The 52,897-nt window shown below is 51.4% G+C and carries 50 protein-coding genes (1 of these 50 only partly in view); 28 read left to right on the plus strand and 22 right to left on the minus strand.

Annotation, left to right across the window (positions count from 1 at the left end; genetic code table 11):
• Positions 1 to 733, minus strand: the 5' portion of a protein-coding gene (locus PsAD5_RS04015) for a permease (protein WP_063291170.1). Its footprint begins 182 nt before the window's first position; only the first 733 of its 915 coding nucleotides appear in the window; it begins with the start codon at positions 731 to 733; the stop codon falls past the left edge of the window.
• Between the two features lie 113 nt (positions 734 to 846).
• On the opposite strand from PsAD5_RS04015, the gene PsAD5_RS04020 reads away from it, so the two are divergent.
• The 4 genes from PsAD5_RS04020 (at position 847) to PsAD5_RS04035 (ending at position 3,536) form a co-directional block, all read left to right on the plus strand.
• The gene (locus PsAD5_RS04020; RefSeq protein ID WP_063291171.1) at positions 847 to 1,179 is read left to right on the plus strand and encodes an ArsR/SmtB family transcription factor; all 333 of its coding nucleotides are present in this window, start codon (positions 847 to 849) and stop codon (positions 1,177 to 1,179) included.
• 91 nt (positions 1,180 to 1,270) lie between these two features.
• Positions 1,271 to 1,765 carry a GAF domain-containing protein gene (locus PsAD5_RS04025; protein ID WP_208988471.1) on the plus strand — a complete coding sequence of 165 codons (495 nt, stop codon included), beginning with the start codon at positions 1,271 to 1,273 and terminating at the stop codon, positions 1,763 to 1,765.
• A gap of 117 nt (positions 1,766 to 1,882) precedes the next feature.
• Entirely contained in the window at positions 1,883 to 2,311 is a 429-nt protein-coding gene (locus PsAD5_RS04030) for a hypothetical protein (RefSeq protein ID WP_208980968.1), read from the plus strand.
• Entirely contained in the window at positions 2,304 to 3,536 is a 1,233-nt protein-coding gene (locus PsAD5_RS04035) for an HlyD family secretion protein (protein WP_063291173.1), read from the plus strand. The genes PsAD5_RS04030 and PsAD5_RS04035 overlap by 8 nt, the downstream gene beginning before the upstream one ends.
• Before the next feature lie 114 nt (positions 3,537 to 3,650).
• On the opposite strand, the gene PsAD5_RS04040 is transcribed toward PsAD5_RS04035, so the two are convergent.
• The 6 genes from PsAD5_RS04040 to PsAD5_RS04065 form a co-directional block, all read right to left on the minus strand.
• Entirely contained in the window at positions 3,651 to 4,094 is a 444-nt protein-coding gene (locus PsAD5_RS04040; protein ID WP_057463491.1) for a hypothetical protein, read from the minus strand.
• The gene (locus PsAD5_RS04045; protein WP_208980967.1) at positions 4,084 to 4,611 is read right to left on the minus strand and encodes a Panacea domain-containing protein; all 528 of its coding nucleotides are present in this window, start codon (positions 4,609 to 4,611) and stop codon (positions 4,084 to 4,086) included. The genes PsAD5_RS04040 and PsAD5_RS04045 overlap by 11 nt, the downstream gene beginning before the upstream one ends.
• A 177-nt stretch (positions 4,612 to 4,788) precedes the next feature.
• Complete coding sequence (locus PsAD5_RS04050) at positions 4,789 to 5,118, minus strand: hypothetical protein (protein WP_063291174.1); 330 nt, start codon at positions 5,116 to 5,118, stop codon at positions 4,789 to 4,791.
• A 133-nt stretch (positions 5,119 to 5,251) separates the two neighbouring features.
• Positions 5,252 to 6,034 carry a Bax inhibitor-1/YccA family protein gene (locus PsAD5_RS04055; protein ID WP_057463488.1) on the minus strand — a complete coding sequence of 261 codons (783 nt, stop codon included), beginning with the start codon at positions 6,032 to 6,034 and terminating at the stop codon, positions 5,252 to 5,254.
• Positions 6,035 to 6,369: 335 nt separating this feature from the next.
• Entirely contained in the window at positions 6,370 to 8,943 is a 2,574-nt protein-coding gene (locus PsAD5_RS04060) for an ABC transporter permease (protein WP_057463487.1), read from the minus strand.
• A complete protein-coding gene (locus PsAD5_RS04065; protein WP_063291175.1) occupies positions 8,940 to 9,647 on the minus strand; it encodes an ABC transporter ATP-binding protein in 708 nt (235 codons plus the stop codon). Before PsAD5_RS04065 ends, PsAD5_RS04060 begins: the two co-directional genes overlap by 4 nt.
• Positions 9,648 to 9,798: 151 nt before the next feature.
• Here PsAD5_RS04065 and PsAD5_RS04070 point away from each other — a divergent pair, with 151 nt between their 5' ends.
• From PsAD5_RS04070 to thpR, 3 genes are all read left to right on the plus strand, one after another.
• Entirely contained in the window at positions 9,799 to 10,479 is a 681-nt protein-coding gene (locus tag PsAD5_RS04070) for an arylesterase (RefSeq protein WP_063291176.1), read from the plus strand.
• Between the two features lie 278 nt (positions 10,480 to 10,757).
• Positions 10,758 to 11,810 (plus strand): aldo/keto reductase, encoded by a 1,053-nt coding sequence (locus tag PsAD5_RS04075; protein WP_063286053.1) that lies wholly within the window; start codon positions 10,758 to 10,760, stop codon positions 11,808 to 11,810.
• A gap of 186 nt (positions 11,811 to 11,996) precedes the next feature.
• Positions 11,997 to 12,533 (plus strand): RNA 2',3'-cyclic phosphodiesterase, encoded by a 537-nt coding sequence (gene thpR / locus PsAD5_RS04080; RefSeq protein WP_057463483.1) that lies wholly within the window; start codon positions 11,997 to 11,999, stop codon positions 12,531 to 12,533.
• A 61-nt stretch (positions 12,534 to 12,594) separates the two neighbouring features.
• Here thpR and PsAD5_RS04085 read toward each other — a convergent pair whose 3' ends face one another.
• Positions 12,595 to 13,092 (minus strand): hypothetical protein, encoded by a 498-nt coding sequence (locus PsAD5_RS04085; protein ID WP_063291177.1) that lies wholly within the window; start codon positions 13,090 to 13,092, stop codon positions 12,595 to 12,597.
• A 242-nt stretch (positions 13,093 to 13,334) separates the two neighbouring features.
• Between PsAD5_RS04085 and PsAD5_RS28440 the strand changes: the two genes are divergently transcribed.
• Positions 13,335 to 13,640, plus strand: a complete 306-nt coding sequence (locus PsAD5_RS28440) for a DnaJ family domain-containing protein (protein ID WP_082596895.1) — start codon at positions 13,335 to 13,337, stop codon at positions 13,638 to 13,640.
• Positions 13,641 to 13,671: 31 nt separating this feature from the next.
• Here the strand turns inward: PsAD5_RS28440 and PsAD5_RS04095 are convergent, their stop codons facing one another.
• Positions 13,672 to 15,345: an acyl-CoA dehydrogenase family protein gene (locus PsAD5_RS04095; RefSeq protein WP_063291206.1), complete on the minus strand. Its 1,674-nt coding sequence runs from the start codon at positions 15,343 to 15,345 to the stop codon at positions 13,672 to 13,674.
• Between the two features lie 175 nt (positions 15,346 to 15,520).
• Here PsAD5_RS04095 and PsAD5_RS04100 point away from each other — a divergent pair, with 175 nt between their 5' ends.
• On the plus strand, positions 15,521 to 16,405 hold the full coding sequence (locus PsAD5_RS04100; RefSeq protein WP_063291178.1) for a YihY/virulence factor BrkB family protein: 885 nt from the start codon (positions 15,521 to 15,523) through the stop codon (positions 16,403 to 16,405).
• A 2-nt stretch (positions 16,406 to 16,407) separates the two neighbouring features.
• Here the strand turns inward: PsAD5_RS04100 and PsAD5_RS04105 are convergent, their stop codons facing one another.
• Positions 16,408 to 17,280, minus strand: coding sequence for a DMT family transporter (locus PsAD5_RS04105; RefSeq protein ID WP_208988472.1), 873 nt, complete (start codon positions 17,278 to 17,280; stop codon positions 16,408 to 16,410).
• 165 nt (positions 17,281 to 17,445) lie between these two features.
• Between PsAD5_RS04105 and PsAD5_RS04110 the strand changes: the two genes are divergently transcribed.
• On the plus strand, positions 17,446 to 19,476 hold the full coding sequence (locus PsAD5_RS04110; RefSeq protein ID WP_063291179.1) for a methyl-accepting chemotaxis protein: 2,031 nt from the start codon (positions 17,446 to 17,448) through the stop codon (positions 19,474 to 19,476).
• A 254-nt stretch (positions 19,477 to 19,730) separates the two neighbouring features.
• On the plus strand, positions 19,731 to 20,930 hold the full coding sequence (locus PsAD5_RS04115; RefSeq protein ID WP_063291180.1) for an NAD(P)/FAD-dependent oxidoreductase: 1,200 nt from the start codon (positions 19,731 to 19,733) through the stop codon (positions 20,928 to 20,930).
• Between the two features lie 82 nt (positions 20,931 to 21,012).
• Here PsAD5_RS04115 and PsAD5_RS04120 read toward each other — a convergent pair whose 3' ends face one another.
• The gene (locus PsAD5_RS04120) at positions 21,013 to 21,795 is read right to left on the minus strand and encodes an alpha/beta fold hydrolase (protein WP_063291181.1); all 783 of its coding nucleotides are present in this window, start codon (positions 21,793 to 21,795) and stop codon (positions 21,013 to 21,015) included.
• A gap of 350 nt (positions 21,796 to 22,145) precedes the next feature.
• Here PsAD5_RS04120 and PsAD5_RS04125 point away from each other — a divergent pair, with 350 nt between their 5' ends.
• Entirely contained in the window at positions 22,146 to 22,757 is a 612-nt protein-coding gene (locus PsAD5_RS04125; RefSeq protein ID WP_057463476.1) for a L,D-transpeptidase, read from the plus strand.
• Positions 22,758 to 22,828: 71 nt separating this feature from the next.
• On the opposite strand, the gene PsAD5_RS04130 is transcribed toward PsAD5_RS04125, so the two are convergent.
• From PsAD5_RS04130 to secA, 5 genes are all read right to left on the minus strand, one after another.
• Entirely contained in the window at positions 22,829 to 23,590 is a 762-nt protein-coding gene (locus PsAD5_RS04130; protein ID WP_063291208.1) for a hypothetical protein, read from the minus strand.
• Positions 23,591 to 23,769: 179 nt separating this feature from the next.
• Positions 23,770 to 24,375, minus strand: coding sequence for a GyrI-like domain-containing protein (locus PsAD5_RS04135; RefSeq protein WP_063291182.1), 606 nt, complete (start codon positions 24,373 to 24,375; stop codon positions 23,770 to 23,772).
• Between the two features lie 10 nt (positions 24,376 to 24,385).
• A complete protein-coding gene (locus PsAD5_RS04140) occupies positions 24,386 to 24,928 on the minus strand; it encodes a PadR family transcriptional regulator (RefSeq protein ID WP_063291183.1) in 543 nt (180 codons plus the stop codon).
• 98 nt (positions 24,929 to 25,026) lie between these two features.
• Entirely contained in the window at positions 25,027 to 25,794 is a 768-nt protein-coding gene (locus PsAD5_RS04145) for a class I SAM-dependent methyltransferase (protein ID WP_208981587.1), read from the minus strand.
• Positions 25,795 to 25,965: 171 nt separating this feature from the next.
• Entirely contained in the window at positions 25,966 to 28,758 is a 2,793-nt protein-coding gene (secA, locus tag PsAD5_RS04150) for a preprotein translocase subunit SecA (protein WP_063291184.1), read from the minus strand.
• Between the two features lie 266 nt (positions 28,759 to 29,024).
• Between secA and PsAD5_RS04155 the strand changes: the two genes are divergently transcribed.
• From PsAD5_RS04155 to PsAD5_RS04175, 5 genes are all read left to right on the plus strand, one after another.
• The gene (locus PsAD5_RS04155) at positions 29,025 to 29,894 is read left to right on the plus strand and encodes a peptidylprolyl isomerase (protein WP_063291185.1); all 870 of its coding nucleotides are present in this window, start codon (positions 29,025 to 29,027) and stop codon (positions 29,892 to 29,894) included.
• A 127-nt stretch (positions 29,895 to 30,021) separates the two neighbouring features.
• A complete protein-coding gene (gene argJ, locus PsAD5_RS04160; RefSeq protein WP_063291186.1) occupies positions 30,022 to 31,254 on the plus strand; it encodes a bifunctional glutamate N-acetyltransferase/amino-acid acetyltransferase ArgJ in 1,233 nt (410 codons plus the stop codon).
• Entirely contained in the window at positions 31,235 to 32,056 is an 822-nt protein-coding gene (locus PsAD5_RS04165; protein ID WP_063291187.1) for a GNAT family N-acetyltransferase, read from the plus strand. The genes argJ and PsAD5_RS04165 overlap by 20 nt, the downstream gene beginning before the upstream one ends.
• Positions 32,057 to 32,140: 84 nt before the next feature.
• Complete coding sequence (gene mutT / locus PsAD5_RS04170) at positions 32,141 to 32,545, plus strand: 8-oxo-dGTP diphosphatase MutT (RefSeq protein ID WP_063286043.1); 405 nt, start codon at positions 32,141 to 32,143, stop codon at positions 32,543 to 32,545.
• A 29-nt stretch (positions 32,546 to 32,574) separates the two neighbouring features.
• Entirely contained in the window at positions 32,575 to 32,790 is a 216-nt protein-coding gene (locus tag PsAD5_RS04175) for a Flp family type IVb pilin (RefSeq protein ID WP_057463468.1), read from the plus strand.
• On the opposite strand, the gene PsAD5_RS04180 is transcribed toward PsAD5_RS04175, so the two are convergent.
• Positions 32,791 to 33,675: a methyltransferase domain-containing protein gene (locus PsAD5_RS04180; RefSeq protein WP_063291209.1), complete on the minus strand. Its 885-nt coding sequence runs from the start codon at positions 33,673 to 33,675 to the stop codon at positions 32,791 to 32,793.
• Between the two features lie 128 nt (positions 33,676 to 33,803).
• On the opposite strand from PsAD5_RS04180, the gene PsAD5_RS04185 reads away from it, so the two are divergent.
• From PsAD5_RS04185 to PsAD5_RS04200, 4 genes are all read left to right on the plus strand, one after another.
• On the plus strand, positions 33,804 to 34,649 hold the full coding sequence (locus tag PsAD5_RS04185) for a ComF family protein (RefSeq protein ID WP_063291188.1): 846 nt from the start codon (positions 33,804 to 33,806) through the stop codon (positions 34,647 to 34,649).
• 156 nt (positions 34,650 to 34,805) lie between these two features.
• The gene (gene grxC, locus PsAD5_RS04190) at positions 34,806 to 35,069 is read left to right on the plus strand and encodes a glutaredoxin 3 (protein ID WP_057463560.1); all 264 of its coding nucleotides are present in this window, start codon (positions 34,806 to 34,808) and stop codon (positions 35,067 to 35,069) included.
• A gap of 48 nt (positions 35,070 to 35,117) precedes the next feature.
• Complete coding sequence (locus PsAD5_RS04195) at positions 35,118 to 35,972, plus strand: carbon-nitrogen hydrolase family protein (protein ID WP_063291189.1); 855 nt, start codon at positions 35,118 to 35,120, stop codon at positions 35,970 to 35,972.
• Positions 35,969 to 36,538 (plus strand): DUF1178 family protein, encoded by a 570-nt coding sequence (locus PsAD5_RS04200; RefSeq protein WP_063291190.1) that lies wholly within the window; start codon positions 35,969 to 35,971, stop codon positions 36,536 to 36,538. The genes PsAD5_RS04195 and PsAD5_RS04200 overlap by 4 nt, the downstream gene beginning before the upstream one ends.
• 74 nt (positions 36,539 to 36,612) lie before the next feature.
• On the opposite strand, the gene PsAD5_RS04205 is transcribed toward PsAD5_RS04200, so the two are convergent.
• From PsAD5_RS04205 to ubiG, 3 genes are all read right to left on the minus strand, one after another.
• Entirely contained in the window at positions 36,613 to 37,182 is a 570-nt protein-coding gene (locus PsAD5_RS04205) for a phasin family protein (protein ID WP_057463465.1), read from the minus strand.
• Between the two features lie 221 nt (positions 37,183 to 37,403).
• A complete protein-coding gene (locus PsAD5_RS04215) occupies positions 37,404 to 38,111 on the minus strand; it encodes an alpha/beta fold hydrolase (protein WP_208988473.1) in 708 nt (235 codons plus the stop codon).
• A 32-nt stretch (positions 38,112 to 38,143) separates the two neighbouring features.
• Positions 38,144 to 38,920 carry a bifunctional 2-polyprenyl-6-hydroxyphenol methylase/3-demethylubiquinol 3-O-methyltransferase UbiG gene (gene ubiG, locus PsAD5_RS04220; RefSeq protein WP_057463462.1) on the minus strand — a complete coding sequence of 259 codons (777 nt, stop codon included), beginning with the start codon at positions 38,918 to 38,920 and terminating at the stop codon, positions 38,144 to 38,146.
• A 156-nt stretch (positions 38,921 to 39,076) separates the two neighbouring features.
• On the opposite strand from ubiG, the gene PsAD5_RS04225 reads away from it, so the two are divergent.
• The 5 genes from PsAD5_RS04225 to PsAD5_RS04245 all read left to right on the plus strand — a co-directional run bounded on the left by PsAD5_RS04225 (position 39,077) and on the right by PsAD5_RS04245 (position 45,888).
• Entirely contained in the window at positions 39,077 to 40,327 is a 1,251-nt protein-coding gene (locus PsAD5_RS04225) for an aspartate kinase (RefSeq protein ID WP_057463461.1), read from the plus strand.
• 97 nt (positions 40,328 to 40,424) lie between these two features.
• Complete coding sequence (gene ptsP / locus PsAD5_RS04230) at positions 40,425 to 42,689, plus strand: phosphoenolpyruvate--protein phosphotransferase (RefSeq protein ID WP_063291191.1); 2,265 nt, start codon at positions 40,425 to 40,427, stop codon at positions 42,687 to 42,689.
• 84 nt (positions 42,690 to 42,773) lie between these two features.
• Positions 42,774 to 43,847, plus strand: a complete 1,074-nt coding sequence (gene prfA, locus PsAD5_RS04235; RefSeq protein ID WP_057463460.1) for a peptide chain release factor 1 — start codon at positions 42,774 to 42,776, stop codon at positions 43,845 to 43,847.
• On the plus strand, positions 43,847 to 44,731 hold the full coding sequence (prmC, locus tag PsAD5_RS04240) for a peptide chain release factor N(5)-glutamine methyltransferase (RefSeq protein WP_063291192.1): 885 nt from the start codon (positions 43,847 to 43,849) through the stop codon (positions 44,729 to 44,731). Before prfA ends, prmC begins: the two co-directional genes overlap by 1 nt.
• A 440-nt stretch (positions 44,732 to 45,171) precedes the next feature.
• Positions 45,172 to 45,888, plus strand: a complete 717-nt coding sequence (locus PsAD5_RS04245; RefSeq protein WP_082596887.1) for a DUF4167 domain-containing protein — start codon at positions 45,172 to 45,174, stop codon at positions 45,886 to 45,888.
• Positions 45,889 to 46,007: 119 nt separating this feature from the next.
• On the opposite strand, the gene PsAD5_RS04250 is transcribed toward PsAD5_RS04245, so the two are convergent.
• Positions 46,008 to 46,778, minus strand: coding sequence for an MOSC domain-containing protein (locus PsAD5_RS04250; protein ID WP_063286036.1), 771 nt, complete (start codon positions 46,776 to 46,778; stop codon positions 46,008 to 46,010).
• Between the two features lie 207 nt (positions 46,779 to 46,985).
• On the opposite strand from PsAD5_RS04250, the gene clpB reads away from it, so the two are divergent.
• A complete protein-coding gene (clpB, locus tag PsAD5_RS04255; protein ID WP_057463457.1) occupies positions 46,986 to 49,565 on the plus strand; it encodes an ATP-dependent chaperone ClpB in 2,580 nt (859 codons plus the stop codon).
• A 162-nt stretch (positions 49,566 to 49,727) separates the two neighbouring features.
• Positions 49,728 to 50,327, plus strand: a complete 600-nt coding sequence (locus PsAD5_RS04260) for a DUF998 domain-containing protein (RefSeq protein ID WP_063291193.1) — start codon at positions 49,728 to 49,730, stop codon at positions 50,325 to 50,327.
• Positions 50,328 to 50,371: 44 nt separating this feature from the next.
• Here the strand turns inward: PsAD5_RS04260 and PsAD5_RS04265 are convergent, their stop codons facing one another.
• The gene (locus PsAD5_RS04265; RefSeq protein ID WP_063291194.1) at positions 50,372 to 52,330 is read right to left on the minus strand and encodes a M23 family metallopeptidase; all 1,959 of its coding nucleotides are present in this window, start codon (positions 52,328 to 52,330) and stop codon (positions 50,372 to 50,374) included.
• Positions 52,331 to 52,897: the final 567 nt, after the last annotated feature.

Consider the following 52,897-nt stretch of genomic DNA (forward strand, 5'->3'; position numbering starts at 1 on the left):
GTGCTGCGGTGAGCGGGATCACGGCTTCTGCTCTGATGTAGAGCGGGATGCCGATGATAGCGGCCACAGGGATTGCGAGTGGATTGTTTTCACCCGCCCAAGAGGACACCAGATCTGTTGGCATGAAGCCATAGATCATTGAACCGATGGCGATGCCGCCGATGAGGTATGGCAGGACTTTTTTGAAGTCTGCCCATGTTGAGTTCCATACCCTTGCCCACTTGCTTTGAACTGGCGCACTTCCGCTGCAGCTGCTGCTGCATGAAGAGGTGGATGGGGCCGCGTAGGCTTCTGGTTTCACAAACCTCTCGAAGCCAAGCTTTTCAAGCGTGTAACCTGCGATGATGGAAACCGCCAATGCGATGGTGAAGTAGAACACTGTGACATCCAGACCGAAAGTCACCGTGAACAAGCCGATGATAACCGGGTTAAGCAATGGGCTGGCAAACAGGAACACCATCATGGTGCCAAAGCCAGCACGGGCACGGAGCAGGCCTTTCAGGAACGGGATGGTGGAGCAGGAGCAGAATGGGGTGATGACGCCAAGCGCTGCTGCTGTGACATAGCCTTTGCCGTTTTGACTGCTGAGGATCTTTTGCACGCGGCTTGGCGGAATGTATTCCTGCAAGATGCCGACGAAGTAACTGATCGCCAGAAAGAGGATCGTCAGTTCCACAGCAAGCACTGCGAACATTTCCAGGCTGCTTATGAGCATTTCAGAGGACAGTGACATTGGGTATGATCCTTATTACGATATTTCCGGATTTGTCGAAATAATAGAATAATAGGTTTTCATGTCAAGATATTTCTAGTAATGTCGAAATATAGAAAATTCTGGTGAATGAGATGGATATCGAAAAAACTGCTAAGGCCTTGAAAGAGCTTGGACATGTAACGCGTCTTGCAATTTATAAGCGGCTTGTGAAAGCTGGCTATAAAGGCCTGGCGGTGGGTACATTGCAGGAAGAACTGGAGATTCCAGGCTCAACACTGTCGCATCATCTGTCTGGTTTGGCCTCTGCAGGCATGATCAAACAGCGGCGCGAGGGGCGGGTGCTTTACTGTGTTGCTCAGTTTGAGCAGTTGGATGAAGTTCTGCAGTTTTTGCGAGCTGAGTGCTGTATCGACGACAAGTTCTATACGGATGACGATGGCCTTAAAGAGCTGAAGCGTGGCTGATCTTTGAAGGAGGCATAGTTGAGTTTCTCTGACTTGATGGTCAGCACGGAGGAGTTACAGTATCTGCATTTCACAATTGCAGGTATTTGAAGTGGTTGATCAGATTAAGTTTGTGCAGGCTGTAACGGAGAGTTCCAGCTTGCAGGAGGCCGCACAGAAAGCGGGCGTGTTGTTCTCCAAGTTTCCCGGATACAAGCTGTTTACGCTTACGGTGACGCATCCTGACGGGAGCCATGTGGTGCGGTTGTTTTCCAGCGCGGAAGGTTCTTATGGTACCTCTGGCACCAAGCCGATTGAAAAAGAAGGTGGCTGGTATGAGCGCGTGCTTGTGCAGCAGAAGCCGTTTCTTGGGTACACCATTGAAGATGTGAAAGACTACTTTCCTGACCATGAGAAGATTGCTGCCATGGGGCTGGGTGCAACTCTGAATTTGCCAGTGGTGGCATCTGGCGAGGTGATTGGCACCGTGAACCTGCTGGACGCGGACCATGCTTACACTGAAGCAGATGCAGACAAGAGTTTCGCTCTGTCTCAGGCATTAGCGCCACTCTTTTTGAAGGCGCGGGAAGAGCTGGCTGCGGTTTGATTTCAATTCATCTGTTTTCGCTTAGTGGGCCTTTACCTTAAGGCTCGAAACCTTCCATTTTCGCCGAGTTTCTCCCGATTTGTTTCTCTCAGGGTAACCATGAATGGGGCATGAAAGATGCTCCATTCCGTCCGCGTTCTGCGCTGGCACCATGCAACCCCTGAGAGACGAGCGGTACAGGCTATGGCTTCTGGTGGCGAACATGAGCAATTCGCTGGGCATCTTCCAATCTTCATCACTGCACCGGGCAGTACAGATGTTTTGATGGTGGTCACCATCTTCATCGCCATTGGTGCGGTGTTGCTGGCGGGTGTCTTTTACTTTTCCCTGCATGCCCTGCCAGAGAAGATGGCGCACAAGTATGGGCGGTCGCATATGCAGATTGTGGCCCTACTGGCGGTGTTGGCGTTGTTCACGCACAACAACTACTTCTGGATTGCAGCGCTGTTGCTGGCTGCGATTAACCTGCCGGATTATGAGACACCGCTTAACACCATCGCCAATTCTTTGCGCAAGACGATAAAGGGGAAGAAACAGAATGATTGAGTTTCTTCTTTGCTCGCTTGTGACGATCCTGCCGGACTATCTGTTTCGTCGCTACAGGCAGGGTAAGCGGATCGGGCACGAGATTACGTTTTTTACGGTGTGGTATGAACTGCGCTGGGGGATTACCGGGGCGCTGATGCTGACCATTGCGCTGATCACGCTGGTTTTCTTCTATCACCCAACCACGTCCAACGTGCTGTCGCTTTACCGCACTGTCTCCATCCTGCCGGAAACGGCGGGGCGGGTTGATCTGGTGGTGGTGGAGAACAACCAGCATGTGAAGGCCGGGCAACTGCTGTTTACGCTGGATTCCTCTACTGAGAAAGCTCAGGTGGATACGGCGCAGAGTGAAGTAGATGAAATTGATGCTGAGATCCAGCTGGCGAATTCTGAGCTGATAAGTGCGGAAGCTATGATCTCTCAGGCGCAGGGCGCCTATAATCAATCTGTCGGTGAGTTGGAGCGGACGCTGGATCTGCAACGCCGTAATTCTGACGTGGTGACGCAAAAAGAAATTGATACGCGCGAAAATCAAGTGGTTGTGCGCAAAGGGCAGCTGGATGCAGCTGTTGCTAACCGGGATATCGTGCAGACGAAGATTACCGTGAGCCTGCCTGCACAGCGGACCAGCGCGATTGCGCGGCTGCATCAGGCGGAATCCGCCTATCACAAGAAGTTTGTTTATGCTGGCGTTGATGGTGTGATCACGCAGTTCATTCTTCAGCCCGGTGATATTGTAAGCCCGATCCTACGTCCTGCTGGTATTCTCGTACCTTCTACGACGGGGTATGGGCGATTTCAGGCGGGCTTTGGGCAGATTACTGCTACTGTGATCAAGGTTGGCATGGCGGCAGAGATCACCTGTGCATCGCGACCGTTTGAGGTTATTCCGATGGTCGTGGTGGACACACAGGACTTTATCTCCTCAGGTCAGTTCCGTCCGACGGATCAGCTGGTGGATGCGCAGGATGTTGCGCGTCCGGGAACCTTGCTGGTGATCATGGAGCCGCTTTATCCCGGTGATACGAATGGTATTCCTCCCGGCAGCAAGTGCATTGCCAATGCCTACAGCAATTATGGTGAGCAGATTGCAGCGGGTGAGTTTGGTTTCTGGGGCGGCCTTTACTATCACATGGTGGATGCGACCTCGATCATGCATGCGCTGATCTTGCGGTTCCAGGCGTTGGCTTTCCCAGTCAAGGTGCTGGTGTTATCTGGCCATTAAAGCAGCTCGCATTTAAGCTGAATCACATGAACTGCTTTAGCCATTGTTTTTGCGAATCTTTATCCGAAAACCGGTTTCCACTTTTCGGAGATACGCTGTAGAGCGTGTGGAGCGCTATTTTCGAGCGCCCACAAAGATGCCGGTGAGCACCATGCCGACCAGGCCGATGACAGTGGTTGCGGTGCTGCCAACGAGGAACTCCAGTACGCTGTCGGCCAGATTGAACGAGTTGCCATAGACATTTTTGAAGCCTGCCAGCACGAGGATGAGGGCAACTGTGCCGCAATACACGCACATGAACCAGTAGGCTTTGCCTGCGTAGGGTTTGATGAGGGCGTCCAGCTCCTGCTTGGTCGCGAGCCGTGACTTAAGCTCCATCAGCTCGTTCTGAAGCAGGGTGTTGTCGTCAGACAGGGCCTGACGGTCTTTCAGCAGCTGCTCGAACCCGATCTTGGCGGGTGGGTCCACCTCAATAGGGAGCTTGGAGACGGCTGCGTCGATGTCATCCACAGTGAGTGGCTTTTCGAGTGTGTCCTCGAATGTATCGTTAGGCGGCATTGATCCGACCCGCTGTTTGTATGGACTGCTCTTCTTCTGCGTGAGAGCGGCCCGCTAAGGCGAGTTTGATGTAATATTGTCGGGTGCGTTCTGTATCGATTTCTGCGTTTCTCCCCTTTTCGAAGTAGGCATGGGCCCATGGAGAATTCGCTTGATGGGTGAGATCTGACAGTTGCTGTGGCGTATAGTTACGGTACTTCTTCCAGACGTGATCAATGATGTCTTGCTCACTACCGTTGATGCGACCAGTGACGATCTGGCCGGTGACGGGATCTGCAATTTCACAATTGGGGCCTTTGTGCCCACCTTCCTTTATGAAATCCCATATCTGCCGAAATACTGGGCCATTTTTCCAAGCTTGGGGAGCTGAGTTCACCAATGGCTCGCCGTTGATTGCGAGGTTCCAGCCGTTGGCGATGGCAACGAGTTTTTGAATGTACATCTGAGATGGGTATTCAGAGCTGCCTCGGCGTCTCAGAAATTCATTGGCGATGGCACAAGGTGAGTGTCTTGGCATTTTTTGCCCCTACAAATGCTGTTGGAACAAGCAGAAAATTGCTTAGAAAAACATATGGTACGCTACGTTAAGAAAATAAAACCTCTTATTGATCTTGGCTAGTGAAATTTGGTTGTGCCCCTGAAAACTAAGCGGTTACGTTGTGGTTATCTGTGCGTGTTGGATGCATTTAACTGGCTATAAATCAGGGAATACAGCTTTTACGACTGCGGATTGTAGCTGGTGATGTTTCCAGAGATTTGAGTCGGCGTACCATCGCTTGTTCGGGAATGCGGAGTTGTAAACGTCGTTTCGTTTCTCTTTGGCCCGATTGATTATGTAGCTAAGTGGGGACTGCAAAACATAGGCAATTCCTGCAGGTATCAGCAGAACTGGCAGGTAGATGACAGCCACAATGCTTGCGATCATATGGTAGCGCTCGGCCATGGTTGGGTGGGCTTTGTGAAAGTCCCTGAACTGGAAAACCTTGCGTTCATACCAATGGAACAGTGAGAGCGGTCCGTACATTTGGTATCCTGCAGTCGATTGTGTTTCTGATGCCAGCTTGAAGCCTATATCTGCGCTGTCATTTGGCCAAGAAAAAAGCCCGGGGCGGGTGCCTCGGGCTTTTTCTGATTTGTACGCCTGATGGCTGCTGCGATTACTCGCGGTTGCCGAACAGGGACAGAAGCATCATGAACAGGTTGATGAAGTCCAGGTACAGACGCAGCGCGCCCATAATGGCTTTCTTGCCTGCTACTTCGCTGTCATCAACAGCTGCATACATTTCCTTGATCTGCTGGGTGTCGTAGGCGGTGAGGCCTGCGAATACCAGAACGCCAACCACGGAGATTGCGAACTGCAGAGCAGAAGACGCAAGGAAGAGGTTGACCACAGACGCGATGATGATGCCGATCAGACCCATGAACAAGAAGGAACCCCAAGCGGAGAGGTCTTTCTTGGTGGTGTAGCCGAACAGGCTCAGCGCGCCAAAGGAAGCTGCAGAGATGAAGAATACACGAGCAATGGAGTTGCCGGTGTAAACGATGAAGATCGATGAGAGAGAAACACCCATCAAAGCTGCAAATGCCCAGAAGGTCATTTGTGCGGCGGATGCGCTCATCTTATTGATCCGTGCGCTCAGGAAGAACACGAAACCAAGTGGAGCAAGCATAACAACCCACTTCAGCGGGCTACCATACAGTGCAACACCAAGGCTGGTGAGCAAAGTATTACCCATCTGAGCTGCTGCCATAGATGGATCAGTCGTCGTCGCCATCATTGAGGTGAGCAGTGCGAGCACACCGGTGATTGCAACACCGACTGCCATGTAGTTGTAAACGCGAAGCATGTAGGCGCGCAGACCAGCGTCAAATGCGGCTGCATTGGCATGAGAGCCAGCCATTCCATACCGCGTAGAATTATTGCGGTCGAAGGTCGCCATGTGGATCCTCTCTCTTGTTAAACACGTGTTTGCTGTTGGTCATACCAAACAGCACGGGTGACTGACCCGAGTTACATATCAGCAAATATGGTGGGAAAAAGGGCGTAAGACAAGAGTGCACCCTGCCGATTTTTGTAAAATCGCCCCTTAAAGCAAGGTCTTTTGGTATAAACTTGGTAAAACCGGACCCTATTATTAACCAGTTGTAATGTTGCTGGCGGCGCAAGACCTTAGCCGGAAAATAGAAGAGTTGGTCTGTTAACTCATAATTCTGAGAGATGTGGACTGCATCTGCGTCGATCAACGCTTTTTTACTTGATGCAGTCCACGGAGTTTTACAGATTTCGTAAAACGGGTGCAGGTTTTTCTCCCAACACTCTCCAAGTGCCTAGCAAACCGAAGCCTACTGTGAAGATGAGAGCGCCGATAATGGCGGTGATGGCCGTTACGGGCAGAAGGGTGAAGCTGCCTTCCATCACACCTGTGATGATGAAGTAAGCCGCCAGCGAGCCTGTAAAGAGGGCGAAGATTGCGGTGGTACCACCAAGGATGAGGTATTCCAGAATGTATGCCTTGATGAGACGTCCGCGTGTGGCGCCCAGTGTTTTCAGGATAACTGCATCATAGATGCGGCTTTGATGACCTGCTGCCAATGCACCTGCCAGAACCAGCACACTTGCGAGGAGTGTGATGGAGGAGGCTCCACGGATGGCCCATGCCAGCTGACCGACAAGGTCATTCACCTGTGCGATCGCATCTTTCACTCTGATTGAGGTGATGGTTGGGAAGGCTTGTGTGACTTCCTTCAGTAGGTCAAGCTCTTGTTGCAAGGTGGCTTCGCCCGGCCAGCCGACGGTTGCCAGATGGGTGTGCGGTGCGCCTGCGAAAGTGTTTGGTGAGAAGATCATCACGAAGTTGATGGACATGCTTTCCCAGTCCACCGTGCGGAAGTTCGCAATTTTCGCAGAGATCTGACGCCCAAGCACGTTGACTGTGATCTTGTCGCCTACACTCAGGCCCAGCTCGCGGGCGTTGTCGTCAGAGAAGGAGACGAGCGGTTCACCGGTGTAATCCTTCGGCCACCATTCGCCTGCTGTCACAACGGAGTTTTCAGGCAGGGTTTCAGAATATGTGATGCCGCGGTCGCCGCGCAGGATCCATTCCGCTTCTGGTGGAGCGGGATAGTCTGAGGCAGGGATGTCTTTCAGCGCGACGATGTTTCCGCGCAGCATTGGAACTGCGTTGAACTCTGTGCCTGCTGCTTTTTCAGTAACGAGAGCTTCGAAGGCGTCTTTTTCGTGGTTTTGAATATCGACGAAGAAGAAGCTTGGAGCCTGTTCCTGAGCGGCCTGATTGAGCTCACGGCGTAGGTTGCCATCAATCAGTGCCAAAGCAACCAGCAGTGACAAGCCGAGGCCGAGTGAGAGCACGACGGATGGTGTTAGGGCGCCGGGGCGGTAGATGTTGGTGATCGCCAGACGCAGCTCTGTAGAGCGGACTGTTGGCACCTTCCGCGCTGCGGCCATGATGAGGCGGGCCACGACGAGCAATAGCAGATATGTGCCGGTACATGCGCCGATGAAGATGATGGCGATGGTTTTGTCGTAGGCCATGACAAGGGCAAGGCCAGCAAGCAGAACCAGTGTCACCGCAGCACCTGCGATATACAGCGGCTTTGGATAGCGGCTGCGGGTGCTGACTTCATCCCGGAACAAGACGGTTGGTGCGATGTCATGTGCTCTGCCGAGTGGCCAAAGGGCAAAGGCGAGGGCGGTGAGATAGCCGTACGCCATGCCAAGCAGCAGCTGAAGCGGATAGACCGCCTGTACTGCGTTGATTGGCAGGATGGATTGCAAGGCTGCCATGGCGACAAGTGGAATCAAGGCGCCCAGTGCCATGCCGATGATAATGCCGATAGTGGCCAGCACCATCATCTGAATAAGGTAGACCTTGAAGACAAAGCCACCTGATGCGCCGAGGCATTTGAAGCTGGCAATGACTTCCCGGCGGGTATCCATGTAACTGCGCACAGCGTTTGCCACGCCAACACCGCCCACCACGAGGGACGTGATACCGATGAGCGTGAGGAACTGGGCGAAGCGCTGAATGTTCCGTTGCAGGCTTGGGGCTGCTTCCAACTTGGAGCGGATACGCCAACCAGCATCAGGGAACTGACTGTTTGTCCGGTCAATGGCTTGCTGGAGCTGATCTTCCGGCACGTTGTCGCCCATGCGGACGCGGTACGTGTAGTTGACCAATGAGCCGGGGCGGATCAGGCCAGTGTCTTGCAATGCTTCCTGAGAGATGAGGAGGCGAGGACCGACTGTCATGCCAGACGAGAGTTTGTCCGGTTCCAGCTCAATTGTATCGGCGATGCGGAACTCGGTTTTGCCGACGGCAATCTGGTCACCAACTTCCAGACCAAGGCGTGCCAGTAGGGCAACTTCAGCCACAGCATTGCGCAGGCCTTCTGTTCTGCCGTTGATGGTCGCTTGCAGGTCCTTGCCAGAGGAGAGGTCGAACTCACCAATCAACGGGTAAGGATTATCAACTGCCTTTAGCTCAACCAGTGTCTGGTTACCTGCGGTGTCGGTACGGGCCATCGCGCGCAGGCTGGAGATTCTGGAGATGTCGCCCATACTTTGCAGGTGGGCGAGCTGATCTGGTGTTGCTTCTCGGTGAATGAGAGAGAATGCGAGGTCGCCGCCAAGGATGGCCTGACCTTCTGCTGAAATGCCTTCTGTCAGCGCACGGGAAAAGGAGGCAACGCCAGCAATGGCGGCCACGCCCAGTGCGATACAGGCGATGAAAACGTAAAACCCTTTGAGGCCGCCCCGCATTTCACGCAGGGCAAAACGGGCAGCAAGGCCAAAGCCGGGCTGGAAACCGTTTGAGTTGCTTTGGCTCATTGGGCGCGTACCTCACGCACAGCAGGTGTTTCTTCCTCAACGGTGCCGGAATGCACCCGGATCTTGCGTTGACAACGGTCTGCCAGAGACGGATCGTGGGTGACGAGAACCAGTGTGGTGCTCTTGCGCTCCTGCGCATTAAACATCAGCTCGATGATTTGCTCACCAGTAGTTTCGTCCAGATTGCCTGTTGGCTCATCTGCGATCAGAATTTCAGGGTTGGTGACGAGGGCACGGGCGACGGCAACGCGTTGCTGTTCACCGCCAGAAAGCTGAGTTGGGTAGTGATTGAGGCGGTGGCCAAGGCCAACGGCTTCCAGCTCTTCCTTCGCACGATCAAATGCTTTGAGGTCACCAGAAAGCTCAAGAGGTACAGCGACATTTTCCAGAGCGGTCATGTTTGGGACCAGGTGGAAGGATTGGAAGATGATGCCGACGTTCTGACCACGGAAACGGGCGAGTTGATCCTCGCTCATTGCGCCGAGTTCCTGCCCTGCGGCTTTGACGGTGCCTTTGTCTGCGCGTTCCAGACCTGCCATTACCATGAGCAAAGTAGATTTGCCTGAGCCGGATGGTCCAACGAGGCCGACGCTTTCGCCGGTGCTGATAGAAAGATCAATACCTTTGAGAATATGGGTGCGGCCTGCGCCATGGCCCAGGCTGAGGTGAACGCCGTTTAAGTCTAATGCGGGATTACCTGTCATTCTTCTACCTTGATGTGCAGGCGATGCAAATCTCTGAATTACATCTTATAATAAATTTGTTGGCGGCTCTTGTCGCAGCCGCACTTGGGAAGCATATGGGTAGGGTGGATTGCATCGTCCAGCTCGGTTTGAAAAAATCTAAGGTATTTGAATGTCTGGATCACGAAAAGTTGAAGCTAAATCTGGTGTGCTGCGTTTTTTCAGTGGTGCTGTCGTTGCGCTGGGCCTTGTGTTTGCAAGTGCCTCAAGCGGAATGGCGCAGGATGGAGCCGAGCCGGTGAAGCTGGTTGCCTTCGGTGATAGCCTGACGGCTGGTTATCAATTGCCACCTGAAGATGCCTTTCCCGTAAAGCTGGAGAAGGCTTTGCAAGAGCGGGGCTATAACATCACCGTGGTCAATGCTGGCGTATCTGGTGATACCAGCTCTGGTGGCCTTTCGCGGCTCGACTGGTCCGTGGGCGATGACGTAGACGGAGTGATCCTTGAACTGGGTGCAAACGATGCGTTGCGCGGGCTGGATCCGTCAATAACGCGCAAAAACCTGGATGCAATGCTGGAACGGTTGGGATCACGCGATATTCCGGTGCTGCTTGCTGGTATGATGGCGCCGCCTAATCTGGGTGATCAGTATGGTCAGGAGTTCAACTCCATCTATGGTGATCTTGCGCAGAAGCATGATGCGTTGCTTTACCCGTTTTTTCTGGACGGTGTGGCAGCGGAACCTGAGCTAAACCTTGGTGATGGCATGCATCCAACGGGTAAAGGTGTTTCGATCATTGTCGAAAAAATTCTGCCTTCTGTTGAACTGCTCATCGAACAGGCTAAATCATAAGAGCTGATACTCTTCCTTTTCAGGCTGGAACGCAGAGTCTGCTTTAAAGTATTGACTTACTGCGCCTTCCTGTCGGAAAAACACATCCTACTTTTCGAAGATGTGCTTGGTATGCTTACCAGACCACTTCCTCTGCCCACCTCCATCCATGAGGCAGATTTAGCAAAACAGAATTCGGGGCATGATCCGTTGTCTTTGGACGAGGCTGGATCTTTGTCCTTTATGTCCAATTAGGGCGTGAGAATGAAAAGCAGCTTGGGGCTGCAAATGGGGAATACATGGAATTTCGTAAATTGGGGCGTACAGACCTCAACGTTTCCAGCATCTGTCTTGGTACGATGACATGGGGTGAACAAAATACCGAAGCTGAAGGCCATGCTCAAATGGATTATTCCTTAGAGCAGGGCATCAATTTCTTCGATACTGCAGAGCTTTATGCTGTGCCGCCGAAGCCAGAGACCAAAGGCCGTACTGAAGAAATTATCGGAACATGGTTCAAGAAATCCGGTAACCGCGACAAGGTTGTTTTAGCAACCAAGGTTGTTGGCCGTTCTGCTCAGGACTGGCATCGTGAAGATGGTTCCACAAGCCAGCTTTCTCGTGCACAGATCATGGAAGCAGTGGATGCCAGCCTGAAGCGTTTGCAGACAGACTACATCGACCTTTACCAGCTGCATTGGCCAGATCGCAATGTGTCCGGCTTTGGTTCTGTCAGCACCATCTGGCAGGATGCGGACCCTGCAGAAGACGAAAATGCGATCCATGAGACTCTTGAAGTTATGCAGGGGCTCGTGAAAGCAGGCAAAATCCGTCATTTCGGTCTTTCCAACGAAAGCCCTTGGGGCACCATGAAGTTTGTGCAGGAATCTGAAGCGCGTGGGTTGCCACGGGTTCAGTCTATCCAGAATGCTTATTCTCTGGTGAACCGCTTGTTTGAAGTGGGTGGCGCCGAGATTGCACAGCGGGAGAATGTTGGTCTGCTGGCGTACTCTTCTCTGGCACAGGGGTATCTGACTGGTAAGTACCGGAATGGTGCGTTGCCAGCAGGTGCGCGTAAAACACTGTTCAAGCGCCTTGGCCGTTATGAGAACCCGTTTGGTCAGAAAGCTATTGATGCGTATTGCGACCTGGCAGAAGAGCTGGGTGTTGATCCAGCAGTTATGGCGCTTTCGTTTGCTCATTCCCGTTCATTCGTGACCTCTGTGATCATTGGTGCGACGAACATGGAGCAGCTGGCGACAGATATTCGTGCGACAGACTTTGAGATGACTGACGAGGTTGTGGCACGGATTAATGATATCCATCTGCAGTACTCCAATCCATGTCCGTGATTGGCAGATAGTTCTCTTTTATCTGTAGAGACAGAATTGTGCCGGAGCCTTGTGTGGGCTTCGGCATTTTTTGTTTTAAGGGATGGAAAGAAAATCCCCAGATGTTCGTAGAGCTGTGATTTTCTGCTTGTACTCTGGCGTTAAACGTGAGCTAATTTATCATCTGCATTAGTGGAGGGTCCTGATATGCCTCGCCTTTTCACTGGCCTAGAGCTGCCTTCGGGCACCGGGATGATGTTGAGCCTTATGCGCGGAGGGTTGCGCGGCGCTCGATGGATCGACCCAGAAAACTACCACATCACATTACGGTTTATAGGCGATATTGATGATCGCATTGCTGACGAAGTAGCCTATGAGCTGGCACGGGTGAATCGTGCTCCGTTGACGATCAAGCTGACCGGGCTGGGATCGTTTGGGGGAGCCAAACCACATGCGCTTTGGGCACGTGTTGAGCCCACTCAGGAGCTGGCGGAGCTTCAGGCTGAGCAAGAACGCATCTTGCAGCGGCTCGGTCTACAAGCCGCTCGGCGCAAATATACGCCGCATGTGACATTGGCTCGGTTGAGGGGGACATCCCCTGCAGAGTTGGCACATTGGCTCGAGATACGTGGTGAATTCTCAGCGCCTGCATTCACCGCTGGGCGGTTTGTGCTCTTCTCAGCAAAAGCGGCAGTGGGCGGCGGACCGTATCTGGTGGAAGAAAGCTATCCGCTGGCTGCCTGACTTGATGGGTTGATTGGGAGAGGTGCCGTACTGGTGCACGCGTCTCTATGAGTAGAACCACTTAGGGCAGGTAGGAGGAGACGTTCTTCATTATCTGACTGCTCTGTCTCTCCAGCCGCCATGAGGTTTGGTGTACTAAGCCTGCTGCTGAGTGGGTTCCTGTCAGCTGATAGATGTCCTTGTTCAGGAAGGCGAGCAGTTCGTCTAGTTCCTGACGCGGGACATAACTGAGGGCGCCAGTTACATGCGCGTAGGCCAATGATGCTGGTTTAGCTGGAATAGTGTTAGTCGCTGTTTTCACTCGATATCGGATCAGCTTTGATTTGGGCTCAAGCCGTACAAGCTTTGATTTTGCTTTGAGCGGTTTCAGAGAGGACTTTGCTGGATAGCGTATGAGTTTGCTGTCGGTGGAAATTGGTTTCAATGCATTCTTAGAGGGGGCACTGATTTGAGTAAGGCCCGGGCCAACGGCGCGGGTCTGGGTTAATGCCCAGGTGCTACCAGCTAATGCCAGTGCTGAGCCCACGACAAGACTTGCAAAAATAAGAGGCCGCAACATCGCGCTCTCCAGTTCGATATAAATTAAATAAAAATTTAACTAAAATGTACCGTGCAAATTGCATAATGCAACCTGAGATGGTGAATTTATTAGCGTAAAGTTAAAATCGATAATTTGGTCCGATTGTAAGTTAATTGTATTCAGCAAAAAAATTTAGAAAAATTGCATATGAACATGTTGCAGCCACAGTCATCAGAGAAATTGATCTAAGAAAAACAAAGGATAGAGGTCTGTTTATGGGAATGGATCGACTAATCGAGCAACAAATTCGCCGATCACAGATGAATGGTTCTATGGATCACCTTGAAGGTGCGGGAAAACCTATCCCCAGAAGGTCCGGGACAAATTTCGCTCAGAGCGCACAAATGAGTGTGGTGAATGGAGCTGGTGGTAGCATTCAGGGAGAACTGACTCTGCGCCGCGAGATCTCCACATTGGAAGATCAGCTTAAAGCTGCGACCAAGACTGACGAGCGATTTGAAATAAGAAAGACGCTTATGGATAAGCGCCTTGAACTCTCAGTTTATGAAGAAGCGCGACGGAAATAGTCGCGCTTCCTGTTCTTTTCGGGAAAACGCTTTACAGCTCGGTTTCATCCAGCAAACGGCGTGCGATTACCTGCGCCTGAATTTCTGCTGCGCCCTCAAAGATTGAGAGAATACGTGCATCGCAGAGTACGCGAGAGATCGGGTATTCCTGTGCAAAGCCGTTGCCGCCATGGATCTGCAATGCGTTGTCTGCCGCAGCCCAGGCCACGCGTGCGCCCAGTAGTTTCGCCATGCCTGCTTCCAGATCACAACGTCGGCCACTGTCTTTCTCCCAAGCAGAGAAGTAGGTGAGCTGGCGGGCGATCATGGTTTCGCAGGCGATGATGGCGAGCTTGTCGGATACACGCGGGAAGTTGATGAGTGACTTGCCAAACTGGACACGCTCTTGCGCATAACGCAGGCCAAGGTCCAGAGCGCATTGAGCAACACCGATTGCACGGGCGGCAGTTTGAATGCGGGCGGACTCGAAGGTTTGCATGAGTTGTTTGAAGCCCTGACCTTCCACCTGACCCAGCAGGTTTTCGTCTTTGACTTCAAAACCATCAAACGCGATTTCGTATTCCTTCATTCCGCGATAGCCGAGAACTTCAATCTCACCACCTGACATGCCTTCAGCCGGGAATGGCTCTGCATCTGTTCCGCGAGGCTTTTCCGCGATGAACATGGACAGGCCCTTGTAACCAGGCTCTTCCGGCTTGGTGCGGGTGAGCAAGGTCATGATGTCGGCACGGACCGGGTGGGTGATCCATGTTTTGTTGCCGGAGACTTTCCATGTGTCGCCGTCTTTAACTGCGCGTGTTTTCAGTGATGCGAGGTCGGAACCGGTGTTTGGTTCGGTGAAGACTGCGGTTGGCAGAGTTTCACCAGAGGCGATGCGTGGGAGCCACTTGGCTTTCTGTTCTTCCGTGCCGCCGCCGAGAATGAGTTCTGCTGCGATTTCGGAGCGGGTGCCAAGAGAGCCAACACCGATATAGGCTCGGGAGAGTTCCTCTGAGACCACGCACATGGATTCTTTGCCAAGACCCATGCCGCCGAATTCTTCCGGAATCGTCAGGCCGAATACGCCCATCTCTGCCATCTCATTGATGATCTCAAGAGGGATGTATTCGTTTTTCAGGTGCCATTCGTGAGCAAATGGAGTGACCTTTGCTTCGGCAAACTTTCGCATCTCTTCGCGAATTTGCTCGTAGGTCTCGTCCAGTCCAGTTCCGCCGATGGTGGATTGACCTTCTGCGTGCTGCATGAGTTCTGCAAGACGCGTGCGCAAGGCTGGTTGGGTGCCGTCTGCAATGATTGCTTCAACAGCTTCGGTGTGATGACTGTTGGCTTCACTGCGGCTGATGCCCAGATCAGAGAGGCGAAGGATTTCGCCCTGACTCATTGGTAGGCCGCCAAAGACTTGTGCGGTGTATTCTGCAAGGCCTATGCGCAGGATCAGGCTTTCCACTTCGCCGAAGGTGCCTTCGGTTTCCAACCGTTCGCCATATGCGTTCAGCTGCTTGAGGGCTTCCACATAAGTTGCAAGCCAGGCAAGACCGTGGGTGGCACGCTGTTCCTGCTCCATGAGAGCGGAGGCGATGCGGCCATCCTTCAATACGCGCAGTTTTACGTTTTTGCGCGCGATGCCAAGCAGAGCTTCAAGAGATTTTAGCGCCTGAGCACGTGTTTCTTTCGATGGTGCGACTGCTTGTTCTATTGTATTCACCGTTTCCGACACGGCTTGCCTCCCTCAATCCACTCGGTCATTGTGCACTGCAAACTTAAATGGGATGTGTATTTGTGCAATGCCCTAAAGGTGGGAGCTTTCTTCATGAATATTTCTTGAAGTCCCGTCTATTATCTAACTTGAAACTTACAGAGAGACAGACCAGATCAGTTTTATGAAGAAACGTGGCCTTTGGGGAAAATTGTATCAGGTGCTTGCAGATGCTCTCGGGCATTTTAACTCTGATGATGGCTATGCTGTGGCGAGCCATGTGGCTTTGTCATCGTTGATGGCTCTGTTTCCATTTTTGATATTTGTGGCGGCGTTCTCAGGTTTTCTTGGTCTGAACTCGGTTGCACAAAGTGCGACGGAGTTGATCTTTGATGTCTGGCCCGAACGTGTGGCTGGCCCTGTTTCCGGTGAAATCAAAGCCGTTCTCACTCAGTCACGTGGTGATTTGCTGACCTTTGGTGTGGTCGTCACGCTGTGGTTCTCGTCCAATGGCGTTGAGGCCATGCGAGTCGGGTTGAACCGTGCTTATCGTGTTCGAGATAATCGCAGTTGGTTCTTCTGCCGAACACAATCCATTCTGGCGGTTCTGATTGGAACGGCTGTTTTGATGGTTTCAACGTTCTTGATCGTGTTTGGTCCGCTGGCTTGGGAATGGGCTGTTCATCTGGCACCGGTTATGGAGCAGTTTAGCTACAAGGCGAATATTGTCCGTTATGGCATCACATCTTTGTTGCTGATGTTTGCTCTGCTGGCAGCTCATATGTATCTGCCGGCTGGCCGTCGTAGCTTCTTTGAAGTGTTGCCCGGTATTATACTGACAATGATCCTCTGGATTATCGCTGGTACAGCCTTTGGTGCTTATCTGGCGCGGTGGGCGAACTATGTGTCTTTGTATGCTGGTCTAGCTGGTATTATGACGGCCATCATCTTTATGTATCTGACAGCCGTCATCTTTATTCTAGGCGGCGAGTTTAATGCGGCGCTTATGCGTGTTCGCCGTGTGAACCAGCGTGTTGAGGCTGGTCCTTGTTCTGATGCAGAAGGCTGAGCTTAAGCTTTCTGCTTTGGCCGACAAACTGCGATTGCTACCACAACGATTGCCATGCCAATCAGCTGAATGAGGTTGAGCGTCTCTCCGAAAAGGAAGTAGCTTTCGATAGCCGCTGCGACGGGCGTCAGGTAGAACAGCGTTGCTGTTGTTGACGCGGCTCCATGCTGGAGCAGGTACATGAGCAGCAGGACTGCCCCCACAGACAACACAATGACCAGCCATGCCAGCGCGAAGATCAAATCCCCTGACCAGGTGATGACCCAGCTTTCTGTCATGGACAACGGCAGCGTTATGAGCAAGGCGCCGAAATACTGGTAGAAGATGCCTGTAACCAGATCAGTATTCAATGGCTGACGCTTTTGCCATGTGGTGCCGAAGGCGATGCCAAGGGTTGCCACAAAGGCGGCTGCTACAGTCCAAAGAGGGATCTGCGCAACGCCGCTTCCCATCTTAGGCAGGATCACCAGCACGATACCAACAAACCCGGCGGCCAGGCCGATCCATTGGCGCGGCGTCACATCTTCTTTCAGCAGGAAATATGCAAGTGTGCCGGTGATGAAAGGCTGCAAACCAGTGATGAGAGCGGTTACGCCTGCTGGCATCCCGTTGTCGATGGCCCAGAAGACACCCGAGAGATAGATGCCATGGACCAGCATGCCTGTGATGACGGCATGGAGGACCTGCTGGCGCGTTAAGGCAAAGCTTCTACCAGATAGCCAGATAATGATGCCCATCAACGGCAGGACGAGCAGAAAGCGGAGACTCAAGAACGCAAAAGGCTCTGAGTAGGGCGCTCCAAGGCGTGCACCGATGAAACCGGTGGACCAGAGCAAAACGAAGATAATGGGAACTAATTTGGTAAGCGAGAGCAATGGTGTGTCTTATTTTTATGCGTCCTTAGCACATGACGCTGGGTGGGGTGAGCAACAAAATCATTTGTGCGATGCATTATTTGTAATCTTTAAACGATTTGAACTTATACCTGTGAGGAATAATTAAAAATACTATTAGTAATTTTATCGGTCTAGGGGTCTCCGATGCGAGTAAATTGGAAGCGGGCTATTTCTTCTACGGGAAATAAAGTTTTCTCGTTAACTCGAAATGTAAGTATTCGGTTTCGGGCAATTGCTCTTGGTATTCTGACACTTATCGGATTTGGTGGTGTTGGCTTTGTTTATCTTTGGAGCCAACAGCAAACGGAGGCTGCCTTTCTGCAGTCGAAAGAATACACCGAACTTGCTGAGTTGAGCCAGACAATTGCAATTACCGCAGGTGTGCTGCAATCGACTCAGAAAGATTATGAAAATGTGCCGAGTGACAGTCTGAAAAGTCGATTCGATACGTTGGTTGGTGAAGCGCAGACTGAATTGCAGGAGTTAAATGCGCTCCCAGTTGCCATGGATTATTTCCTTGAGATCTCTGATGCACGGGACACGATTGACGCAATCAGTGGTGCCTTTGAGATGTTGCATGGCTACCAGTCTACGCTTGGATATGATGCGGACCGTGGCTTGCAGAAAGAGCTGTCCGCCGCGCTTTCTCAAGCAGAATCCGCCGTTAAACAAAAGCACAGACGTAGCAAAGACCCTAATACGCTGAAGCTGATGCATACGTTTAGTGATCTGGCGCGTGCGCAACTGGACTATGCGCTTACGGGTAGCCAAAATTCTCTGGGTGCGTTTGAAGTTGCATTCTCCCGTTATGAGCGCACCGTGCCGCGAGCACAAATTGACCCGGCTGTTGCTGAGAAGGTCAAAACCAATATGCTGGCCTACAAGAAGGCGTTTGAGGCTTACTCTAAGGCCTTTGATAAGCGGGCGACGAGTTCTGAGCTGCTGGCGAATCTGTTTGACCTTCTTCCGCCACGGCTTGATGAGTTGAAAAACTCTGCGGTGCAGGGTGCGAATGATGCGCAGGCGCGTCTGACAGAGACCACACAGCAGACAAACCTTTATCTGGGTATTGCAGTTGGTGGTATCGCGCTAACGCTGTTCATTCTTGGCTCTCTCCTGATCTTCGGTATTTTGCGTAATCTGAATGCGTTGCGTAATGCTATGGCATTGCTTGCGAAGAATGATTTGTCAGCTGTGATCCCTCTCAATAAAGGCGGTAAAGAGATTTCCGCGATGGCGCAAACACTTCAGGTGTTCCGCGACAATATTGAGGAGCGCCGGATGCTGCAGGATCAGCAAGATCATGAAAATGCTGAGAAACAGGCTCGTGCCGAGCAAGTCGACAATCTCATTGTTGGTTTTGAGCAAACCGTTGCTGAGGCTTTGAATAGTCTGCATAGCGCTGCAGATGGGCTTGGTGAGGCCTCTAATGATGTGGGATCTGCTGCGGACAACGTATCGAAAGAAGCTGTATCTGCAGGCCGTGCCGTTGAGAGTGCTGCTGAGAATGTTTCCAGTGCATCTGCTGCAACGGAAGAGCTGGCCATGTCTATCAACGAGATTGCTGGACAGGCTGAGCAGTCAACGAGCGTTGCAGACCGTGCGGTTGAAGGTTCCAAGGCAACTGCTGAAACCATGAATCTGTTAAGTGATGCCGCAAACCGTATTGGTGAAGCTGTTGGGCTCATTCGTGATATTGCGAACCAGACCAACCTGCTTGCTTTGAACGCGACCATTGAAGCGGCCCGTGCAGGTGAGCACGGCAAAGGCTTTGCTGTGGTGGCGTCTGAAGTGAAGATGCTGGCAAACCAGACTTCTCAGGCAACCGAAGAAATTGCACAACAGGTTGGTTCCATTCAAGAAGCCTCAGCAGAAGCGGTTGGCGCTATTGGTGACGTGAGTGATGTTATTCACGAAATGAGCCAGATCGCGGCGGCTGTTGCAGCATCTGTTGAGCAGCAGAACGCAGCTATTCAGTCGATTACCGAGAATGTGGCGAATGCGACGCAGAGCTCGCAAGAAGGAGCGAGTGCAATGCAGATGGTTGAAAATGCATCCAGCAATGCACGTAGCACTGGTGGGACAGTGTCTGATCTTGCCGACGCGCTTTCTCGTCAGGCAGATCACATCAACAATACTGTTGGTACATTCCTTGAAAAAGTGCGTGCTGCCTAAAGCAGTTTGCTTTCGTTTCGACGGCTTCAAACTGCTTTGGGGATTTGCCCGGCGTATCTTTTTCTGAAAACCGCAAGGCACTTTTCAGAGATGCGACCTTAAGATCTTCACAAATTTTCATTTTAAATGTGGCGCTTGCTCTGGTTTTTGCCAGGGCTAAGCGCCACATTGCTTTTGCGGTACGGGTTTGTTGAGCAAAGCAGACAATACGGATCTGCTGTGTTGTCTGTCTGCGGCTAATACGGGTTTTGAGAATGATTAATAAGATTGTTGTGGTGGGTGCTGGGCAAGCAGGTGTGCAGGCCGCACAAACTCTTCGACAAAAGGGATATGAAGGCGAGCTTGTGATGCTTGGAAACGAGCCTCAGCCGCCTTATCAACGCCCGCCGCTTTCCAAGAAGTTTCTGAGTGGAGATGTGAAGCCGGATGCGCTGTTTATTCGTCCAGAAGCGTTTTATGAAACCAACAATATCGATCTGAAGGTCAATGCGCATGTTGATAGCATTGATCTGGAGAAGAAGAGTGTCAGGCTGGCAAGCGGTGAAGAGGTGAGTTGGGACAAGTTGCTGCTTGCAACCGGAACCCGCGCTCGCGATTTGCCATTGCCGGGTGCGGAGCTGGAAGGTGTTGTGACGCTTCGCTCCATTGGTGATGTTGAGCTCATCAAGCAACTCTTTGTGCCTGGCAAGAAACTCGTTGTTATCGGTGGCGGTTATATCGGTCTGGAAGTGACGGCTGTTGCAAAGAGCATGGGGCTGGATGTTGTTGTGCTGGAAGCGCAGGAGCGTCTGCTGAAGCGTGTGGTTTCGCCCGATATCTCATCGTTCTTCCATGGTTTGCATTCCGGCAATGGAGCGGAACTCTTTTGCGGAACCGGTGTGACCAGCATTGAAGGGACTGATGGCAAAGTTTCTTCTGTGAAACTTGCTGATGGCAGTGTAATTCCCTGTGATCTGGTGCTTTCTGCAGTTGGTGCAGTACCGAATGCGGAGCTTGCAGAGGCTGCCGGTCTGGACGTGGATGATGGCATTCTGGTTGATGGAGCAGGGCAGACCTCCCACGAGGATGTTTATGCTTGCGGTGATTGTGTTCGCTTCTTCTCAGAGCGCTATGGACGTAGCATTCGTCTGGAGAGCGTTCAAAATGCGATTGATCAGGCAAAAGCAGTTGCTGTTGCATTGACTGATCCCGACCATGATCACAGTCACGACTATGACCCGTTGCCGTGGTTCTGGTCTGACCAGCACCATATCAAGCTGCAGATTGCCGGATTGTCTAATGGATACGATGAGGCTGTGCTTGTGGGGGATACAAGTTCCGACAGTTTCTATGTCGCGTATCTGGAAAAAGGCAAGCTGATTGCGGTTGATAGCATCAACCATCCGCGTTCGCACATGATGGCGCGCCGGGTGATTGGGCAGGAGTGGAAAGACGGCCTGCTTCCACCAGCTTAAGTCGACGATCTTAAAGGCGTGCCAGAGAGAGCTCCGGCACGCTTTTTTAGTCAAACCTCAGCACAAAGGTTGGATGTTGGCTTTAGCGGGTGTTTTCCAGAATAAGTCGGATTACTTCCTGCGGGATCTCCATGTGAACCATGTGGCCGACACGATCGAAAACGTGGCAGGCGATTGGTCCTGGCAGTTTATGGCATTGACGGGTTGGCAGGATCTTGTCCTGTGTGCCCCAGACCACCTTGATTGGCATTGGCATTTCGCCGAGTTTGCCAGTTGGCAGTACGCCCTGACTTTCGCCTTCCAGAATAAGTCCTGATACAGCTTTGAGTGCTTCAGCAGCGCCCGGAGTGGAACGCTGTGTGGCAACATACTCTGCCAGTTTTCTTGGAAGTTCGAATTCAAGACCGACAAACTGTTCCAGCAGGACCTGTTGTTCTACTTCGGTTTGGCCAACTGCGTAACGGCGCAGAAGCTTTGCATTGATCTCTGGACCGAATCCGCCCGGAGCAAGCAAAGTGAGGCTTGCGATACGTTCTGGACTGCGCATGGCGATCAGTGTTGCAATTGCACCGCCCATGCTGTGACCGACTAGGTGGACGCGATCAAGTTTCAACGCATCGAGAGATTTCACCACGGCTTTTGCTGAGCCCACAGCATTGCATGGCTCAAAATCGGCCAGTGCACGTCCGTGAGCAGGAAGGTCAAACGCTATTGTGCGACGTTTGTTTTCTAACTGGACTTGAATATTGCGCCATGTGCTGGCGTCGCCGCCAAAGCCATGGATGAAAATAATTGGTTCTGCGCTTTCAGGGCCAAAGGCGGTGAAAGGCAGGCAGGTTACATCTTGGATACTATCGATATTCATATAAGGCCTCCCATTGGCCGTATTATATGCCCCTTTCATTCAGAGGTTTACCTGTGACTTAGGCTAAGGCAGGATTTTTTTTATCAGCGGACGAACCGATAGAATTGAGCGAAAATTTTGCTTGGCATGAGGAAAATTGAAAAAAGTGAAACAAATGACCCGCGGAAGTGAGGTTTTGCTTGGATATCGATTATCAGATGTTGATAATCAGTCTCAATTTGAAACATATGGAAACTCAGAGGTCCGAGAATTTTTTTTGGTAGAGTTTGTTCTTTCTCGGCGCTGATTTATTTTTAAAATTCGACAGGTCCCGCAGGGTCAGGGGCTATCGCCAATTTCAGGGGGTGACGATGCGAGGACATCTTCGCAAGGGAATATTTGCTGTCATTTGTACGTTGGTTAGCTTTGTGTTTGTAGCACCGGCAAGCGCGGGCAAGCTGTGGAATCCAGACACACGCCAATGGGACATCTTCCCAGATTCTCCTGCTATGGCATCCAACTCAGCTCGCCGTAAGTTCAAGCGTAAGCTGATCACGTACCGCACTAATGAGAAGCCAGGTACCATCATCATTGATACCGAAGAACGCTATCTCTACCACGTGCAGGAAAGCGGCAAAGCGATGCGTTATGGCATCGGTGTTGGCCGTGAAGGTTTTGAGTGGAATGGTACCGAGCGTATCACTCGCAAAGCAAAATGGCCGGGTTGGACACCGCCGGAAGAAATGCGCCGTCGTGAAGCGAAAAAAGGCCGTACTCTTCCACGTTACATGAAGGGTGGTCCAGACAACCCATTGGGTGCGCGTGCGCTGTATCTGGGTGCTACCATCTACCGTATCCACGGTACCACTGAGGACTGGAGCATCGGTCGTGCTGTTTCATCCGGATGTATCCGCATGTTCAACGAAGATGTTTCCTATCTTTATGACCATGTTGATATTGGTGCCAAGGTTGTCGTGAACTAAGTCACGAATGACAGGCTAAGAGCATTAAACCCGGGGTGACCCGGGTTTTTTATTGGGCAGCTGGATGCGGTTTAGCGATAGCCATCTGAGACTGGCCTGCAGCACCCTTTGAGGGTCACTGGTTTTTGTCCAGGCTGTGTGATGGTGGCGACGGCCTCTCCCCAGACGAAAGAGTCCAATGGGGTGAAAGTGCATTGCTTCTCGGAGATAGTCATTTTTAGATCGATGCTTTCATTCCCTGCCTGAAGTAATGTGGCGTTCTTGTCTGTCTCAGCCTTTACTGACTGAAACGGGACGCGATGGAGCAGTCCGGTGATGTTCGAGTAAGTTACGACGCTGGAGTTCCACTCAATGCTCCAAGACGGCTCAGTTCCTCCGCAGACACCCAGAACTGGCAGATTTGTCCCGGTGAATGGGACGGGTATGGCGGCTTTCAGCTTTTGGGCTTCAACCCAACCCTCTATCTCTCCGAGGCTGACATGTTGCCAGCGTAGATCGTCAACCTGCTTTTGTTCACCGTCGGAGTTGAGGATTGTATCTCCCGGCAGTTGAACAATAACAGCTGCATCGTCTGATGGTGCATCGTAGATGGAGAGTAGAACGCCGAGGCTTTGGTCTACCTGACTGTAATAGCCGGGGGGCACTTTGAGTGCCTGGGGAGTGGCTGGTTGCTCAGAGGCCGTGCCTGAGACTGGTGCCTTATCTTTTTGCGAAGAGGGTGGGGTTTCTGATTGTGCCGTGGCTGGCCGTGAGAGCATTCCCATTGAAATGCTGCTCACTAACATCAATGTTAGAAACTTATGAAATGCATTCCCAGAGAAATCTGAGGTCATCTTTTGCTCCTGAGACGCGGATGCTAACATCTCCGCTGCCGCTCGTTTTGTTTTCTCAGGATAGTAGCGGAGTATCGCCTAGGAATTCTTAAGTTGTAAGGTGCTGTTGTTTCTCGTCTTTTGGTTTAATGATGCTTGCAATTCTTTGTCGAGCCCGAGATGGAAGTTTGAAACAGCACCTAGATCACAGGTTGCCTGATGACCGTTTTTCTCTTTTCCGGTGCTGTTCGGGTTGGGTCATTAAGGTAGATTTCGTGATGATGTCCGTTAGGTTTCAGAGAATGTTCCGGGAGAAACTCCTGATGAAGTTTTGCGCAAACATTGCGAAGATCCTCATAAGGACCCTTGTGAAGGATCTGGACTGAACGGCCTTCTGTCAGAATACCTCTTTGCAATGATGCTGGTTTTTCTCCGAGACGCTCTATTGCAGTTTCCACGCCTTGAGCGAAGAGGGTGTCATCGGTCCAGTGAGGCAGGACAATCATCAAACGCCACTTCAACTTATCTTTGTTGCCGGCGACGAGATCGATCATATCGTCGGCCCACCACAGACACTCCAAAGGTGGTTCCACAAAGCGCTTGCCAAGTCGTTTCTTTGTGTCGAGCTTGATGGGGTAGATCACGGTGAAAAGCCATTTGATCGCCTGGGCGAATGCTTCTCCTTCCGGATTGCCATGTCCATCAATCATAGCGAATTGCATGTCGGGAACATCGACAAATGTAAAACGGTCGCTTGGTGGTCGATATAACTCATAGAGTCTGTCTCTGAAATCGGTTGTCGTCATAGCTATGTCCTCATGTGTTCCATGGTTTGCAGGTCATGTAGTCCAGAGTTTTCTGAAGCCAGTCGGCCTCTGATTTGAGCTGAGCGATGGAGTAGTCAAAGAGGGCTTCGACGTGATCAGGCAAAGGTTGTTGGTCTAATTGGATGTTTCCAATTCGGGAGATGTCTTTTTGTATTGCTTCGGCACGCTCGCTTAAAGCGTTAAGGGCTTGGTCTCGTTGCAGCGTCGGCCAATGGATCATGCCCAAGAGGAGGGATGAGTATGTTGGACGAACTGTTGTGATAGCTGAGAGGGTTTGTGCGATGAGAGCTTGGTGGCCTGCCTCTGTCATGAGGAAGCTCTTCTTAGCTTTGGCACCAGTGGGCTTCTCTGAGGTGACGAGGCCTTTCTTTTCCAACTTGCCCAGCACGAAGTAGATGGAAGAGAACCCGATTTGCGTCCACTCGCGCATGCCTCGCTGCTCTATGACCTGCTCCAGCTCATAGCCATGGCGGGGCATCTCGGAGACAAGGCCGAGGACGAGCAGTTCGCTGTCAGTGAGGCTTTCAGACATACTATTCTAGCCTTAGAATAAAATTATATTCTAGTACTAGAATAGGTAGTGTTGAGTCGTCAACGTCTGGCTTTTCAGAGGATGATGCGTGGGGAGGGTTATTGTTTGCGGGTGATCATGACGAGCATGTTGTCGCGTAGGCTGACATGCTGGCGATAGAGCAGGAGGCAGCGGCAGCTGAATTCACTTTCCCGCTTTTGGAAATACTCGGCATAGCGATGAATGTCGTGCCGGTTCACATCCTCGATCATGTAAACGCCATTGCTTGCGAGCAGGTCTACAATGTTCTCGAAGAAGGCAATCCCCGCTTCGTAATGGTGGAGGCCATCATCGATGATCAGGTCGTAGGGCTCTGGCTTTGCGGTGGTTTTGAAGCTTGAGATGCTTTCCGGGCTGGTCTGATCCACCTGATATGTCTGAATGCGAGAATCAGAGAACAAGCATTTTTCGTCGATGTCGAGGCCGGTTATCACAGCATTGGGGAAATAGTCTCTCCAGACGCGAAGGGAGGCGCCGGGCTTACCTTCTTTGCCCATGTTCGAAAGACAGCTGGTGTCATTCGTACCGATGCCGCATTCGAGCACGTTTGCGATCTTGTCGCGACAATGATCGAAAATCATGCTGTAGAAATCGGTGTAGGTGTGAGGCTCCCAGTTGAACTGGGTGGTTTCCGGGCAGTTGGTGCCTTTATCGCTGCCGTACGCATCGCAGAGTTGAGCCAGATAGCTGTTTTTTGTAGGTGCGTAGAACGCTTCAATACGCTGTCCGAGATGCACTTCAACGGATGCTCGTGTTCTTTCCAGTTTGGTTTTTGGGGTGAGCTGTCGGAGGACCTTGTTAAAATCGAGCGTGCTTGAAGTGTTCATGTTTTGCCGCTTCTTACAAATTAGAGCTGAAAGAAGCGTAGATTAACATTCTCAGGTTCTGGGAATACTCCCGCCTTTCTGGTGCAGATTTCCTTGGTGTGAAGCGGGAGGTCGTCTGTAATAAAAAAGGGCCGCCGAAGCAGCCCTTTCTTGAACTTGATTAATGCCGGATCAGACAAGTGCACCGTGGCAATGCTTGTACTTTTTGCCAGATCCACATGGACAAGGCTCATTCCGACCTACACGACCCCATGTTTCGGGATCATCTGACTCACGACCGTCTGGTGCAGATGCTGCACGTGCTTCAGCCAGTTGGCGGTCCGCTTCCATCATCTCGTCTTCACCAGTCATAGGATTGGTGTGATGTGCTTCCATGTGGGAAGGCATCTGCGGTGTTTCCGGAGCCTGCTGCTGAACCAATTCAACCATCATCAACTGTGATGTGGTGGTCTGGCGCAGGGTGCTCAGCATGTTTTCAAAGAGAGTGAAGGACTCCGTTTTGTATTCCTGAAGTGGATCACGCTGTGCGTAGCCACGCAGACCAACTGCAGAACGCAGGTGATCAAGGTTCGCCAGATGCTCACGCCACAGGTTGTCGATGGTTTGCAGAAGAACTGCACGCTCGATCTGACGCATAACGTCTGGACCGTAGTTTGCAGCCTTACTCGCCATAACCTGATTGGCTTCCTTCTTCAGGCGCGCGGTGACTTCTTCGTCTGCAATGCCTTCCTCGTTTGCCCACTCAATAATTGGCAGATCGAGGTTCAGCTTTGTGCGTGCTTCTTCCTGAAGGCCTTCTGTGTCCCACTGCTCAGGGTAAGCGCGTTCTGGAATGTGTGCTGCGACGAGATCTTCGACGAACTCTTCGCGCATTTCCACAACAGCTTCCTGAGTAACTTCAGGGTCCATCATTTCGAGGCGCTGATCGAAGACGACTTTACGCTGGTCGTTCATCACGTCATCGAACTTCAGCAGGTTCTTACGAATGTCGAAGTTGCGAGCTTCCACTTTCTGCTGAGCTTTTTCCAGTGCTTTGTTGATCCAAGGGTGAACGATTGCTTCACCGTCCTGCAGACCAAGCTTCTGAAGCATGGAGTCCATGCGCTCAGAACCGAATATGCGCATCAGATCATCCTGAAGAGACAGGAAGAACTTGGAGTGACCAGGGTCACCCTGACGGCCAGAACGACCGCGCAGCTGGTTGTCAATGCGGCGGCTTTCGTGGCGCTCGGTTGCGACAACGTAAAGGCCACCAGCCTGAAGAGCTTTTTGCTTGAGCGCCTCAACTTCTTTTTTGATGGCGTCTTCTTTTGCAGTACGCTCAGCGCCCTCAGGCATGTCGCCCAGTTCGTTCGCGATACGCATTTCAACGTTACCACCGAGCTGGATATCTGTACCACGGCCAGCCATGTTGGTTGCAATGGTCACAGCACCAGGCACACCTGCCTGCGCGATGATGCTTGCTTCCTGCTCATGGTAACGTGCGTTCAGAACTGCAAAGACCTTCTTTTTACCTGCATCCTTGCCGGTGTACATGCTTGCAAAGCCGAGCGGGTCTGACACATCGATCTGAGTGTAGCCGTTCTTGATGAGCAGATCGGCGAGCATCTCGGATTTTTCAATGGATGTTGTGCCTACCAGAACAGGCTGACCGCGTTCATGGCAGTCATCTACGAGTACCTGAATGGCGTCGTACTTTTCGGCAACTGTGCGGTACACTTCATCGTCGTCATCGACACGCTGAACAGCAACGTTGGTTGGAATATCCACCACGTCTAGGCTGTAGATGTCCATGAACTCTTCAGCTTCCGTCATTGCTGTACCGGTCATACCAGCCAGCTTGTCGTACATGCGGAAGTAGTTCTGGAATGTGATGGACGCGAGTGTCTGGTTCTCTGGCTGGATAGCAGCTTTTTCTTTTGCTTCCAAAGCCTGGTGGAGGCCCTCAGAGAAGCGACGGCCCGGCATCATACGGCCAGTGAATTCGTCAATAATAACGACTTCGTCGTTGCGGACGATGTAATCTTTATCGCGTTGGAAAAGCTTATGCGCTTTCAGACCCTGCTGAAGATGGTGAACAGCTGTCACGTTCTCCACGTCATAAAGCGATTCGCCCTTTAGAAGATCTGCTTCTGTCAAGAGTTGCTCAAGCTTCTCGTTACCTGCTTCGGTGAAGGTTGCGGAGCGAGCTTTCTCGTCGAGTTCAAAGTCCTCTTCAGTCAACTGAGGAATAAATGTATCGATGAGATTGTAGAAGTCTGTGCGATCTTCCAGCGGGCCGGAAATAATCAGAGGGGTACGAGCTTCATCCACGAGAATGGAGTCGACTTCATCCACGATTGCATAATGATGCGGGCGCTGGCACATGGACTCGCGATCATACTTCATGTTGTCACGAAGATAATCGAAGCCAAATTCGTTGTTGGTGCCGTATGTGACGTCTGCTGCATAGGCGGCTTTGCGCTCTTCATCAGAGATGCCGTGGACAATCAAACCAGTTGTCAAACCGAGGAACCGGTAAACCTGACCCATCCATTCGATATCACGTGTTGCCAGGTAGTCGTTCACAGTCACAACGTGAACGCCCTTACTTGTCAATGCGTTAAGGTATACTGGAGCCGTCGCAACAAGGGTCTTACCTTCACCGGTGCGCATTTCGGTGATTTCTCCAGCATGGAGAACCATACCACCGATGAGCTGCACGTCGTAGTGACGAAGACCAAGGACGCGGCGGGAAGCTTCCCGCACGACTGCAAATGCCGGGACCAAGAGGTCGTCCAGCTTAGCGCCGTTTGCCAGTTGCTCGCGGAACTCGTCAGTTTTGGCTCTCAGCTGTTCATCTGTCAGAGCTTCCATTTCCGGCTCCAAAGCAGAAATAGCGTCTACTGTGGGCTTGAGTGTCTTAATCCGACGGTCATTTGCTGAACCAAATATCTTACGAGCGAGTGCGCCGAGCCCCACCATGTGGCGGTCCTTCCTACTTTGGGCGCGCCGGTTTTTTCACGTCGCGGTCGGGCCCTAAAAATCTTCACATTCGTGATCTAACCAGTCAAAACTCTGTGAGTCTGATCTGGGTCACAGCATATTAAACACCTGCGAGTAAAAAAGCAGGCGACAGAGAGATAAGAGTGGGCCGAAAGGTTGTCAACGGCAGTTGCCGTCGCAATATAGTGCTTTGTTGTTTTGCAACTCTTTTTAAACTCTCCATAAACAGGAAAGAAAGTGATCTTATGCTTCGTAAATTTACAGGGATCCTAGGTAGTTCAGTTGCTGTTGCTGCTCTGGTTATTGGGCTGAGTGCAGCGCAGGCACAGGATGCTGATGCGGCTCCAGATCTGGACAAGCCAGTTGCGAAGGTTGGCCAGAGCGTTATTACCGAAGCTGATCTTGCTTATGCAGCTCAAGATTACGCGCAGCAGCTGCAGCGTGTTCCACCAACCGAATGGCGCAAGGTTTTGACCGATGTGTTGGTTGAGATGAACCTGCTTGCAGAAGCCGGCGCAGAAGAAAAACTTGCAGAAACTGATGATTTTAAACGCTTAATGGCATTTGAGCGCACGCGTGCACTTCGCAATGCGTATTTCCAGAAGTACATTCAGAGCGCTATCACCGAAGACGAAGTTAAGGCTGCTTACGAGGCTGAGTATGCCAACTATCAGGGTGCTCCAGAGATCAATGCAGCGCACATCCTTGTAGAGAAGGAAGATGAGGCGAAGGACATCATTAAGCAGCTCGAAGGTGGTGCAGACTTTGCTGAGCTTGCAAAGGAAAAGTCCACTGGTCCTTCCGGCCCTAGCGGTGGTGACCTTGGTTTCTTCGGAAAAGGCCAGATGGTCCCTGAGTTTGAAACAGCTGCTTTTGCTCTGAAACCGGGTGAGTTTACAAAAGAGCCTGTGCAAACACAGTTCGGTTATCACGTAATCCTGAACAAGGAAGCACGCACACAGTCCGCTCCAGCCTTTGAAACGGCTGAAGGTCAGATCCGTCAGGAGCTGGTTCTGACGAAATTCCGTGAAGTGCTTGAAGAGCTGAAAGCCAAGAACACTGTGGAAATCATCGGTGCCGATGCTGATGAAGCGAAAGCTGAAGAAAGCAAATAATAGGCTCGTTCTTATTAGCTCTGCTGATTATTGAAATAAAACATCTTGTTTTTGTAGCCTCGGATGGCTTAGGCCTTCCGGGGCTACTTTTTTGCAGTACAGACACAGTTTTCTTCGGGAGGTTTTCATGTCCGCGACCATTTCTCCACTCGCACCCAAGTCCTATCCAGAACTTCCGGAAGTTAAGGGCGTTCGAATGGCAACTGCTGCAGCTGGTCTGAAGTATGAAGGACGTACTGACGTTCTCCTGGCTGTGTTTGATGAGCCTGCTCAGATTGCTGGTGTGTTCACGACATCTAAATGCACGAGTGCTCCGGTTGACTGGTGTAAGCAGAACCTTTCCAAGGGTGTTGCGCGTGCAATTATGGTCAACTCCGGGAATGCGAATGCGTTTACGGGCAAGAAGGGGCTCGCATCTGTGGAGCTTTCAGCGGACATCCTTTCAAAGGCGAGCGGGTTTGCTGCGGATGAGCTTTATCTGGCGTCTACCGGGGTGATTGGCGAGCCGCTGCCGGCTGAGAAATTTGCTGGTGTGGCTGGTGGCCTGGTGGCTGATGCTGTCGCTGACAAGTGGATGGACGCAGCCAAAGCGATCATGACCACGGATACCTATCCTAAGATGAGCACACGTCGTGTGAAGTTGGGTGATGTGACGGTTACGTTGAATGGTATTGCAAAAGGTGCCGGTATGATTGCGCCTGATATGGCGACCATGCTTGGCTTCTTGTTCACTGACGCTCCGATTAAAGCGCCTGCTTTGCAGAGCTTGCTTTTTGAGTGTGTGGGCGGCTCTTTTAATTCCATCACGGTTGATAGTGATACGTCCACCTCAGACACTGTGCTGTTGGCAGCTACTGGGTCTGCTGGGGGTGACTGGATTGAAAGTGCTGCGGATCCGCGTCTCGCGGAGTTCCGTGAAGCTCTCTCCAGCATGATGCTTGAGCTGGCTCAGATGATCGTTCGTGATGGGGAAGGTGCGACCAAGTTTGTTGAAGTGCGAGTGGAAGGTGCTGAGAGCGATACTTCTGCAAAGCGGATTGCTATGGCGATTGCAAACTCTCCATTGATGAAAACTGCATTTGCTGGCGAAGATGCGAACTGGGGCCGTGTCGTGATGGCTGTTGGCAAGGCGGGTGAGCCTGCTGACCGTGATAAGCTTGCGATCTGGTTTGGCGACATCCGTGTTGCGGTTGAGGGAGAGCGTGATCCTGACTACAGCGAAGAAGAAGCGTCTGCTGTCATGAAAGAAGACGAGATCATCCTGAAGGTTGATCTTGGTATTGGAAGTGGCGGTGCGACTGTCTGGACTTGTGATCTCACCAAGGAATATGTGGCAATCAATGGTGACTACAGAAGCTAAGCGAGTTCAACCTCGCCAACCGAACTGCGATCTGGAAACGGTGTTGAAGCTGGAGCAGGCAAATCTGAATTGCTTTCCCAGCCTCATGGCGCATCATGATGGGAGCTGGATTTCCCGTCTCTCACCGGGGGGCAGTGCGCGCCGTAATAACTCTCTGAATTTTTATGATGCCCAAGACGGTGATGAAGCCGAGAGCCGATTGGATTCTGCGCGAGCACGCTTCAAACGGCTTGAGACGACGTTCCATGTTCGCTGGACACCTTTGGTTCCCACAGATGTGGATCAGGTGCTGACCTCTCAGAAGTATGCTCGTGTTGATGAGACTCTGGTGCTGTCACGATCCATCTGGGGGCTTGGCGATACTGATGTGCCTAAAGGGTACAAGCTCTCCGAAGTCTCACTGAATGAATGGATTTCTAGTTACGCGCAGGTTGACGGTGCAAAGCGTGGGGAGCCTCTGAGTGAAACAGAGCAGGCACTTCATGATGTGCTTTCAAGAGTGACTGTCGAACTGATCGCGCTGGTGCTTGAAACTGAAGATGGTGTCCCAGCAGCTGTTCTGCTTGGTGTGGTGGATGGCGATCTACTCGGCATCTTTAGTGTGAAGACGGCTGAAGCGTTTCGTCGTCAGGGGCTGGCTTACGCTTTGATGTGCGAAGTACAGAGTCTTGGGGCTAAGCGCGGTGCGGAAACTGCCTGGTTGCAAGTGGTGGCAGATAATACTGCTGCTGTAGAGCTCTACGATTCCCTCGGGTATCGAGAAGCCTATGCTTATCACTATTGCAAAGATGCCCAGCCTTAAGAAAATCAGTAAAATTTCACTCGGGACCTTTGGTATGGTTTCCAAAAGGTTTTCAGAGTGGTCCTTTGTGAAACGGGAAAATAAATGAAAATTGTGATGGTTGCGGCGTGCGCCTTGATTGATGCTGATAACCGCATTCTGCTTGCTCAGCGTCCTGAGGGCAAATCAATGGCAGGTTTCTGGGAGTTTCCGGGTGGAAAGATCGAAGCTGGTGAGACCCCAGAGGACTGTTTGATCCGTGAATTATCTGAGGAACTGGGAATTACAGTTAAAAAAGAGTGCCTTGCTCCCCTAAGTTTCGCGAGCCACACTTACGAAGATTTTCATCTGCTGATGCCACTTTACGTTTGTAGGCGCTGGTCGGGCACACCTCACGGGGCAGAGGGGCAAAACCTGAAATGGGTACGGGCAGTGCGTTTACGTGATTATGAAATGCCACCAGCAGATGAGCCGCTGATCCCGCATCTAATCGACCTTGTGTCTTATTAGCGGGAGATCACGGAGAACAAGAGGCAGTAATGGCGTTGAATGAGAAAGCGTATCACAATCAGAAATGTGGATTTACGATTGCTCATATGACCGAAGACGAGCGCGGAGCCGCTGCAGTTGAATACGCCATTCTTGCCGCTTTGATTGTTCTTGCCATTGCCGCTAGCTTGACTGCAATTAGCAGCACGATCTCGGATAACTTCCAATTCATCTCAGATACTTTGCTTGCCGCGATTTCTGGCTAATCAGGACTTAATTTCTTTTGTTCCAAGAGCTTCGGCCAGACTGTGCTTTGCAGAGCCGGGCTTTAGAGGTTTTTGCTGAGATTCATGTGGTGCCCAGCCGGACAGGGATGCGAAAGTGAAGGTTGCACGGATGCGTCCATCTGCATCTGAGTAATCCTGTGCATAGATCTCTGCCGCTTTCATGAAGACCTTCTTGCTTGTCGGTGACTTCAAGCGATCTTTCAAAGGGTTCGTTGCGCCCATTGCGCGCAGATCTCTGATCAAGTCAAACATGGTGTCGTATCTAACGGTTAACCGATCTATGTCGGTTACTGGGAGTGCGAAACCTGCGCGTTGGAGAAGGCCGCCAAGATCTCTGGTATCTGCAAATGGGATAACGCGTGGTGATACGCCTTCACTAACTTCCATCTCGGCGCGCATCAGACAGTCTCTTAACTCCGCAAGGGTATCAGTCCCTAATAAGAGGCCGAGGAAAAGGCCATCTGGTTTCAATGCACGTTTGATCTGGACAAGTGTTCCTGGAAGATCGTCGAGCATCTGCAAGTTAAGTGAAGAGACAATTAGGTCCAGACTTTCCGGTGCGAAAGGCAGGACGGCATCATCTACAATCAAATCAGGATCAGACAGGTTTGAGTCTGCACCGAACAGATCGGCTCGCAGCAGGTGTTTGACTTTTCCTGACGTCTTTAGTGCTTCAAAGATGTGGCCGGTGTGACCGCCGAGATCTACTCCGCAGTCAAACTCTCTGCTGATGAGTTCCAGACGATCTTGCAAATCTGCGGCAGCTGCCTTCATCAGGAAGTCAGCGCCGTCTTGCGCTCTCTTCAATGCAGTCATGCGACGTTGTGCAATGAGTTTACGATCAAAGAGAGTGTGTTCGCTCATGAGGGCGCCTTTGGCCAGATTGTGCTGTGTGTGCACTATTGGAAATTATAACCCCATTGAACATGGAGTGATGTTCGACGGAGGCTTTGTTAGCTTATTTCTTCTGCAGATATATACGGTGAGCACAGATGAGCGACAAGTTTTCTTCTCTGGAGTGGTTGCCTGATGCAGTGGATAGAGCTGAGCAACCGCTTAAACCCAGCTTTCTTGATATGAAGGTGGCCTCTCATTTAAGGCGAGGACTGAACTTTGCTCTGGATGCTCTGTTTCCTCATAGCTGTCCGATTTGTAACGATTTGGTTCAAGGTGAAGGTGGTTTGTGTCTGCCTTGTTGGCAGACACTGGAACTGATATCGGCGCCTTATTGTGAGCGGCTTGGTGTTCCTCTGCATTATGAATTGGGACCGAACGCCTGGAGCGCTGCTGCTCTTGTTAATCCGCCTGATTATGACCGAGCCCGGGCCGCAGCCCTCTACAACGGGCCCGCGCGCGAGCTGGTGAAGCGGTTTAAGTTTTATGGAGAGATCCGGTTATCGAAGTTTCTTGCCAGGTGCATGCTCAATGCAGCGGCAGAACTTGTCGCTTCTGAGAGTTTTCTTATTCCAGTTCCTCTCCACAAGTCGCGCTTACGTGAGCGCACCTATAATCAGTCTGCTTTGCTGGCGAACGACGTTGGGCGTCATTTAGAGGGGCAAGTGCTTCTTGATGGCTTGGTTCGAACTCGGCGTACTAACCAACAAGTCGGCCTCAAGCGAGGGGCACGGACAGCTAATGTGAAAGGTGCCTTTGCAGTTGCGGATCATTTCCTGTCAGAGGTATCTGGTGCTCATGTGGTGCTGGTTGATGATGTGCTGACGACAGGGGCAACTGTTGAAGAATGTGCGCGGGTTTTGAAGGCTGCGGGTGCGGAACAGGTTGATGTACTTGTTTTTGCTCTGGTCGATCCTGAAAATATGTCTGATGATAGTGATTGAGTGTTGTTGAGGGACTGTCTTAGCCTATGCGATATAACGAAGTGATCAACTTGAGTTGAGGTGGACTTGCGGTTTACTTGGACGTGAGCCATATAGACTTCAGTTTTGATGGCTGAATTTCTATTGGCCTTCGCTGTGTATCCAAAGGACAAGAATATGGCTCAAGTTACTATCTACACCCGTGATATGTGCGGTTTCTGTGCTCGCGCAAAAAGACTTCTTGATGAGAAGGGTGTTGATTATAAAGAATTTAACTACAGCGAAGATCCAACGATCCGTAAGGAAATGATTGCCAAAGCAAATGGTGCAAACACATTCCCGCAGATCTTTATCGGATCTGAGCATATTGGTGGTTGTGATGACCTGTTTGCATTGGAGCGCCGCGGACACCTTGATGGTCTGCTGAGCGTTGGTCTTTAAAGAAGCTTAGGAGGCGTATTGCAAACTACGCTTTGAAAGTGAGAATTGATGACAAGTTTTGTGGCTGCATGTGTCCAGATGAGAACGGGACGAAACCCGCTCGAAAATCTTGATGTCTGTGAGGCGTTGATAAGAGAAGCTGCTGCTGAAGGCGCGGTTTATGTGCAAACGCCTGAGATGACCAATGTGCTGGAACGTAGCCGCAAAGCGCAGCTTGCTGCCTCCAGTTTCGAAAATGATGATCCGTTTTTGAAACAACTGGGTTTGCTTGCTGATGAGTTGAATATCTGGGTCCATATCGGATCTCTGGCAATTCGGCTTGAAGGTGACAAGCTGGCCAACCGCGGCTTTATGATTTCTCCTCAAGGAGAGATCACCGCTCGTTATGACAAAATCCATATGTTTGATGTGGATTTGCCAAATGGAGAAAGCTGGCGCGAGTCTGAAAGCTACAGTGCAGGCAATGTGTCTCCTGTTATTGATCTTGGTGTGGCCAAGCTTGGAATGGCGATTTGCTACGATATTCGTCAACCAGCGTTGTTCCGCGAGCAATCAAAGGCTGGCGCACAGGTTTTGACTGGTCCGGCTGCTTTCACCAAGCAAACAGGTGAAGCGCATTGGCATGTGCTGCAACGCGCGCGGGCGATTGAAAACGGTGCCTTTGTTGTGACTGCTGCGCAAGGTGGAACACATGAAGATGATCGTCAGACCTATGGTCACAGCTTAATGGTTGACCCTTGGGGGCAAGTGATCGCAGAACTTGATCATGATGCACCAGGTGTTTTGTTGGGTGAACTTGACATGGCTAAAGTGGATGAAGCACGTCGGCGTGTTCCAGCCATCAAGAATGCGCGTGAGTTTTCCGTAGCAACTGTTTCCCTCAATGGGGAGATGGTCAGTTGATTAACTATTCACTTGCCTGCGATGATGGGCATGAATTTGATGGATGGTTCCGGAATTCTGGCGATTACGAAAAGCAGAAAGAATTAGGTCTGGTCACGTGCCCGTTTTGTGACAGTGCATCGGTCCATAAACGCTTGATGGCGCCGAATGTTTCTACATCGAGAAGCCAGAAGAAGGCTCAGGTTGAACATCAGGTTTCGCAGGCCGTTGCTGCTGCTCAGGCAAAAGCTACAGAAAAGGCCACGAGTGAACCAAAGCCCGGCGGTGGAACTGCGCCAGCAAGTTCTGAGCAATCTGTTGCCACGACAACTCCAGCTGTTGATCTGCAGAAGGTTCCTGAGAAAGCAAAGGAGCTGGTGGAAGCTCTGCGAGAGTTCCGCAAACAGGTTGTGAGCAACTCAGAGTATGTTGGCGACAAGTTTGCTGAGGAAGCACTTAAGATCCACTACGGCGAAACTGAAGAGCGTGGGATTTATGGAGAAACTACTCCCGATGATGCTCAGGAGCTTTTGGAAGAGGGTATTGAGCTGATGCCGCTGCCGGTGCTGCCAGAAGACCGCAACTGAATTTTTATGCTGTCATGATGGCAGAACGAAAGGCGCCTCGTTTAGCAGGGCGCCTTTTTTGTTCTGTTACTCAATCAGGCTGACACGTCTTTTCTGCCAGGGGCTCGGGGGGCGGAAGGCTTATCTGCGCTCTTTGCCCGGCTGCGTGTGCTTGTTGACTTGCGAGGCACTCTACGGCGAGGTTTAGCCGGAACTTTTGTTGGTGCGGCCTGTGCCATTGCCTTCAAATCATCAATGCTCGTCAAAGCTTCTGATGTTGCCTTCTGTGTTTTGGAAACCGTGCCCTTCATTGTAGAGGACATCTGGTTCATCTGGCGGGCGCCTTCCTGACGGCAATCTTCAAAAGCTTCCTGCATGAAGTCGCTGGCAAGTTTTGAGAATTCAATGCCAGTTGGACAATCCCAGATCTCCTGAACGAAATCTGTGTTGGCTTTCATGCGCTTGTTAAAGAAGGACATGTTTGCGTGCATGATTGCCTGATAGTTCTCAAGCATGGACTTGTTGTTGGAAATTGCGTGCTCCAACGCTGTGTTGGAAAGTTGGTCTCCGCCCTGTGCCCAAAACCAGCCTTGCCAAGGCAGTCCATCTGTCGCAACGGTCCAGCGGTCCATTGCTTCTTTCATTTCTTTGTCGATGTTTAACATCGTGTCTCCTCCGGACTTTGATCAAGTTCTCGGGCGGCGATCTAGGTCTTGAGACAATATTCTTCGAGCGATCAGGGAGTTTGGAAGAAGCTCGTTTGCCGGTAACTTACGCCGCGTACACCCTCCTGTTTATAGGCGCTAATATTGGCAAAATGATATTCTGGATTCTAAGGGATTTCAGCGGCTTTTTTCTGAAGAACTAGTTAAATTTGCAGGCGTAGCTACGTATCCAGCCAGTCCTGAATGAGTTCGCTGGTGTGGACCGGGTGTTCCAGAGTAGAAAGATGGCCGCAATCCGGGATGATGTGAAGTTTGCTATTTGGTATTGCATCATGCATTTCGCGGCATCTATCCAGAGGAAGTAAGCTGTCTTCTTCGCCTGCGACGATCATCGTCGGGCACTGGATTGCCGTTAGACCTGGTCTTTGGTCGCGGCGGTTGATGATTGCGTTTTGCTGCTTCAGGAAGTTATCAGCGCCAATATCAGCAGCCATGTCGAAAACCACTTGCCGAAGCGCTGTATCGTCGTGGCGGGCAGGGTGGACAAGTTGAGGGTATTGCATGGAGGCGATTTTGTGGAAGCCTCCCTTCCTTGCAATCTCCATCTGCGTATGGCGAAGCTGTGTCTGGGCCGCAGTGTCGTCTCTGGCATTGGTGTTTATGAGGGCAAGACGGCTGACACGATTAGGAGCCAGTCGAATCACCTCCAGAGCGACGTAACCCCCCATGGACATGCCGAGGAGAGCGAATTTTTCCGGGGCGTGTTCCAGCAATCTCTTTGCCATGGCTTCAATGGAATCCATGTCGCAGGTTTCGGCAATGATGATTGGACGCTCTTTCAGAGAGTTGATCTGAGGGCCAAACAAAGTGCCGGTGCTGGTAAGGCCGGGAATGAAAGCGACAGTTTCGGCAGGTGCTGTTTCTGGCATTTTCATTCTCCTTAATAATTGGATGCCAGCTGCTACTCTGGCTTTCGAGCTATTACCATGTAGTTTACATCCAGATCGGTTGTTCTGGACCAGCTGTCTGTCAGCGGATTGAAGCTCACACCGCAGCGCTCGTAAATGTTCATGCCGGATTCATTGAGGGGTGCTTCCAGTTCTTCCGGGCGAACCAGCTTCTCATATTGGTGGGTGCCTTTTGGCAACCAGCGGAGAACGCGCTCAGCCGCGACAATCGCGAGGGCATAGGCTTTCAGAGTTCTGTTGATAGTTGCAACGAACATCATTCCACCAGGACGCACAAGATCTGCACAGGAGTTCATGAACAGTGGAACGTCTGCAACATGCTCCACGACTTCCATGTTGAGCACGATGTCGAATTGTTCGCCTGCCTCAACCAGAGATTCAGCGGTTTGTGCGCGATAGTCGATGTTGAGGCCGGATTGCTGTGCATGAAGTGTGGCGACTTTGATGTTGGTTTCAGATGCATCTGCTCCAACAACGGTTGCGCCCATGCGAGCCATGGGCTCAGCGAGTAGGCCACCGCCGCAGCCGATGTCCAAAATCCGTAGGCCTTCTAATGCCTTAGGGGATGTTTCGTCTCGACCAAAGTGGTCACAGGCATACTCCTTGATATAGGAGATGCGAACTGGACTGAATTTGTGGAGAGGGCGAAACTTTCCAGTCGGATCCCACCATTCCGATGCAATTGATGAGAAATGCGCAACTTCCGCCGGGTCGATTGTGGTTTGTGCCGGGTTTTTGGCGGCGTTGCTTGGTTTTTGCGCGGTGCTCATAGCTCAACTCTCCACTTTCATCCCGGTACTGGTGGGTCTAATCGCGGTTTTTGTCAAGCCGCTGGTTGCGATAGAAGGGCGCTAGTTGTATGGATTAGCGCCGTTTGTAGTGATGATCGGTTCATCACAAAGGCCCTCGGAGGAATTTGGGAAGCGATGGCCCGTTTGGTTATGAAGTTTGGCGGCACCTCCGTTGCCGACCTAGAGCGTATTAGAAATGTTGCGCGGCATGTAAAGCGTGAAGTGGAAGCAGGCAACCAGGTTGCTGTTGTCGTGTCCGCTATGGCTGGCGTGACGAATACCTTGGTCGGTTATACAAGAGATGCTGCAGCGCTGCATGATGCGCGTGAGTACGATGCGGTTGTTGCCTCTGGTGAGCAGGTAACTTCTGGCTTGTTGGCGATTGTGCTGCAAGACATGGGTGTGGAAGCGCGGTCCTGGCAAGGATGGCAGATTCCTATCCGTACGAATGAAGCCCATGGCGCAGCGCGTATTGAGAGTATTGAAGGTCAAACTCTCATTGAACGCCTAGAGCGTGGACAGGTTGCTGTTTGTGCCGGTTTCCAGGGCGTTGCCCCGGACAACAGGCTGGCGACACTTGGACGTGGTGGTTCTGATACCAGTGCAGTGGCAATTGCTGCTGCCATTCAGGCAGACCGTTGTGATATCTACACGGATGTGGACGGTGTTTATACGACCGATCCGCGTGTGGTGGCCAAGGCAACCCGTTTGGAACGTGTTGCATTTGAAGAGATGCTGGAAATGGCTTCTCTTGGTGCAAAGGTTTTGCAGGTCCGCTCTGTTGAGATGGCGATGGTTCACGGCGTTCGTACGTTTGTACGTTCCAGCTTTGATGATCCGGATGCCCCGCAGATTAGCGCTGATGGAACACCTGTAGGTACACTTATTTGCGACGAGGACGAGATTTTGGAACAACAAGTCGTCACTGGCATCGCTTACTCAAAAGACGAAGCACAGATTTCTATCCGCAACGTTGCTGACAAACCTGGCATTGCGTCCAGAGTGTTTGGCCCGTTGGCAGAAGGCAACATCAACGTAGACATGATCGTCCAGAACATCTCCCCAGATGGAAAGACGACCGATATCACCTTTACCGTTCCAGAGAGCGATTACGAGCGTGCGCGCAAGGTAATTGAGGAGAACGTCGAGGAAATTGGCTTCGAGAATATCGAAGGCGCTACTGATGTTGTAAAAGTTTCCGTAATCGGCATGGGTATGCGTTCGCATGCCGGTGTTGCAGCTCAGTGTTTTGAAGGCCTGGCTGAGAAGGGGATTAACATCCGCGCGATTACGACATCTGAGATTAAAATCTCTGTTCTGATCGATTCCGCGTATACGGAACTTGCGGTTCGTACTCTCCATTCGCTATACGGACTTGACGGCTAGGTATCCTACTGTCGAGAATATTGTTGTGTCTTGGACAACTTCCAAGGCACAACGTGGCCTGTTAAAAAGGCCAGCAGAATTATAGGTAGGGCGGAGCATGCGCAGCAGCTTGGCCGGACCGCGCGTACTCCTCCGTAAGCTTCGTGAAGTGATGGCGGAGCCGATTAATGCGCAGGAACGGCTCGACAAGATTGTACGTCTGATCGCGGCAAACGTGGTTGCGGAAGTGTGTTCCGTGTACATTTTGCGCGCGGATGGGGTTCTTGAGCTGTATGCGACAGAGGGCCTCAATAAGGATGCGGTTCACCATACTTCTCTGAAGGTTGGTGAGGGTCTTGTTGGCTTGATTTCCTCTGATGCCAGACCGCTGAACCTACCAAATGCGCAGGCGCACCCGGCGTTTGCCTATCGTCCGGAAACGGGCGAAGAGAATTATAACTCCTTCCTTGGTGTGCCGATCCTGCGTGCAGGACGTACGCTTGGCGTGCTTGTTGTTCAGAACAAAGACCACCGGACCTACTTTGAAGACGAAGTAGAAGCCCTGCAGACAACTGCGATGGTAATCGCAGAAATGGTCGCGGCGGGTGAGCTGGAAGCGATTGCGCAGCAAGGCACAACGATTGATGTGATCCGTCCGATGCATCTGAAGGGTGTCGCTCTTGCTGATGGCATCGGCCTTGGACATGTGGTTCTGCATGAACCGCGTGTGGTTATCACCAATCTGATTGCCGAGGATGCGGACACTGAAAAGAAGCGCCTCGAAGAATCTGTTACGCGTTTACGTCAGTCGCTTGATCATATGCTGGCTAGCGGTGAGTTTTCTCAGCACGGTGAGCACCGTGAAGTTCTGGAAGCTTATCGGATGTTTGCCTATGACCGTGGCTGGATCCGGAAGATTGATGAAGCAATCCGCAATGGTTTGACGGCTGAAGCTGCTGTTGAGAAAGTTCAGAGCGATACACGCGCTCAGATGCTCCGGCAGACAGATCCGTATTTGCGTGAGCGTCTGCATGATCTTGATGATCTGGCGCACCGCCTCATTCGGGAGCTGATGGGCAAGAACCACAGCGGCGAAGATGATCTGCCGAAAGACGCCATCATCATTGCGCGTAATATGGGTGCAGCTGAGCTGCTGGACTACGATCGGGATCGCATTCGCGGTCTTGTTCTGGAAGAAAGCGGCCCGACAAGTCACGTCACCATTGTTGCGCGTGCGCTTGGCATTCCGACAGTTGGGCAGGTTGAAGACATTGTTTCCTTAGTGGAAGCGACTGATGCCATCATCGTGGATGGTGAGATCGGCCAGATCTTCCTTCGTCCAGCCAATGATGTTGAACAAGCTTTTGCTGATAAGGTTCGTCTGCGCTCCAAGCGTCAGGAAATTTATCGCCAGCTTCGTGATGAGCCAACTGTTACCAAAGACGGTGTGGACGTTAAGCTTCAGCTGAATGCTGGTCTGCTGGTTGATTTGCCAAGTATGGAAGATGCTGGCGCTGATGGCGTTGGGCTTTTCCGTACTGAGTTGCAGTTTATGGTTGCCTCTGCTTTCCCACGAATGCAGGAGCAGCACACACTGTATTCCAAGGTGCTGGATGCCGCTGGTGACAAGCCTGTTACTTTCCGCTCTTTGGATATTGGCGGTGATAAAGTTTTGCCTTACCTGCGTCTGGCGCAGGAAGAGAACCCTGCGATGGGCTGGCGTGCAATTCGCTTTGGGCTGGATCGTCCGGGTTTGTTGCGTACCCAGATCAGGGCAATGTTGCATGCAGGGGCAGGGCGCTCTTTGCGCATCATGTTCCCTATGGTGGCTGATGTTTCTGAATTTCAGCAGGCGCGGGATTACGTTGAGCGTGAGCTGAAGCACTTGCGACAGCATGGCCATGATACGCCAAAAGAGCTGAAGCTTGGTGTCATGCTGGAAGTTCCGGCGCTGCTCTATCAGCTTGAAGAGATCTACAAGGAAGTGGATTTCGTCTCTGTTGGTTCTAACGATCTGTTCCAGTTTTTCTACGCGGTTGATCGTGGCAATACGTTGGTTGCGGAGCGGTTTGAAGCTCTGTCTCCTAGCTTCCTACGGGCGCTGCGCATGATCGTCGTTATTGGCGATAAGATGGATACGCCGGTTACCCTTTGTGGTGAGCTTGGTGGTCAACCCCTTGCTGCGATGGCCTTGCTGGCGATCGGATATAGAAATCTCTCTATGTCGCCTGCTTCTATTGGTCCTGTTAAGGCGATGTTACGCTCTTTGGATCTATCAGCACTTTCAGAAGAGTTGCTGAAACAATTGGAAGCGGGTAAAGGGACGGACGACATTCGCGAGTTCCTGGCGAGCTTTGCATCCGAAAATAATATTCCGGTATAAGCAGCGTAGATTTCGATTGCCGCAGACCCGAGAGGCTGTCGCGCTTTTAAATTAGTTGCCTAACGCTTGAGGAGTTGCCGCGAAATGCTGGCACCAGAAAAACTAGACACACTGCTAGCACGCTTTGAAGGTATTGAGGCCGAGATGGCATCTGGTCCTGCACCGGATGTTTATATCAAGCTTTCAAGGGACTATGCGGAACTCGATCCAATTGTGAAGTCCATTCGTGAACTTCGCAAAGCCGAGGGTGATCTGGAAGGTGCGGAAGCACTGTTGGCAGACCCTGAAAGCGATGCGGAGATGAAAGAACTTGCGCAGCTTGAGCGTGATGAGCTGACAGGCGTTGTCGAAGAGCTGACCCAGCAAGTTCGCATTGGGCTTTTACCAAAAGACAAAGCGGATTCTCACGACGTTATTCTTGAAGTGCGTGCCGGTACAGGTGGTGACGAGGCTGCGCTGTTTGCTGGTGATCTCTTCCGTATGTATCAGCGCTTTGCAGACAATAATGGCTGGAAAGTTGAAGTAATGTCCTCTTCTGAAGGGGACATGGGCGGTTTCAAAGAAATCGTGGCGGCTGTAACTGGTCAGGAAGTGTTTGGTAAGCTGAAGTTTGAGTCCGGTGTTCACCGTGTGCAGCGTGTGCCTGAGACTGAATCCGGTGGCCGTATTCACACGTCCGCAGCGACCGTTGCGGTTCTTCCGCAGGCTGAAGAAGTGGACGTGGAGATCAATCCTGCTGATTTGCGCATCGATACCTATCGTGCATCAGGCGCAGGTGGTCAGCATGTGAACACGACCGACTCCGCTGTTCGTATTGTGCACAACCCGACCGGAATTGTAGTTGCTGTGCAGGATGAGCGCTCTCAGCATAAGAACAAAGACCGCGCGATGAAGCTGCTGCGGGCGAAGATCTACGATGTGGAGCGTGAGCGTGCTGCGAATGAACGGACCGAGGCCCGTCGTGTTCAGGTTGGTTCCGGTGATCGTTCTGAGCGTATCCGTACCTACAACTTCCCTCAGGGTCGTGTGACTGATCACCGTATTGGTTTGACGCTGTATAAGCTTGACCAGATGATCGCAGGCGAAGCTACGGGTGAAGTGATTGATGCTCTGATTATGGACCATCAAGCGAACTTGCTCGCCGATGAAGGACTTTAATGTCCGGCCTCTTCGATAATTTCGACCTCAAAAATGTGCAGGCTTTGTACCTAGCGGTGCGGAGCCTGTTTCGTGATGCAGGTCTGCTTGAAGCTGATCTGGATGCACGCGTCCTTGTTGCAGAAGCCTTTGGAATTGAGCCGAGAAACCTGATCCTTGAGTACGATCAGGCGATCAAACCCGAGACGCTGGTGGTTGTTTCCCGATATGTGGAAGAACGTCTTGCCGGAAAGCCCGTAGGTCGCGTTCTGGGAAAGCGGGAGTTTTGGGGGCTGGAGTTTTCGTTGTCTTCGGCAACATTGGAGCCGCGGCCAGACACAGAAACGCTGGTTGAAACTGCGATTGCGTTTTGTCAGGCCCATGGCGGCTTGGAAAAAGAATGGGTTTTTGCAGATATTGGAACTGGCACAGGAGCGGTCGCGATCGCACTCCTGACTGAATTGCCCAATGCAATTTGTCTTGCTGTTGATATCAGTGAAGAGGCTTTGGAGACTGCGCGACAAAACGCAGCAAACAACAAGGTTCTTGACCGATTTATCCCTGTTCGCGGTTCTTATCTGGATACACTGAGCGGATCTTTTGATTTTATTGTGAGTAACCCGCCGTACATTCGCAGCTCTGTAATTGAAGGGTTAAGCCATGAAGTTAAGCAGCATGACCCTATGCTGGCGCTTGATGGTGGAGTGGATGGTCTTACTGCCTATAAAGAATTGATAGGCAACGCTAAACGAGTTCTTAAGAGAAATAGTGGACTTCTTATGGAGATCGGGTTTGATCAAGCCGATGAACTTTCAACTCTTGCGAGGGAACTCGTAGGATTGGAGGCTTGTTGTGAACATGATCTGGCCGGTCAACCAAGGGTGATTGTTGTAGTTTTTCCATGATTGGCGAAGAATTCAATTATCTGGAAAAAAGCCCTTGGAAAATACGTCGGAACGAGATAGTTTCATCTCGCCGACAAGCGATACCAGCTAAAAGCTGAAAACGATGGGGATGGGCACTCACTGACTGTGAGACGAGCCTGGCAGAGACGTCGGTTGATAGTTTCAAAGCAGATAGTTGAGCAACCCCTCGTATCGTTGAACTGAGAGAGCAATGCATTTGTATTGCTGCGATCAGATGTCGGATATCGCATTGAAGCAGTTATACGATCGAATGCGATTGCATTTCGATGTTGATAGCCTTTGTGCTCATCAACACGCAGGCTTATTAACGGCATTTGGAATCCGGGAGACCTTACTCCCATGAACCTCACAGTTAGGTTCGATTGCTATTCCGGAAAGTTAACGGCAGAATGAGACCAGGAAATCAGAATAACAAGCGCATGCGTGGACGGGGGCGTAAAGCTCCAAATCCATTGACACGTACTTTTGAGTCAAATGGACCGGACGTTAAGATCCGAGGTACCGCATTGCATGTTGCTGAAAAGTACCAGCAACTTGCGCGTGATGCTCAGGCCTCCGGGGACCGTGTAACCTCCGAGAACTACTATCAGCATGCAGAGCATTACCAGCGCATCGTCGCTGCGGCTCAACCCCAAAGCACACAGACTGCTGCTCCTTCTGCGCGTACAGAAGACGAAGCTGCACCTGCTGCTGTTGAAACTCCAAACGCTGTGGCAGCGACTGAAGAGCAAGAGGTTGCGGTTGCAACCCCTCAGCCTGTGATCGGTCTGGATACGCCTCAGCCGTTTATCGAAACAGCTCCAGCGGCTGACGAGAATGCAGAAGCTTCGGGAGACGCATCTGCACCAGCTGACGAAGATGATGGCAAAGCACGCCGTCGTGTTCGTGGCACTCGTGGTCGTGGTGTTCGTCGTACACCTTCCTCATCCTCCGCAAGTGCAGCAGCGCCAGCTGAGGCACCAGAAGGTGGTGAAGATGATGCAGCTTCTACGAAGCCACGTCGTACGCCTCGTGCTCGCACACCTCGTGCAGCTCGTTCACAGCGTACCCGTACAGCTCGTGTTCCTGCTGAGGATGCACCTGCATCTGCACCAGCACCTGCGGCTTTGGAAACAACCGGAGACGGTGAAAGCTAAGCGCGTCTGATGATGTGCTTGCTGGCTCACTGGTTTGCCGGAGATCTATGAAAAACCCCGCTCAAAAGGCGGGGTTTTCTTTTTTGCTGACTGGCAAATAGTTCGTTGTGGGTGCTGGCTTACTCAATGATGAGTGTGTCACCGACGGAAAGTGTGCCGTTGTTGAGCACTTCCAGATAAATACCAACATCCATATGCCCCAGTGAACCATGAAGAGCCTTGTTGATGTTGGTATCGCGCTCGGCTGTGACTGGATTTACATCTACGGCAGCGCAGCGGCGGGTGCGTTTCGCGAATTTGAACTCTACGCCTGAACTGGAACGGATTTTCTTGTCGGCCCAGTCAAACTCCTCATAGGCTGCCAAGCCTTCAACATAGATGTTGGCGCGGAAGCGTCTTGGATCAATCTCCACACCCAAAGTCTCAGAAAGCGCTTTCACGCTGGCCAAATTTACGACATGTACGAAATTCTCAGCAGTATCCGTGAAAGCATGGTCGTCTGCGTGGCGGACTTTGAGCGGGCCAGCGGCTTTCTCACCCATGTGTGCTGTGAAGTAGGCTGCGAGTGCATCCTGTCCTTCAGCTGTTTCCAGCGGTAACGTGATGTCTTCACTCTCTGGCTTGGACAGAGTGATGCTTTTGTTTTCCAGATCGTATGTGCATTTGACCTGCGCCACGTCTTCATAACGAACCAGCACTAGAAATTTGCTTTTTGAGATGTGCTGAGGGGCTGCTGGATCAAAGCCGCATGGACCATTTTCAATCGCATAGGCACGATCCAGCGGGAAGACAGCTCCGGCTTCTACTGTGGTGGTCTGAAGTGGATGAGCCGTTAAGCCTTTAACTGGATGTGTTGCGAGTGCGGTGATATGCGCAGGCGAAAAAGTCATATTAAATTCCGTTGTTTAAGCTATTCGAAACTATGAGGAACAAAGGATTGTGGCAAGATCTTGCGAGGACCCTCTTTTGTCGGCAGTTTGAACTACTATATGAAGAGTGCAGGGGGAAGTCTCCTGCTTCGGGTGCTCTTTATGAGGCTCGGATCCTCCCAAAATGCTTTGTCATGCTTCGGGTGACACGGCACATAGGAGTTATATATGGACTTTGAGAAATACACCGACCGTGCGCGTGGGTTCATTCAGTCTGCGCAAACATACGCTCTGGGACAAGGGCATCAACAGTTTACTCCCGCACATATTTTAAAGGTCTTGCTGGATGACAGCGAGGGCATGTCTGCTGGTCTTATTGAACGGGCCGGAGGACGTGTGCAGGATGTCCGCCTACAGATTGAGACAGATCTGGCTGCGCTTCCTAAAGTGAGTGGCGGCAATGGGCAGCTGTACCTAGCGCCTGAAACCGCTCGTCTTTTTGAGCAAGCCCAGAAAATTGCAGAAAAAGCAGGCGACAGTTATGTCACCGTTGAGCGGCTGCTGCTTGCGCTTGCTATGGATAAAGACAGCAAGGCAGGTAAGGCTCTCGCTCAAGGTGGTGTCACGCCAAACGCACTGAACGAGGCTATCAACGAAGTGCGTAAGGGCCGTACTGCGGATTCCGCATCCGCTGAAAACCAATATGACGCCCTGAAGAAGTTTGCTCAGGATCTGACTGAAGCTGCCCGCGACGGTAAACTCGATCCTGTGATTGGCCGTGATGAGGAAATTCGCCGTGCCATTCAGGTTCTCTCTCGCCGTACCAAGAATAACCCGGTTCTGATTGGTGAGCCAGGCGTTGGTAAAACCGCAATTGCTGAAGGCCTTGCGCTGCGCATCGTCAATGGTGATGTGCCGGAGAGCCTGAAAGACAAGGAACTGCTTGCGCTGGATATGGGCGCACTGATCGCTGGTGCGAAATATCGTGGTGAATTTGAAGAACGCCTGAAGGGTGTTTTGAATGAAGTGCAAGCCGCCGCTGGTGGTGTGATCCTCTTTATTGATGAAATGCATACGCTGGTTGGGGCTGGGAAAGCAGATGGAGCGATGGACGCTTCCAATCTTCTCAAGCCTGCGCTGGCGCGTGGTGAATTACATTGCGTTGGGGCGACCACGCTTGATGAATACCGCAAGCACGTTGAGAAAGATGCGGCGCTGGCCCGTCGTTTCCAACCTGTGTTTGTAAGTGAGCCAACGGTTGAAGATACGATTTCTATTCTGCGTGGCATCAAGGAGAAGTATGAGCTTCACCATGGTGTACGCATTTCAGATAGTGCGATTGTTTCTGCGGCCACGCTGTCCAACCGTTACATCACGGACCGCTTCCTACCGGATAAGGCGATTGACCTTGTTGATGAAGCCGCCAGTCGCTTGCGCATGCAGGTGGATTCCAAGCCGGAAGAGCTGGATGAGCTGGACCGCCGTATCATTCAGCTAAAGATTGAGCGGGAAGCGCTCAAGAAAGAGGATGATGACGCCACGAAGGATCGACTTCAGCGCCTTGAGAAAGAGCTGGTTGATCTGGAAGAAGAATCCAATGCACTGACACAACGCTGGCAATCTGAAAAAGATAAGCTGAGCGGCGAGCAGAAAATAAAAGAGCAGCTGGACGAAGCGCGCACCGAATTGGAGCAGGCGCAGCGTATCGGTAATTTGGCTAAAGCGGGTGAGTTGGCTTACGGCGTTATTCCTGATCTGGAAAAGAAGCTCTTGAATGCCCAGACAGCGGAAGATGTCGATAACACCATGCTCAATGAGACCGTGAGCAGTGAGAGTATTGCTCAGATTGTGTCTCGCTGGACTGGAATTCCCGTCGACAAGATGCTGGAAGGCGAACGTGAAAAGCTGCTTCGCATGGAAGATGAGCTGGCCAAGCGTGTTGTTGGGCAGCAGGAAGCTGTCCACGCTGTTTCTACTGCCGTGCGCCGATCTCGTGCCGGGTTGCAAGACCCGAACAGGCCAATTGGCTCGTTCATGTTCCTCGGCCCAACTGGTGTTGGTAAAACAGAGCTGACCAAAGCGCTCGCCAGCTATCTCTTTGATGATGAGACAGCCATGGTGCGCGTGGACATGTCTGAGTTCATGGAAAAGCACAGTGTTGCTCGTCTGATCGGCGCGCCTCCGGGTTATGTTGGTTATGAAGAAGGCGGTGTTCTGACAGAAGCGGTTCGCCGTCGCCCTTATCAGGTGGTGTTGTTTGATGAAGTTGAAAAAGCTCATGGCGATGTGTTCAACGTTCTGCTTCAAGTGTTGGATGATGGCCGTCTGACGGACGGGCAGGGCCGGACTGTGGACTTCCGCAATACGCTGATCATCATGACGTCGAACCTTGGTTCAGAATTTTTGGCTTCCCAGGGCGAAGGTGAAGATGCTGATGCTGTTCGCGGGCCGGTGATGGATGCGGTGAAAGCGCACTTCCGTCCTGAGTTCGTGAACCGTTTGGATGAGATTATCCTTTTCCATCGCTTGCAGCGGACTCAGATGTCTCGGATCGTCGAAATTCAGCTAGCTCGTTTGCAGAAGTTGCTGGACGATCGGAAGATGGAGCTTGAGCTGGATGATGGTGCTATGGGCTGGCTTGCCGAGAAGGGGTATGACCCGGCTTATGGTGCACGACCGTTGAAGCGCGTTATTCAGAAACAAGTGCAGGATCCATTGGCAGAAATGCTGTTGGCTGGATCAATCTCTGACGGTCAGGCCATCCGGGTCTCTGCGGGAACGGACAGACTGCTTTTTGAAACGACCTGACAGGTTGGATCATGAGTTAAAGAAGAGGGCCGGATCTTCCGGCCCTTTTTTGTGCCTTGTGGACATACCCTGAAACATAAAGCGACTGTTCGAATGTGTGCTTTTAGTGTCTAGTCATGCAGACTAAAACTTGAGTGTTCGTTAGGGGGCAGGGCATCGGGTATGAGACACGTTGATATTGCAATATCGCTTGTGGTTGTCAGTTATCTCTGGCTTGCCGCGACTGTTGTCATTGGCGGGCAGTTTTATCCAGATTACGACCATATATCACAGTTCATGAGCGCTCTTGGAGCAACCGGCGCTCCGTTTGGGCCTGCCGTGAATTATTGGGGTTTTGCGGTTGTGGAGCTGCTACTGCTGCCATGCCTCGTGATCTGCTTTGCTTATCTGATGCGCAATCGTGTAGAGCGTGTTGGCTTGATGATTTTTGCAGGCTATCCGCTGCTTATCGCTGTTGCTGCGTTCTTTCCGTGTGATTTTGAATGCAACATGGATGATCCAACACGCAGCCAACTCATGCATACGGCTGCTGGCTTTTTGGCCTATTTCTGCGCTGTTGTGGGATTGTGTTTGTTGTCTCATGCCAAAGCTGAAAGATCGTTTTGGGTGGCGCTTGGGCTGATCTTGCTGATGATGCTCTTCAGTCTATCTATGGAAACCGCTTTCAGTGGTCTCATGCAACGTGCGTTGGAGACTGGTATTTATCTTTGGTTCTTCGTGATCCTGATGCGCAAGCGCTATCAAAAAGAGCAAGTAGTTTGATGCTATTTGCTCTTTAATCGTGTGATCCCTTTGATGAACTAAGGTCAGTTCCGCAGTGAAGCGACGCGCTGGCTTGGACGGCCTGTTTCCATCAGAGCATTAATGCGGTCGCGTTCGCGCTTGAAGTTCTCAAGAACCTTAGCTTCAAGGATGCGGCCTTGCGGTACCTTGATCTTCAGGGAGTTCACGAAGCGACCATTCACTTTCACTTCGTAATGGAGGTGGTTACCCGTTGAAAGACCGGTGGTCCCAACATACCCAATAACGGAACCCTGTCTGATTTTCTGGCCTTTTTGAATGCCTGAGCCAAAGCGGGTCATGTGGTTATATGTGGTGACATAGCCGTTGGCGTGTTTGATCTCGACGCGTTTTCCGTAACCGCCTGACCAAGCGGCTTTTTGGATCACCCCATCGCCAGCTGCAAAGATTGCGGTGCCGCGAGGAGCGGCCCAGTCCGTGCCGGTGTGCAAACGGCGGGTTTTCAAAACCGGATGTCGGCGCATGCCGAAGCCAGATGTAAAGCGGCCAGCTGCGATTGGTTTACGGAGCAGGAACTGCTTTGCGCTTTGACCGTTCTCATCATAATAGTCGACGACACCATCGTCCGGTGTGCGGAAACGGTAGAAACGATGTGAGCGACCATTTACGGTGATGGATGTATAAAGAATTTCAGAGGTGCCAGTGGTCTGGTCTGCATCAAGGCCATAGAAGACGCTCATCTCATCACCGCTTTTTACGGAGGCGTTGAAGTCAACGCTATAAGAATAGATGCGAACGAGTTCTTTGATGAGGGATGTTGGGACGTCGTTATCAAGACCAGTCTGGTAGATCGAGTCATAATAGGTGGCGCGAGGGCCAACGGAGTTTTGCTGCTGTGATGCAAACGCGTCTGCGGCCATCTGTGTGGACGGCTCAGGTGCAACGACAAACTCGCCTTCATCGTTTGGTGCGATGGTCCCTACATGACGTTGATCTTCATAGATGCTGACACGTACAAGAATTCCGTCGTCCTCTTCGATCTCGTCCGTGTTGAGGGACAGGCGGAAGATCTGACCAGCTTTGATTGTGTCGATGCCAAAGTTTTCGGTAAATGCTTTGATGTAGCCTTCCGCTTCTTTCTCAGAAGCCTCACCATCCAGCAGAATGTCAATAAAGTCAGTCTGGGTCAGGATTGGAACTATGCGTTCTTCGATCTGATTGGCCTGGGAGATTTTACGGGACTTGGGCTGGAAGGAAACGTTTTCTTCTGTAATGCGGACTTCGATGTTTTCAAATGACTGTTCTGAAAGTGGAGCAAAGCCTGCGTTGAAGTCTTCGAGGCTCGGCACAGCCGCAATGTCAGTGGAATTATCCAGCATGAACATCGCTGCTTTTTTGACCTGCTCCTGAACGGCCTCTTCTTTATGATCGGGAAGAGCGACCATACTCATAGCTTCCAGTGGGAAGTCGCGCTGAGAAATGGAGACTTCGCCTTCAATGTCGGCACCGTAGATTGCATCACTGGCGACCTGTAATGGAGCAACCTGTTCTCCCTGATACATAGTGATCGGGTCGAATGGCGGAATGTCTGCAGCTGTTTCCTGTTTCTTGATATTCTCAAGGCTTGCGCTAACGAGCGCATATGGCTTGGCTTTTACGTGGTCACGGCCATCGCTGCGGGTCACTGTATTTACTTCAATGATCTGCCGATTGGAGAAGCCGTCGGTTGCGGAGCTCAGGCGGTCGCCTTTTCCGCTGGAATTACGCTGTGGTGTCAGGTCTGTTGAAGTGCTCGCGGGGGCTTTCGCTGTCTTATAGGTGTACTGGCCATCAAGCGCAGCCATCAAGGCACCACCCATTAATACAATGGAGGTCATGCCGGTCAGGATCGTCCCGATCAACCAACGGCCATTAAGCCGTGCAGGCTGGTCAGACGAACTTGCAAGGCTGTCCACCATCAAAGCAGGTTCATTGCCAAGATTGACGGAAGGCCTTCCATTAGTATGGAACCTACCAGAATTCATCGAGCTACTTATCTTTCCCCAAATCGGCAGAGATGCCATCTGCAGCAGAGTTCTGCATTACGTGTTTACGATTGATAGACAATGCTGAAGATAGGGACAACTGATGAAAGACAAATACGGCTGGATTTTGTCCCTGATACTATGAAAAATTATAGAAAAAATGGAATTGGCGAGAAAATAATGAATTTGGCTGGCAAACCACGATTTTAAGCACCATATAAATACAGGGTTTGCGATTATTGAAAAAGTTTCCCCAGTCCTGTGAAAATTTTGAAGTTTTCTCTCAAGGCTCGTTGACAGGGTCAGCTCATATCCCTATAACCCGCTTCACGCCACCGGGGCGGGCCACTGAGGCGCGGTTCTGGAGGCACAAAAACAGAAGGATTTACGGGGTTTTTAAGAGGTCTTGTAAGTCTGGATATTGAGGCGAAAGTCTCTGCTCATTGACAATTGAATACGGAAGAAGAAAGAGAAACGTGGACGGCGGTTATTCGCGAGTGTCTTGGTAACAAGACGCTGTTACGGAATAGCTGACTTAGTTTACGTTTTTCAGAACACCAAAGATTC

The sequence above is a fragment of the Pseudovibrio sp. Ad5 genome (assembly GCF_001623095.1).
Taxonomy (GTDB): Bacteria; Pseudomonadota; Alphaproteobacteria; order Rhizobiales; family Stappiaceae; genus Pseudovibrio.

Excerpts from the sequence above, each read along its gene's own strand:
- PsAD5_RS04155 (WP_063291185.1), top strand. The coding sequence starts at position 29,025 with ATGCTTCGTAAATTTACAGGGATCCTAGGTAGTTCAGTTGCTGTTGCT.
- prfA (WP_057463460.1), top strand. The coding sequence starts at position 42,774 with ATGCTGGCACCAGAAAAACTAGACACACTGCTAGCACGCTTTGAAGGT.
- PsAD5_RS04065 (WP_063291175.1), bottom strand. The coding sequence starts at position 9,647 with ATGACAGGTAATCCCGCATTAGACTTAAACGGCGTTCACCTCAGCCTG.
- PsAD5_RS04195 (WP_063291189.1), top strand. The coding sequence starts at position 35,118 with ATGACAAGTTTTGTGGCTGCATGTGTCCAGATGAGAACGGGACGAAAC.
- PsAD5_RS04020 (WP_063291171.1), top strand. The coding sequence starts at position 847 with ATGGATATCGAAAAAACTGCTAAGGCCTTGAAAGAGCTTGGACATGTA.
- PsAD5_RS04045 (WP_208980967.1), bottom strand. The coding sequence starts at position 4,611 with ATGCCAAGACACTCACCTTGTGCCATCGCCAATGAATTTCTGAGACGC.
- thpR (WP_057463483.1), top strand. The coding sequence starts at position 11,997 with ATGCCTCGCCTTTTCACTGGCCTAGAGCTGCCTTCGGGCACCGGGATG.
- PsAD5_RS04115 (WP_063291180.1), top strand. The coding sequence starts at position 19,731 with ATGATTAATAAGATTGTTGTGGTGGGTGCTGGGCAAGCAGGTGTGCAG.
- clpB (WP_057463457.1), top strand. The coding sequence starts at position 46,986 with ATGGACTTTGAGAAATACACCGACCGTGCGCGTGGGTTCATTCAGTCT.
- PsAD5_RS04260 (WP_063291193.1), top strand. The coding sequence starts at position 49,728 with ATGAGACACGTTGATATTGCAATATCGCTTGTGGTTGTCAGTTATCTC.
- PsAD5_RS04130 (WP_063291208.1), bottom strand. The coding sequence starts at position 23,590 with ATGACCTCAGATTTCTCTGGGAATGCATTTCATAAGTTTCTAACATTG.
- PsAD5_RS28440 (WP_082596895.1), top strand. The coding sequence starts at position 13,335 with ATGGATCGACTAATCGAGCAACAAATTCGCCGATCACAGATGAATGGT.
- PsAD5_RS04180 (WP_063291209.1), bottom strand. The coding sequence starts at position 33,675 with ATGAGCGAACACACTCTCTTTGATCGTAAACTCATTGCACAACGTCGC.
- PsAD5_RS04050 (WP_063291174.1), bottom strand. The coding sequence starts at position 5,118 with ATGTACGGACCGCTCTCACTGTTCCATTGGTATGAACGCAAGGTTTTC.
- argJ (WP_063291186.1), top strand. The coding sequence starts at position 30,022 with ATGTCCGCGACCATTTCTCCACTCGCACCCAAGTCCTATCCAGAACTT.
- grxC (WP_057463560.1), top strand. The coding sequence starts at position 34,806 with ATGGCTCAAGTTACTATCTACACCCGTGATATGTGCGGTTTCTGTGCT.
- PsAD5_RS04185 (WP_063291188.1), top strand. The coding sequence starts at position 33,804 with ATGAGCGACAAGTTTTCTTCTCTGGAGTGGTTGCCTGATGCAGTGGAT.
- PsAD5_RS04175 (WP_057463468.1), top strand. The coding sequence starts at position 32,575 with ATGGCGTTGAATGAGAAAGCGTATCACAATCAGAAATGTGGATTTACG.
- PsAD5_RS04125 (WP_057463476.1), top strand. The coding sequence starts at position 22,146 with ATGCGAGGACATCTTCGCAAGGGAATATTTGCTGTCATTTGTACGTTG.
- PsAD5_RS04165 (WP_063291187.1), top strand. The coding sequence starts at position 31,235 with ATGGTGACTACAGAAGCTAAGCGAGTTCAACCTCGCCAACCGAACTGC.
- PsAD5_RS04055 (WP_057463488.1), bottom strand. The coding sequence starts at position 6,034 with ATGGCGACCTTCGACCGCAATAATTCTACGCGGTATGGAATGGCTGGC.
- PsAD5_RS04145 (WP_208981587.1), bottom strand. The coding sequence starts at position 25,794 with ATGAACACTTCAAGCACGCTCGATTTTAACAAGGTCCTCCGACAGCTC.
- PsAD5_RS04225 (WP_057463461.1), top strand. The coding sequence starts at position 39,077 with ATGGCCCGTTTGGTTATGAAGTTTGGCGGCACCTCCGTTGCCGACCTA.
- PsAD5_RS04070 (WP_063291176.1), top strand. The coding sequence starts at position 9,799 with ATGTCTGGATCACGAAAAGTTGAAGCTAAATCTGGTGTGCTGCGTTTT.
- PsAD5_RS04085 (WP_063291177.1), bottom strand. The coding sequence starts at position 13,092 with ATGTTGCGGCCTCTTATTTTTGCAAGTCTTGTCGTGGGCTCAGCACTG.
- PsAD5_RS04140 (WP_063291183.1), bottom strand. The coding sequence starts at position 24,928 with ATGTCTGAAAGCCTCACTGACAGCGAACTGCTCGTCCTCGGCCTTGTC.
- PsAD5_RS04040 (WP_057463491.1), bottom strand. The coding sequence starts at position 4,094 with ATGCCGCCTAACGATACATTCGAGGACACACTCGAAAAGCCACTCACT.
- PsAD5_RS04135 (WP_063291182.1), bottom strand. The coding sequence starts at position 24,375 with ATGACGACAACCGATTTCAGAGACAGACTCTATGAGTTATATCGACCA.
- PsAD5_RS04250 (WP_063286036.1), bottom strand. The coding sequence starts at position 46,778 with ATGACTTTTTCGCCTGCGCATATCACCGCACTCGCAACACATCCAGTT.
- PsAD5_RS04205 (WP_057463465.1), bottom strand. The coding sequence starts at position 37,182 with ATGTTAAACATCGACAAAGAAATGAAAGAAGCAATGGACCGCTGGACC.
- PsAD5_RS04075 (WP_063286053.1), top strand. The coding sequence starts at position 10,758 with ATGGAATTTCGTAAATTGGGGCGTACAGACCTCAACGTTTCCAGCATC.
- mutT (WP_063286043.1), top strand. The coding sequence starts at position 32,141 with ATGAAAATTGTGATGGTTGCGGCGTGCGCCTTGATTGATGCTGATAAC.
- PsAD5_RS04060 (WP_057463487.1), bottom strand. The coding sequence starts at position 8,943 with ATGAGCCAAAGCAACTCAAACGGTTTCCAGCCCGGCTTTGGCCTTGCT.
- prmC (WP_063291192.1), top strand. The coding sequence starts at position 43,847 with ATGTCCGGCCTCTTCGATAATTTCGACCTCAAAAATGTGCAGGCTTTG.
- PsAD5_RS04035 (WP_063291173.1), top strand. The coding sequence starts at position 2,304 with ATGATTGAGTTTCTTCTTTGCTCGCTTGTGACGATCCTGCCGGACTAT.
- PsAD5_RS04245 (WP_082596887.1), top strand. The coding sequence starts at position 45,172 with ATGCGTGGACGGGGGCGTAAAGCTCCAAATCCATTGACACGTACTTTT.
- PsAD5_RS04265 (WP_063291194.1), bottom strand. The coding sequence starts at position 52,330 with ATGAATTCTGGTAGGTTCCATACTAATGGAAGGCCTTCCGTCAATCTT.
- PsAD5_RS04030 (WP_208980968.1), top strand. The coding sequence starts at position 1,883 with ATGCTCCATTCCGTCCGCGTTCTGCGCTGGCACCATGCAACCCCTGAG.
- ubiG (WP_057463462.1), bottom strand. The coding sequence starts at position 38,920 with ATGAGCACCGCGCAAAAACCAAGCAACGCCGCCAAAAACCCGGCACAA.
- PsAD5_RS04110 (WP_063291179.1), top strand. The coding sequence starts at position 17,446 with ATGCGAGTAAATTGGAAGCGGGCTATTTCTTCTACGGGAAATAAAGTT.
- PsAD5_RS04100 (WP_063291178.1), top strand. The coding sequence starts at position 15,521 with ATGAAGAAACGTGGCCTTTGGGGAAAATTGTATCAGGTGCTTGCAGAT.
- ptsP (WP_063291191.1), top strand. The coding sequence starts at position 40,425 with ATGCGCAGCAGCTTGGCCGGACCGCGCGTACTCCTCCGTAAGCTTCGT.
- secA (WP_063291184.1), bottom strand. The coding sequence starts at position 28,758 with ATGGTGGGGCTCGGCGCACTCGCTCGTAAGATATTTGGTTCAGCAAAT.
- PsAD5_RS04120 (WP_063291181.1), bottom strand. The coding sequence starts at position 21,795 with ATGAATATCGATAGTATCCAAGATGTAACCTGCCTGCCTTTCACCGCC.
- PsAD5_RS04215 (WP_208988473.1), bottom strand. The coding sequence starts at position 38,111 with ATGCCAGAAACAGCACCTGCCGAAACTGTCGCTTTCATTCCCGGCCTT.